We start from the raw sequence: 57,671 nt of genomic DNA, 5'->3' as shown, positions 1-57,671 counted from the left end.
CACCTTGTGCTCGGTCTGCCGCAGGGCGATGTCCACGCTCTCCAGCGAGCAGAGCTCACGCAGAGCTGCCAGATCCTGCTGCGGCGCGGGTGCGGTGTGCGGCCTGACGCCGACCGTGCCCTGGACGTGCACCGTCCAGTGGTCGCTCGCCGGGTCGTGACTGGCGACGGTGAACTCGGCCTGCAGATCGTCGAGTTCGCGGATGGTGGTGTGCGCGGTACGTGGGGTGCCTTCCTGCACCAGCAGCGGGACGAGGAAGGTGACGCCGCGGAGCTCGGTGACCGGCTGGCCGAAGTGCAGCGAGGCGGCGGCGCGGGCCATCTCCAGGTAGGTGGTTCCGGGGACGATCGCCTCTCCGAGCAGCTTGTGCTCGGAGAGCACCCAGTGCAGCTCCAGCGAGAACTCGGTGAGGAAGACGGACTGGCCCATCGTCCGGAGCAGGACCTGGTCCAGCAACGGGTGCGGGCCGGGGGTGTGCCGGACCGCGGCCTGCGGGATCTGGGGTTCCAGCCAGTAGCGCTTGTGTTGGAAGGGGTAGGTGGGGAGGGGGATGCGGCGGCGTTGCTGTTGGGCGTGGTAGGCGTTCCAGTTGGGTGTGGTGCCGGTGAGCCAGAGGGTGGCGAGGGTGCGCTGGATGGTTTCGGAGGGGGTGCGGGTGTCGCGCTTGTGGGGGAGCGAGGTGAGGGTGGTGGCCTGGGTGCCGGTGTTGGTGAGGATGCGGCGGGCGAGGCTGCTGAGGGTCTGGCCGGGGCCGATCTCGAGCAGGGTGGTGCCCGGCTCGGTGGTGGTGGTCTGGATGCCGGTGGTGTATTCGACGGTGGCGCGGATGTGGTGGCCCCAGTAGTCCGGGTCCGTGGCCTGCTCGTCGGTGATCCATGTGCCGGTGAGGTTGGAGACGAAGGGGGTCTGCGGGGTTTGGCGGTTGACGGCGGCGACCGCGGTGGTGAACTCCGCGATCATCGGTTCCATCAGGTGGGAGTGGAAGGCGTGGGAGGTGGTGACGGGTTGGGTGGCCCAGCCGTGTTCTTCGGCGAGGGTGGTGAAGGCCTGGATGGCCTCGTGGGGGCCGGAGATGACGCAGTCTCGGGGGCCGTTGTGGGCGGCGAGGGAGAGGCTGTCGGGCAGGGTGGCTTCGACGGTGGTGCGGTCGGCCATGATGTTGAGCATGGCGCCGGGGGCCTGGGCCTGCATGAGGCGGCCGCGGAGGGCGACGAGGCGGAGGGCGTCGGGGAGGGTGAAGACGCCGGCGAGGCAGGCGGCGGTCCATTCGCCGAGGCTGTGGCCGAGCATGGCGGTGGGGGTGATGCCCCAGGAGCGCCAGAGTTGGGTGAGGGCGTATTCGATGACGAAGAGGGCGGGTTGGGCCCACTGGGTCTGGTCGAGTCGGGGGTCTTGGGTGAAGACGATGTCGCGGATGTCCTCGCCGAGGTGTGGCTTGAGGAGTTGGGCGCACTCGTCGACGCAGCTGCGGAAGACGGCTTCTTGCTGGTAGAGGTCGTGGGCCATGCCCGAGTGCTGCGAACCCTGGCCGCTGAAGAGGAAGACCAGTGGCGTGGCTTCGCGGGTCGTGTGACTGGTGGTCACGTGTGCGGGGTCGCGGGTTTCCAGGGCCGCGGCGACTGCGGCGGGGTCAGTGCCTGTGACGGTGCGGCGGTGTGGGAAGGCGCGGCGGCCGGTGGCCAGGGTGTGGGCGGCGTCGGCGAGGTTGGGCTGTTCGCGGCGCAGGTGGGCGGCCAGCCGGTCGGTGGCCTCTTCGAGTGCCTCCGGGGTGCGGGCCGAGAGGACCAGCGTCTCGGTGGGGCGCGAGCCGGCCGGGGAGGCCGGGGTGAGCGGAGCCTCCTCCAGGATGAGGTGGGCGTTGGTGCCGCCGAAGCCGAAGGCGCTGATCCCGGCGCGGCGGGTGCGGTGTTCGCTGCGCGGCCAGGGAGTTGATTCGGCTTGGACGCGGAACGGGCTGCTGGCGAAGTCGATGTCGGGGTTGCCTTGGGTGTAGTTCAGCGAGGCGGGGAGGAGTTCGTGCTTGAGTGCGAGCGTGGTCTTGAGCAGGCCGGCGATGCCGGCGGCGGCGTCGAGGTGGCCGACATTCCCCTTGACCGAGCCGATGGCCCAGGACCCGGTGTCGCCGAACGCCCGTGACAGCGCCTGCACCTCGATCGAGTCGCCGATCACGGTGCCGCTGCCGTGCGCCTCGACGTAGTCGATGTCCTCGGGATCGACCTCCGCGACGGCCAGCGCCTCCGTGATCACCTCGGCCTGACCGCCGACGGTCGGTGCCGTGAAACTCGCCTTGACCCCACCGTCGTTGTTGACGGCCGAGCCCTTGATCACGGCGTGGACGGTGTCGCCGTCGGCCAGCGCGTCCTCCAGCCGCTTCAGTGCCACCACGCCGACACCGTTGCCGAAGACCGTGCCCCGGGCGTCCGCGTCGAACGGACGGATGTGCCCGTCCGGGGAGAGGAAGGCCCCCTCCTGGTAGGGGTAGCCGGTGTTCTCCTGCACCTTGTAGGAGACCGCACCCGAAAGGGCCATGTCGCACTCGTAGTTGAGCAGGCTCTGGCAGGCGGCGTGCAGCGCCACCAGCGAGCTGGAGCAGGCGGTCTGGACCGGGAAGCTCGGCCCCCGCAGGTCGAGCTTGTACGACACCCGGCTGGTCAGGAAGGCGAGTTCGAAGCCCAGGCCGACGTTCTCGCCCTTGATCGCCTCGCCCTGCTCCAGGTTGCTGAGGATGTTCCCGAGGTAGGCGGTGGTACTGGCGCCGCCGAAGACGCCGATGCTGCCGTCGTACCGGGCGGCGTCGTAGCCGGAGTGCTCCAGGGCGGCCCAGGCCGTTTCCAGGAAGAGCCGGTGCTGCGGGTCCATGATCTTCGCCTCGCGGGCGGTGTACCCGAAGAACTCCGCATCGAACAGGCTGATGCCATCGAACTTGGGTGCGGCCTTGACGTAGTGGGGCTGGCCGAAGACCTCGGCCGGCACCCCGGCCGCCGCCAGCTCCTCGTCGGTCAGGGCGACGATCGACTCGACGCCGTCGCGCAGGTTCGACCAGTACTCGGTCAGGTCCCCCGCGCCGGGGAAGCGTCCCGCCATCCCGACGATCGCGACACCGTCCCGTGCCGGGAGATCCGTGAACTCAGTGGTCATCATTGGCCCCTTGCCGTCCGACGCCGTTGCTGGTGCTGACGCCGGCGCTGCTGCATCTTCTCTCTGCGTTCCTCAAGTGCCTTGAGGCTGTTGCCCGTTGCCTGCTGTACGGGCTTCTCGGCCAGGCCGGCCAGGTGTGCCGCCGTCAGCCCCTCGTACAGGTCGCCGAGGGCGAGCTTCGTGCCCAGCCGGGTGTTGATGGTGCTCACCAGCTGGATAGCGATCAGGGAGTTGCCGCCCAGATCGAAGAAACTGTCCTGGATGCCGACCTTCGCGATGCCCAGCAGCTCCTGCCACACCTCGCAGATCGCGCGCTCGGTGTCGCTGCGCGGTGCCACGAACTCGGTGAGGATGTCCGGGCGTTCGTGCGCGGCGCCGCGGGGCTCCGCGGTGGCGCCCTGCTCCAGCGAGAAGGCGTTCTCGAAGAGCGCCGAGAGCTCGGCGGGCGACACGATGACCTGCGACTCCGAGACGCCGGCCAGGATCGTGTCGAGGGCCCACAGCCCTTCGGCGGCCGACATGGCGCGCTGGTCCACCTGCTCGGTGCCGGACGGTGTGGCGGTACCGACCGCCATGCCGATCTCCCGCCACGGACCCCAGTCGATCGAGATCACCCGCTGGGTGCGGCCGCGGTCCTGGGCGAAGGCGTCGAGGAAGCAGTTGGCGGCGCAGTAGTCGACCTGGCCGACACTGCCGATGTTCGCACCGTTCGAGCCGAACAGGACTAGGAAGTCCAGCTCCTGGCCTGCCAGTACCTCCTCCAGCACCAGGGTGCCGCGTACCTTCGGGAGCAGGACCTCGGCGGCCGCCTGGAGGTCCTTGAGCTGGATCAGGCCGCCACCGGCGACGCCCGCCGTGTGGAAGGCACCGTGGATGGCCCCCCAGCGCTGGGTGGTCTGCCGGACGGCCTCGCTCATCGCCGCCTGGTCGCTCACGTCGGCCTGGAACACCAGGAGCTCCGCACCCGCGTCCCGCAGGCGGACCAACTCCCGGACAGTATCAGCGAGTCGGCCCTTGCCCGGGTTGCGGGCGAGCCACGAGTCCCACTCCGCGGCGTCGGGCAGCCGGGTGCGTGCGGTGAGCGCGATCCGTGCCCCCGCTGCCGTGAGGTGCCCGGCCAGGGCCAGGCCCAGGCCACCGGTGCCGCCGGTGACCAGGTAGACACCGTCCTTGCGCACCACCGGTGACCGGTCGCCCCGGGGCAGTGGCTGCGGCAGGAAGTGCTGGGACCAGCGGTGGCCTCCGCGGTGCGCCACCGTCTCCGGGCCCTGCCCCGGCTCGGTGGCCAACTCGGCCATCAGGCGCACCAGTTCAGCCTCGGTGGGAGCGGTCAGGCAGTCGAGGTCGACGCTGCGGCAGGTGGTGCCCGGCAGCTCGCGGGGCAGCACGCGGCACGGGCCCAGCAGGGTGGCCTTCAGCGGCGAGAGCGGCTCGGCGCCGGTGACGTTGTGCAGGCCGTTGCTGAGCACCCAGATCCGGCGCGGCTCGCCGTCCGGGTGGTGAACGAGGGCCTGGGTGAGGCGGATCAGGCTCTCGAAACCGTGCTGGAGGCTGCCCTCCTCGCCCGGCGCGGTGACGCTCCAGCCGTGGACGATGCGGGTGGGCACGCCGGCGGGGCCGTTCCGCAGGGTGCTGATCAGCCGCTCGTAGTCGGAGCTGTCGGCCGGGTCGATGGCGTAGTGGCCGTCTCCTCGGTCGGACCAGGTGCCGGCCGCCGCCACCACGGTGACGGTGGCACCGGCGGCCCGCAGCTGCTCGGTCACCGCCTCGCCCACACCCAGGCCGTCGGCGAAGACTAGCCAGTGCCGGGTGCGGTCCGGCTGCTCCCCGGCGGGGAGAGCCGACCGCTGCCAGGACGGGGCGTAGAACCACTGCGTGATGTCGTCGCGGCGCGTTGTGGCACTACCGACGGCCTGGGTCGTGGTGGCCTGTCGGTCGAGCCAGTAGCGCTTGTGTTGGAAGGGGTAGGTGGGGAGGGGGATGCGGCGGCGTTGCTGTTGGGCGTGGTAGGCGTTCCAGTTGGGTGTGGTGCCGGTGAGCCAGAGGGTGGCGAGGGTGCGCTGGATGGTTTCGGAGGGGGTGCGGGTGTCGCGCTTGTGGGGGAGCGAGGTGAGGGTGGTGGCCTGGGTGCCGGTGTTGGTGAGGATGCGGCGGGCGAGGCTGCTGAGGGTCTGGCCGGGGCCGATCTCGAGCAGGGTGGTGCCCGGCTCGGTGGTGGTGGTCTGGATGCCGGTGGTGTATTCGACGGTGGCGCGGATGTGGTGGCCCCAGTAGTCCGGGTCCGTGGCCTGCTCGTCGGTGATCCATGTGCCGGTGAGGTTGGAGACGAAGGGGGTCTGCGGGGTTTGGCGGTTGACGGCGGCGACCGCGGTGGTGAACTCCGCGATCATCGGTTCCATCAGGTGGGAGTGGAAGGCGTGGGAGGTGGTGACGGGTTGGGTGGCCCAGCCGTGTTCTTCGGCGAGGGTGGTGAAGGCCTGGATGGCCTCGTGGGGGCCGGAGATGACGCAGTCTCGGGGGCCGTTGTGGGCGGCGAGGGAGAGGCTGTCGGGCAGGGTGGCTTCGACGGTGGTGCGGTCGGCCATGATGTTGAGCATGGCGCCGGGGGCCTGGGCCTGCATGAGGCGGCCGCGGAGGGCGACGAGGCGGAGGGCGTCGGGGAGGGTGAAGACGCCGGCGAGGCAGGCGGCGGTCCATTCGCCGAGGCTGTGGCCGAGCATGGCGGTGGGGGTGATGCCCCAGGAGCGCCAGAGTTGGGTGAGGGCGTATTCGATGACGAAGAGGGCGGGTTGGGCCCACTGGGTCTGGTCGAGTCGGGGGTCTTGGGTGAAGACGATGTCGCGGATGTCCTCGCCGAGGTGTGGCTTGAGGAGTTGGGCGCACTCGTCGACGCAGCTGCGGAAGACGGCTTCTTGCTGGTAGAGGTCGTGGGCCATGCCCGAGTGCTGCGAACCCTGGCCGCTGAAGAGGAAGACCAGTGGCGTGGCTTCGCGGGTCGTGTGACTGGTGGTCACGTGTGCGGGGTCGCGGGTTTCCAGGGCCGCGGCGACTGCGGCGGGGTCAGTGCCTGTGACGGTGCGGCGGTGTGGGAAGGCGCGGCGGCCGGTGGCCAGGGTGTGGGCGGCGTCGGCGAGGTTGGGCTGTTCGCGGCGCAGGTGGGCGGCCAGCCGGTCGGTGGCCTCTTCGAGTGCCTCCGGGGTGCGGGCCGAGAGGACCAGCGTCTCGGTGGGGCGCGAGCCGGCCGGGGAGGCCGGGGTGAGCGGAGCCTCCTCCAGGATGAGGTGGGCGTTGGTGCCGCCGAAGCCGAAGGCGCTGATCCCGGCGCGGCGGGTGCGGTGTTCGCTGCGCGGCCAGGGAGTTGATTCGGCTTGGACGCGGAACGGGCTGCTGGCGAAGTCGATGTCGGGGTTGCCACGGGTGTAGTTCAGCGAAGGCGGCAGCAGCTCGTGCTTGAGTGCGAGCGTGGTCTTGAGCAGGCCGGCGATGCCGGCGGCGGCGTCGAGGTGGCCGATGTTGCCCTTGACCGAGCCGAGGGCGCAGGAGCCTGTACCGCCGAACGCGCGCGAGAGCGCCTGCACCTCGATCGGGTCGCCCAGCGAGGTGCCCGTGCCGTGCGCCTCGACGTAGTCGATGTCCGTGGGTGCGAGGCCCGCGCTGGTGAGCGCGGCGGAGATGACCGCGGCCTGGCCGGTGACGCTCGGGGCGGTGAAACCGACCTTCACCGCGCCGTCGTTGTTGATCGCCGAGCCCCTGATCACGGCGTGGACGGTGTCGCCGTCGGCCAGCGCGTCCTCCAGCCGCTTCAGCACGACCAGACCGACACCCGTCCCGAAGACCGTGCCCCGGGCGTCCGCGTCGAACGGACGGACGTGCCCGTCGGGGGACACGAAGGACCCGTCCTGGTGCAGGTAGCCGGTGCCCGGGTTCGGGTCGACGTGGACGCCACCCGCCAGGGCGAGGTCGCACTCCCCGGCGAGCAGGCTCCGGCAGGCGGTGTGGGCGGCGACCAGCGCGGTCGAGCAGGCGGCGCGCAGCGAGACCGCGGGGCCCTTCAGGTCCAGCTTGTACGACACCCGGGAGGCCAGGAAGCCGAGTTCGTTGGCCACCAGGATCTGGGTCTGGCCCAGGGTGTCCACGATCTGCTGGTGCGAGTAGACGTGCTGGACGTAGCGGTTGGCTCCCGCGCCACCGAAGACACCGATGCTGCCCTCGTACCGGGCGGCGTCGTAGCCGGAGTGCTCCAGCGCCTCCCAGGCCGTCTCCAGGAAGAGCCGGTGCTGAGGGTCCATCACCTCGGCCTCGCGGGCGGTGTACCCGAAGAACTCCGCATCGAACAGGTCGCTGCCGGCGAAGGCGGGCGCGGCCTTGACGTAGTTCGGCTGCCCGAACACCTCGGGCGACACCCCGGCCGCCGCCAGCTCCTCGTCGGTGAGGGGGAGGATCGACTCGACGCCGTCGCGCAGGTTCGACCAGTACTCGGTCAGGTCCCCCGCGCCGGGGAAGCGCCCCGCCATCCCGATGATCGCGACACCACCGCGCGCCGCCATCACTGCGCCGCCCGGAGGTTGTCGATGAGCGCGCCGAGGGTGCGCACGGTGGGGCCCTCGTAGACGATGGTCAGCGGTACGGCCACCGCCAGCTCCTGACGCAGTCGGTGGACGACCTGGAGGCCGAGCAGTGAACTGCCGCCCAGTTCGAAGAAGTTGTCCTGCACGCCGACGCTCTCCACGCCGAGCAGCTCCTGCCAGATCTCCGCCACCTGGTGTTCGGTCTCGCCGTTCGGGGCGACGAACGGGTTTCGCAGGTTGGGGCGCTCGTGCCGTGCGGCCGGGGTCGGCACCTCGGCCACCGGGTCGGACCACCGCTCCTGGCGCAGCGTCAGATCGCCGGTGGAGGTGATGATCTGCGCCTGGGGCACCGCGTCGAGCAGGGCGTCGAACACCTGTCGGCCCTCGGCCGGTGTGAGTGCCAACTCGCGTACCGCCGCGCCGAGTTCCGAATCCGCCCGGTCCTCGTGCGAGAAGTACCAGGCCTCCCAGTTGACGCTGGTCCAGGGCAGGGCCGCGCTGTGGTGCCGCTGGGCGAAGGCGTCGAGCGCGGCGTTCGCGGCGGCGTACGCACCGAAGCCGAGTCCGCCGAGCAGCGAGGCGATCGAGGAGCAGATGACGGCGAAGTCCAACTGCTGGTCGGCCAGCACCTCGTGCAGCACCTGCGTACCGTAGAGCTTGGGGCCGAAGTGCCAGGAGGCCTCCTCCTCGCCCAGGACCGCGAGCTCCCGGTGGGCAGCCGTGCCGGTCGTGCCGGCACAGTGCAGCACGCCGTCGATCGGGCCGAACTCCTGCAGAACGCGCTCCTTCAGGGCGTGCATGGCCGTGCGGTCGGAGACGTCCGTGGCGGCCATCAGCACCTCGGAGCCGAGCGTCTCGATCTCCTGGACGGCACGGATCGCCGACCGGACGGCTTCCGGGTGGTGCGGATCGGCCCAGCTCTCCCGGGGCGGCAGACCCGTCCGCCCGAGTAGCACCAGGCGCACCTTGGCCCGGTCGGCGAGGGCACGGGCCATCAGCAGGCCGATCTTCCCGAGGCCGCCGGTGACCAGGTACACCCCGCCAGGGCGGACCGGGGAGTCACCCCGCGAGAGCGGCGCGCCGGTCACGTACGTCGGCGCCCAGCGGTGCCGTCCGCGCAGCGCGATCGTGCGCTCGCCGGGCGGGGCGGCGAGGTCGGCCAGCAGCTGGTCGACCAACGCGGGTACGGCCTGCGAGCCTTCGAGGCGGAGGTCGAACTGGACGCAGCTGAGCGAGGGGTACTCCTGCGGCAGCACCCTGCACAGGCCCTGGACGGTGGCCTTCGGCGGGCAGAGCGGCTCGTCCCCGAGGACGGAGTGCACCTCGGAGGACAGCACGTCCCAGCGCTGCTGCCGCGTCATCAGCTCGGCCTCGGTGGCCTGGACCCAGTGGACCAGGCTGTCGAAGGAGCGGTGCAGCAGGGCCCGCACGTCCTCGGGCGCCGTGGCCCGGTCGGCGTCGTCACCGACGCTCCAGCAGTGCACCACCCGGCCGGGCAGCGGCCCCTCGGCGCGCAGCGCCTCGGCGAGCCGACCGAAGTGCTCCGGCCGGGCGGGGTCGAGGACGTACTCGCGCTCGCCCTTGCGGTGCCACTCGGCTCCCCGGGAGACCGTGCGGACGGTGGCGCCGAGACCTTCGAGGCGGTCGGCGAGGTGGTGGCCGACACCGGTCTCGTCCGCGAAGACGAGCCAGCGCTCGGCGGCCAGGCCGACCTCGGCGGGCTGTGGCGCGCCGGCCAGCCGCTGCCAGGACGGCGTGTAGAACCACTGGGGCAGGTCGCCGCGCCGCTGCTGGGCCGAGCCGCTGCCGGGCTGGGCGGTGCCGGGTTCGAGCCAGTAGGTGCGCCGCTCGAAGGGGTAGGTGGGGAGCGGGACCCGCCTGGCACCGGCCGGGGCCGGGAAGGGGCGCTCCCGTCCGGCGAGCCAGAGGCGTCCGGCGGCCCGCAGGAGTGCGGTGCGGTCGCTCTGCCCGAGGAAGGCGCCGGGCAGGGAGGGGACGACGACCCGGTCGGTGCCGGCGGCGGCGGGGTGCTGGAGGGCCCCGGGGGTCAGGGTCGGCGCGGGGCCGATCTCGACGATCGCGATGTCCGGGACGGACCACAGGGTGGCCAGGCCGTCCGCGAACCGCACGCTCTCCCGGACGTGCCGGGCCCAGTACCCGGGGCTGGTGGCCTCGTCGTCGGTGATCCAGGTGCCGGTCAGGTTGGAGACGAACGGCACGGCCGGAGCGTTCAGCCGGACCGAGCGGACCAGTTCGGCGTAGCGCTCGACGACCGGGTCCATCATCGGGGAGTGGAAGGCGAAGCGGGTGGTCAGCCGGCGGGTGGCGACGTCGGCGGCCAGCAGTTCGCCGGCCACCCGCTCGATGCCCTCGACGGTGCCGGAGAGCACGCAGGTCTGCGGGCCGTTGATCGCGGCGAGGCAGACCTCCGCGTCCGTGTACCGCGCGACGGCCTCCTCGGAGAGCGGCACGGCGAGCATCGCGCCCTCGCCCTGCTCCTCGATCAGCCGCGCGCGCTCAGCGACCAGGCGCAGGGCGTCGGGCAGCGAGAAGACCCCGGCCACACAGGCCGCGACGTACTCGCCCAGGCTGTGACCGATCATCACCTCGGGCTCGACCCCCCAGGAGGCCCAGAGCCTGACCAGGGCGTACTCGAGAGCGAACACCGCGGGGTATCCGAGGCGCGGCTGGTCGAGCAGGTGCTCGCTGCGCTCCGGCTGGAGCAGCAGCTTGCGGAAGTCGAAGGGCTGCCCGGGGGCGGCGGCCGCGGACTCGTCGACGGTGAGGACGAGTTCGCGGATGTCCGTGCCGAGCAGCGGCTCCAGCAGCCCGGCGCACTCGTCCAGCGCCGCCATGAACTCGGCTTCCTGGGCGTAGAGTTCGCGCGCCATGCCGGGGAACTGGGCGCCGAAACCGGTGAACATGAAGGCCACCGGCCGGTGCGCGGCTTCGGGTGCGGTCGCGGTGAGCAGCCGACCGTCGTCGCGGGCGTCGAGCGCCGCCAGCGCCTCCTCGGTGCTGCCGGCGACCAGCATCCGCCGGTACGGGAACGCCCGGCGGCCCTGCTGGAGAGTGAACGCGACATCGGCCAGCGGGAGTTCGGGGTGCGCCCGAAGGTGGTCGTGCAGCTGGTCGGTGGCCGCCTCCAGGGCCTCCGGGCTCTTGGCGGAGAGCACCAGCAGCTGCTCGGCGTCGTCAGCCGGCCGGGGCCCGCGCGGCAGCTCCGGGGCCTGCTCGAGGATGACGTGGGCGTTGGTGCCGCCGAGGCCGAAGGAGCTGACCCCGGCGCGGCGCGGGCCGTCGCCCTCGGGCCAGGGCAGCAGCTCGGTGTTGACGTAGAACGGGCTGCCGGCCAGGTCGATCCGGGGGTTGGGCTTCTCGAAGTGCAGGGTGGGCGGCAGCTGCCCGTGCTCCACCGCCAGCACGGCCTTGATCAGGCCGGCGACCCCGGCGGCCGAGTCGAGGTGGCCGATGTTGGTCTTGGCGGATCCGAGGGCGCAACTGTGCTCCCCGACCCCGGAGTAGGCCGAGGCGAGTGCGGAGAACTCGATCGGGTCGCCCAGGATGGTGGCCGTCCCGTGCAGCTCGACGTAGCCGATGCTCTCGGCCGGCACGTCCGCGTTCGCCAGCGCGGTGGAGATGGCGGCGGACTGGGTGGCGGCGCTGGGCGCGCTGAAGCCGGCCCGGCGGGAGCCGTCGTTGTTCAGCGCGGAGCCCTTGATGACCGCGTGGATGTGGTCGTTGTCGGTGATCGCGTCCTTGAGGCGCTTGAGCACCACCATCCCGACGCCGTCGCCGCCCACCGTCCCCTGGGCGCGAGCGTCGAAGGTGCGGCAGTAGCCGTCCGGCGAGAAGATGCCGTCCGGGCGGTAGACGTAGCCCTTGCTCCTGGTCCCGTCGACGGCGACGCCGCCGGCCAGCGCGGTGTCGCACTGGTAGGCCAGCAGCGCCTGGCAAGCCTCGACCACGGCGACCAGTGAAGTGGAGCAGGCGGACTGGATGTTGAGGGCGGGGCCCTCCAGGCCGAGCTTGTAGGAGACCCGGCTGGCGAGGAAGTCCGGCCGGTTGCCGATCACCGTCTGCTTGTCGCCGAGGATCTGCGCGGCGCCGGGCTGGGAGGCGATGTTGAAGAGCAGGTAGGTGTTGTGGCCCGCACCCGCGTAGACGCCGACCAGGCCGTCGTGGCGATCGGCGTCGTATCCCGAGCTCTCCAGGGCGGCCCAGGCGCATTCGAGCAGTACCCGGTGCTGCGGGTCCATGAGTTCGGCCTCGCGCGGGGAGTAGCCGAAGAAGGCGGCGTCGAACTTCTCGCTGTCCGCCAGCACGTAGCCCGCGCCGACGAAGTTCGGGTCGGCCAGGGTGGCGGTGTCCACGCCCCGGGCGGCGAGCTCCTCGTCCTCGAACCGGGTGACGGAACAGACGCCCGCCTTGAGGTTGCTCCAGTACTCCTCGACCGTCCGGGCGCCGGGGAAGCGGCCGGCCATGCCGACGACGGCGATGTCCAGACTGTCCTCGAACTCGGAGGACCCGTCGGCCTGTTCGGAGTCCGGCTCGGCGTCCACGGTGGGGTCGAGCTCGGGGGAGTACTCACTCATGGTGACCTCGCTTCGCTTGCAACTGCTGCTGGCGGCGCTTCAGCAGGGCGTTGTGCTGAGCCCCCCTGCTGCGGGTGGTGGCGGGTGCCGCCCCCTGCTTCTGCTGCGTGAGCAGCTCGGCCTGGGCCCGGACGGTGGTGTGTTGGAACAGGTCGAGCAGTTCGATCTCCCGGCCGGTCGCCGCCCGGAGCCGGTGGTGCAGCTCGACCATGAGCAGGGAGTGCCCGCCGAGGTCGAAGAAGTTCTGGTCGGTGCCGACCGCCTCGGTGCGGAAGACCTCCTGCCACACCCGCGCCACCAGCCGCTCCAGCTCGTTCCGCGGTGGCGGCGGCGCGGTGGCGGCGGCGGGCTCGGTGGGCCGGGGCAGCTTGCTGCGGTCGACCTTGCCGTGCCCGGAGAGCGGCAGCCGGTCCAGCGTCACCATCGCCTGCGGCACCATGTGCGGGGAGAGCCGCGCCCGCAGGTGGCGCTCCAGCCCGGCGGTGCTGAACTCGGGGCCGTGCGGCTCGATGTAGGCGACCACCCGCCGGTCGCCGGGGACGTCCTCGCGGACGACGGCGATGGCGTGGCGCACCTCGGGGTGGCTCTTCAGCGCGGCCTCGATCTCGCCCAGGGCGACCCGGAAGCCGCGGACCTTGATCTGGTCGTCGCGCCTGCCGAGGAAGGCGATCGTCCCGTCGGCCAGGCGGCGGACGATGTCGCCGGTGCGGTAGAGGCGGGAGCCCGGCCCGCCGCCGAGGGTGTCCGGGACGAAGGCCGCAGCGGTGAGGTCGTCCCGGCGGTGGTAGCCACGGGCGAGGTTGTCGCCGCCGATCAGCAGCTCTCCGGCGACGCCGACGGGCGTGGGGCGGCCTGCGGGGTCCACCACGTGGGCCTGGGTGCCCGGGAGCGGAACGCCGATCGGCGCGGTCTCCCACTCCGCCTCCGGGTGGTCAGCCACGGTGAGGGTCAGCACACCGACGGTGGTCTCGGTCGGGCCGTAGTGGTTGAAGACCCGGCAGTGCGGCACGAGACGTTGAAGGGCGCGCAGCCAGCGCCAGTCGGAGGCCTCGCCGCCGATGACCAGCAGGCGGCGCGGCAGGAGCTCGGCGAAGCGCGGGGAGGACTGGAGGGCCCGGAGGTGGGAGGGCGCGATCTTCAGGCAGTCGACCCCCCAGGTCTGCACCCAGTCGGCCAACTTCCCGGCGTCCAGAGCGACGTCACGGGAAATCAGCTGCACCTCGCCGCCCGTGCACAGGGGTGGGGCGAAGGCCGTGACGCTGGAGTCCACCGTCAGCGGCTGCACCATCGCGAAGCTGAGCGGCCCGTCGATGCCGAGCCGCCGGATGACGGCGCGGGTGTAGCTGACGAGCTGGCGGTGCTCGATCACCACGCCCTTGGGCTTGCCGGTGGAACCGGAGGTGTAGAGCAGGTACGCGGCATCGCCGCAGGCCGAGCGCTCAAGGGGCGGGTTCTCCGTCGGGCGGCCCGCCAACACGCCCAGCTCGGCGTCGAGTCTGATCACCTGGTGCCCGGTGCCGAGCGGAGCCGTCGCCACCACGACCCGCACGGCCGCGTCGCCGAGGATGCTGTTTTGCCGCTCGACCGGGTCGTTCGGATCCACCGGTACGTACGCGCCGCCGGCCTTGAGGATGCCGAGCACGGCCACCATCAGCCGCACGTCGCGATCGGCGCAGAGGCCCACCGTCACCTCGGGGCCGACCCCGATCTCGCGCAGCAGGTGGGCCAACTGGTTGGCGCGGGAGTTGAGTTCGCGGTAGCTGAGGGTGGCGCCCTCCGCCCGGACCGCGATCGCCCCGGGGGTACGGGCGGCCTGCGCCTCGAAGAGCTGGTGGAAGCTCAGGTCCGTCGGCTCACCCGCGACGCCGTTCAGCGTGGCGACGGTGTGCTCCTCCTCGGCGGTGAGCAGGGGCAGCTCGGCCACCGGCCGGTCCGGATCGGCCGTCGCGCCTTCGAGGAGCCGGAGCAGGTGGTCCACCGCGCGGCGGGCGGTGGCGGGATCGAGGACGTCGGTTGCGAACACCAGCTGACCGGTCAGTTCGCCGTCGAGGTAGGAGAGTTGCAGATCCAGGTCGCAGGACGTGGTCTCGGGGGCGACGCGCGGTGCCGGTCGGCAGGAGAAGCCCGGCCAGAGGTGCACGGCCGTGGCGGTACGGGCCTGCTCGGCCTCCGCCAGCCCAGTGCCCGCCAGCCGGACCAGGTCCCGGAAGCTCCCACCGGCCTCGGCGCGCACCGGCGTGGTCACCCCGGCGCCGTTGGTCACCCCGACCGCGAGCTCGGACTGCCCGCCGTACCGGTGCAGCAGTGCCAGGTAGAGGGCGAAGGCCGCCGCCGGGAGCCCCGCTCCGCAGGCTTCACCCAGCTGCCGCAGCACGGCCGTTGCCGCGGCGGGGGCGACGAAGGGGACCGAGCCGGCCCGGAGGTCCCGCCGGGCCGGATGCGCCCGGTCCAACGGGAGCTCCGGCGCGACGGGCAGCTCGGCGAGGTGCCCGCCGACTTCGGGGCCGGGCAGGGGCGTTGCGGGGTGCGGGAGTGTCATGAAGGTTGCCTTGAGGAGTTCGGGGCGAGGACGTACGTCACCCGTCCTGCCGGAGCGGGACACGGCTACGCGGGTCGCTTGGTGCAGAGGTAGACCTGGTTCCGACGGTGGTCGGCGGGGACGTCGATGATCTCGACCGACTCCGAGAGTGAGTGCAGCAGCGCCTCGAACGGGCCGGGGGCGTAGCGGTTGAGCCAGATGTAGCCGTTGGCCGTCTCCCGCCGCAGCAGTACCTCGGGCTCCTGCGGCACCTGGAACATGCAGATCGCCACGGTGCGGCGGGAGACTCGGAACAGCTCGCGGACGGCGGTCTCGTAGTACGGCAGGTGCTCCAGAACGTGGCGGCAGTTCACCACGTCGAACGAGCCGTCAGGGAAGGCGAGGTCGGTGACGCTCATCCGCTCCCACCGCGCCTCGGGGTGGAGTTCGCGGCAGTCGGCGACGGCGGCCTCGCCGATGTCGATGCCGGTGTAGTCGACCTCCAGGCCCGCCGCCAGCAGGTGGCGGTAGGTGACCCCGGAGATGACGCCGCAGTCGAGCAGTTCGAACGACGCGCCCGAGTGCAGTGCCGCGATCCGCTCGGTCACGACCGCGTGCGAGGGGTGCCCGACCCTGAAGTCCTCGCCCATGTGAGTCACGTCAGAGGTCTGCGCCCAGAGCGATTCCGTGTTCACTGCGTTGATCCCCCGTACTGCTGGAGCAGAGCCGGTCGTGACGGCACGGTCGTCCGACCGGCGGCTGGTGGCGGAGAGTGGGGCACGTGCCGGGAGTCGCCGAACCAAGGCCGTCTGACGGCGGTTCGGTCGCTCGGCGGGCGGAGAACGGTTCGGATGACCGTTCCAGGGCCCCTCAGCTGCGATCCTAGGGCCTTCGACACCCTCCGGACCAGGGAAAAGCACGGAAGTCGGCGGTGCGCGAAGTGACATCTGTCTCGCGTGCCGGGATGACCTGCCGTCAGCAGGCCATCCCGGTCGAATCGAGAGTCGGCGGACGACTCAGAAAGCCGCGCCCTCTTGGGATTCGGTGTCGAAGACGGCGGCCGGCCCGAACATCCGGGCGTGCTTCGCCGCGGCGAGGGCCAGCGTGCCGCTGGCATCCCGGGCGCTCGCGACCTCGGCCAGCTGGTTGACCATGGCGGGCGTCGCCAGCGCCCGATCGCGCAGCTCGGGGGAGCGGGACATCAGGACCATGGCCGCGGTGGTGTAGCCCGACTCGACCCAGGACTCCCAGATCGCGTCGCGGTCCTGCTCCTGGCCCGCGAAGAGCTCCTCGCGACGATCGTGCCGACGCGTGGGGACCGGGATCTGGCCGCGGGCCTCCGTGCGCAACCGGACCCGGCGGCCCGCGATGTAGGCGACGGCGGCTCCCTTGCGGATGGCGAAGTTCAGGGCCTGTGCCGCCGTGTCCACCACCGGCTCACCCTTGTCGTTCAGGGAGGTGTTGCACACCATCGGCACTCCCGTGGCCTGCCGGAACGCCTCGATCGCCCGGTAGAGCAGGGGGTTGGTCTCGGCGGACAGGGTCTGACGCCGGGCCGAATCGTCGAGGTGGAGGATGGCCGGGACCAGCTGGCGCTTGGACTCGGTGACGTACGCCGTCTCGAGCATGTAGGGCGAGGGCCAGGGGTCCTCGAACCACTCGCCGCTGTACTCCTCCAGGACGATCGGGGCGACGGGGCGCCACCACTGCCGGCTCTTCCAGTCGTTCAGCAGGTCCTTCGAGCGGGGCGAGCGGGGATCGGCGAGGATGCTCCGGTGGCCCAGCGCTCGCGGGCCGATCTCGGCCGCCCCGTCCGCCCACACCAGCGGTCCATTGGAGAGGTCCTCGACGAACTGGGCCTCGGTGAAGTCCTGGACGTCCTCGATGAAGTCGTCGAAGTGCTGCAACGCGCTCTCGACATCGGTCAGTTCGGAGCCGTAGTAGGCGGACTTGAGCTGGAAGCCACCGGCCGGGAGCAGGCCCTCGCCGAGGAGGCCGAGGAGTCCGAGCCCGAGGGACTGGCCGGAGTCGTTCGCGCTCGGCGGAGTGAGCAGGCCCTTGAAGCCGTAGCGGCGCAGGAGGAAGGAGTTGGTCGGGCAGTTGAGGGCGAAGCCCCCGCTCAGGGAGAGGTACGCCTGGCTCGGGTCCACTCCTGCCGACTCGAGCAGCCGGTCGACGTTGCGCACCATGACGAGCTCGCAGGCCGTCTGGACGATCTTCATGACCGCGGACTGCAGGTGCTCCTGCTCGCTGAAGCGGCTGTCCAACTCCATTGACGGCAGCTGGGACTCGGCTGCGCGGATCACGGCCTGGACGAACGGAAGCGTGTCGACCAGCGGTACCCGCCGGCCTCCGAACAGCTCCAGCTCCCGCACCGCCGCCTCGGTGTCGAAGGCGATTTCGGTGGGGCAGGCCGACGCCAGGGCCATCAGGGTGCCGGGCTCCTTGCCGAACTCGGCTGACGCGGCGTCATAGATGGGGGCCGGGGACTCGACCGGAGCGAACTCGACGTCGCCCTTGGTGGACACGCAGCCGGTGTACCAGTACTTCTTGCCCGCCCGGTCGAGGCCGAAGTCGGGCCGGCCGTCCAGGGCCAGTCCGATGATGGTCTCGCTGCGGAACGCCTCGGAGTCGAGCAGCAGCCCGCTGTAGAGGTGGGCGAGGCTGTGGACCGGGAAGTCCTCGGCGCCGGCCGGCAGCTTGATGTCCGCGTGGTGCGGCAGACCGGGCGTACCCCAGGACAGGCTCACGTCCTCCGGGGAGAGCCCCTCGGCCGCGAGCAGCTCGGCCAGCACCTTGTTGTACCGGTCGACGGTGAAGAGGGGCCAGAAGTGGTGCTTCTGCCCGCTGATGCGCTCGAGCTCCCAGACCCTGACCAGTTCGACCCGCGAGTCGTGACTGCGCCAGAGCGCGATGTTCTGGTCATGGCGCGGCGCTATGACGGACAGGCTGCCGGGCGGAGAGATGTAGCTCGACAGGAAGTGCTTCGCAGCTGGGTGCGCGGTCACGATGTCCCCTTCGGCGGTTGGACAGTGGCTACTGGTTCTTCGGGCCCGACGGTCCTGGAAGCGGTCGGCGCAGGCGGTCGCGAGGCTGCCGGGGCGTGCTCCACCGGGCCCCCGGTGTGTACCGGCGGCGTCAGGTGCGACAGACTGTCCCGGACGGGTGCGATCGGGCCTCGGGCCGGAATCCCGGCGGCCGTCTGCACAGAGGCTTCGGCCGTCTGCGGAGCCGCGGGGTGGGACCGGCGGGGACGGACTCTGGTCCCAACTCATCCGGATACGTCGGCTCCAAGGCAAGCGACGAGATCGCTTGAGCCGGTCGTGCCGTCCGTGCCGGGACTACTTCGAAGCGGCGATCCGCTGCTCGGCGAGCTGGACCAGTTCACCGACGTTGGCCACGGTGAACATGTCGACGACGTCCAGATCGACGTCGAACGTGCTCTGGATCGAGACCATCAGGCGGAGCAGCGACACGGAGGTGGCTCCGAGGTCATCGAAAGTGCTGTCCAGCGAGACCTCAAGGGGAGCGAATACTTCGGAAATCACCGACATCAAGTCGTCGGACTGCTCGTTCGACATTTCGTGTTCCCAGATCTCTTCTATTCAAGGCCTATCTAGGTAATTGACCCTATGGCGCTGCTGATGCAGCGTCAAGACCCTTCTGTGGATCGGGGTGATACGTGGCACGATGTCTGAATTGCACCATGCTGAGCTGGGTGAAAGGGGTCAAGGCTTCGGGTACAAAACGGCATGGCCAACTAACTACCCTGTTGCTATATTCGCCCTGACCGGGGCTCGACAAGCCGTGCCTGCCCGGGGGTAGGCTGCCCGACGTTTCACCGCACAGCCACAGTACTGGGGGTACTGGTGTCAGAAATCAGTTTTCGGCCTCTCACGCCAATCACTGGCGCGGAGGTGGAAGGCGTCGATCTCGCTGCGTACCTGTCGCCGGCCGTTGTGGCCCGTCTCCGTGAGGCCCTGCTGCGTCACAAGGTCCTCGTTTTCCGCAATCAGCCGATGAACGACGCGCAACAGGTCGAACTCACCAATGCTTTCGGCGGTGCCACTGCGGCCCATCCCATCGTGAACGGCCTGCGCGAAGAACCCGCCGTGTTGCGGACCGCACTGTCCGAGGAGCGACGGGCGCTGGTCGAGGCCGAGGCCAGCCTCAGCCATCCCTTGAAGGGATCGACGCCGCGGCGCCTGCGGACCGAGTGGCACGTCGACAGCACCTTCGTGGTCAATCCGAACGCCATCACCATTCTGCGTGGTGTCGAGATTCCGCCGGCCGGCGGCGACACCCTCTTCGCCAATCTGGAAGCGCTCTACGAGGGGCTGTCGCCCTCCCTCCGGGGCTACCTCGACACCTTGCAGGCGATACACTCCCGGCACGCCCCGTCGGCGGCGCCCCGCTTCGACGGCAAGTCGGCCGGCCCCTTCGCGGCCGTCCATCCGCTGGTGCGGGTGCACCCCGAGACCGGCGTGCGCAGCCTGCTCGTCAGCGCCGTGTTCCTCCAGGCCATCCGCGGTCTCAAGCCCCGCGAGAGCACGGCCCTGCTGGACTTCCTTCTCGACGAGCTCGCCGGGCGGGACGAGATCCACGCCCGCGTCCGCTGGGAGCAGGACACCCTCGTCATGTGGGACAACCGCGCCGTGGCCCATGCCGGGCCGGTGGACGGCCTGATGTTCCAGGAGGAGCGGATCGTGCACCGCACCACCGTCGTCGGCGACCTGCCCTGCGGGCCCGACGGCTTCGTCTCGCGCGCCCTCATGGGGGGCCGGTTCGAGGCGCTGGCCTGAGAGCCGGCGCCGTGACGCCATGGCGATCGTGCGGGTCCTGGCTCCGGTGCCGAGTCCCGGGCCGGTGTCCCGCAAGGACCATTCCGAGGAACGTCATTGACGGGTCGCCAGGCGCTCCATGTACAGTCAACTCGGTCGTATGCAAATGCGCTGGCATCGTGACTCCGGCGTAGATTCGGGTCAGTCGGTTCATTCTCCGGGAACTTTTGTAGGGGAAACGCAAAATGCCGGTCGTCAACCACCGTGAAAAAACCGAAGCACCACCCAAGTACCACCTGTCGTGCGTCAGCTGCCGCTGGGAGTCCGATCCGGAATTCAGGCTCCGATGTCCCCGATGTTCGGGCGCGCTCGAGCCCAGGCTGAACCTGGAGAACGTCACCAAGCGTGACGGTGACCAGCCCGAGCTGACCTATCTGGACTTCCTCCCGGTCGAGTCCGGGCGCTTCCTCGACGCCGACGTCAGCGTGCGGACCCCCTGCCGTCCGGCCCCGCGCCTCGGAGCGGCCATCGGCCTGCCCCGACTCTGGGTGAAGGACGAGTCCCAGCAGCCGACGGGGACCACCAAGGACCGGCTGGCCTCCGTGGTCCTGGCCGTGTTCCGGCAGTTCGGGATCAAGGAGTTCGTCGCCTCCAGCACCGGAAACAGCTCCACCGCCCTGGCCCGCGCCGTGCAGCGCGACCACTCGATGCGGGCACACTTCTTCTGCGGCCGTGACTTCACCGGCGACCACGACATCGAGACCAACGACCGGGTGTCCCTCACCGTCGTGGACGGCAACTACGCGCAAGCCACCCAGGCGGCCCAGGAGTTCGCGGACCGGCACGGGCTGGTCTGGGAGGGCGGGTTCTTCAACTGGGCCCGCCGCGAGGGTCTGAAGCTCACCTACCTGGAAGCCTTCGACGCCATGGACGACGAGCCCGACGTCGTCGTCCAGGCCATCAGCAGCGGCATGGGGATGATGGCCGTGCGCAAGGGCGTGGCGGAGTACCTCGCCTGCGGCCGGCTCACCTCCTCGCCCCGCCTCCTGATGGTCCAGCAGGACACCTGCGCGCCGATGGCCGCGGCCTGGCGGGAGGGGCGGGCCGAGCTGACCGAGGACGACGTCGTCGAGCACCCCACCGGTCTGGCCCGGGCCATCCTGCTCGGCGACGGCCGGGCCACCTATCCCTACATGCGGGACATCGCCACCGAGAGCGGTGGCGCCATCGTCTCGGTGAGCCAGGACGAACTGGTCCAGGCCCGTACGATGCTCCGCGAGTTGGAGGGGCTGGACGTCTGCCACTCCTCGGCCGCGACCATCGCCGCGCTGCGCAACGAGGCCGCGGCCCAGCGGATCACCCCGGACCAGGTGGTGCTGGTCAACCTGACCGGCCGTGAGCGGTACACCGCCGCCGCCGCCGAGCCGGCCCTCGCCGCCGCCACCGCCGGCTGAGCCTCCTCCCCCCCGAGCCGGATGCCGCCGCTCCCGCCGGAGTGATGGCCCGCCCTCACCTTCGCAAGGATTCCGTTGATACTCAGTCACCTCTCCCCGCAGCAGGCCGGGCGCCACGCCGAGTTCCGTGCCTTCGCCGACCGTGCCCTGGTGCCGCAGGCGGACCGCTTCGACCGCGAGCAGTCGATCTCCCGAGAGGTCATCGCCGACCTGGCCGGGCAGGGCTACCTCGGTGCGCTCATCCCGAAGGTGTTCGGCGGCCTCGGCATGGACTGGATCGAATACGGGCTGCTCACTGAGGAGTTGGGCCGGGGCTGCCAGTCGATCCGCAACTTCGTGGCCGTGGACGACATGGTCGCCCACTCGATCCACAAGTGGGGCACGGAGGAGCAGAAGCAGCAGTGGCTCCCCCGGATCACCTCCGGCCTGACGCTGGCCGCCTTCGCCCTGACCGAGCCGGAGGTCGGCAGTGACGCCGCCGCCGTCGAGACCACGGCGACGGCCGACGGCGCCGAGATCGTCCTGCGCGGCACCAAGAAGTGGATCAGCTTCGCGCAGATCGCGGACCTCTTCCTGGTCTTCGCCAAGTTCGGCGGGCAGCACACCGCCTTCCTGGTGGAGCGGGACACTCCCGGCCTGTCGGTGGAGCCGATCGAGGGCCTGCTCGGCCTGCGCGGCTCGATGCTCGGCCGGATCACCTTCGACGGCTGCCGGATCCCGGCCGCCAACCTGGTCGGGCGTCCCGGCCTCGGCCTCACCTTCGTCGCCTCCAGCGCGCTCGACCTCGGCCGCTACAGCACCGCCTGGGGCTCGGTCGGTCTGGCCCAGGCCTGTCTGGAGGCCTCGACGGAGTACGCCGGCCGCCGCGCCCAGTACGGCACCGAGATCCGCAACCACCAGCTGGTCCAGCAGCTGCTCGCCGACATGCTCACCGACACCATCACGGCCCGGCTGCTCTGCCACCACGCCGGGGTGAGCAAGGAGCGGGGGGAGATGGAGGCCGTCAACCACACCCTGCTGGCGAAGTACCGGGCCTCGACGATCGCCGTCAAGGCGGCCGCCGACGCGGTGCAGATCCACGGCGCCCAGGGCATCGGGGCGGAGGTGTCCGTCCAGCGTCACCACCGGGACGCCAAGGTGATGGAGATCATCGAGGGCACCACGCAGATCCAGCAGACCATGCTCGGTCAGTTCGCCGTCCGGGCGGCCCGGCTGTGAGCGAGCTCCGGACGGGGGCGGTGACCTACGGTCAGCTGTCGGTCCTGCGCTCGCTGGAGACGCACGGACCCGGCCACCGGTCGGTCGCCAACCTGATCAGTGTCTGGGAGGTGCCGTTCGGCGTCGGGGCGGCCCAAGTGATGGACGCCTGGCTCCAGTTGGTGGCGGCGCACGAGTCGCTGCGGACCACCTACGACCTGAGCGGCCCGGCGCCGGCCCAGACGGTCCACCCGTACCGCCCGTCCCGGGTGGCGGCGGTGGAGCTGGCCGAGGACAGCTTCGCGGCGGCCCTCCGGCTGGGCGCCGAGGCGGCCGCCGAGCCGATCGACATCGAGACCGAGCTGCCGTGGCGTGCGTTCGTCACGACCTACCAGGGTGATGTGCTCCACCTGGTCACCGTGATCCACCATGTGGCCGCCGACAACGGTGCGCTGCGGGTGCTGGAGGAGCAGCTCGGCCGGCTCCTGGAGGGCGGGACGCTCGGGCCGGTGGTGCAGCCGCTGGAGATGGCGCAGGCGCAGCAGGAGGAGCCGGGCACGCGGAGCATCCGGCACTGGACCGAGGCCTGGGGTCAACTCGTCCCGGCGGACCGGGATCCGGGTGACGCCAGCGAGCGCCGCCGGGCCTCGCTCTACAGCCTGGAGGGGCTGGCCGCCGCGCAGGAGCTCTCCGACCGGCTGAAGATCTCGGTCCAGTCGGTGGTGCTCGGCGTCGGCGCGCTCGCGCTGTCCCGGCTCAAGCGGACCGAGCAGGTGACCTTCGCGCTGATGGCCGCCAACCGGCTCGACGCCCGGTGGGTGCCGCTGGTCAGCTCGCTCAACCAGTTCGCCCCGGTCACCATCACGGTCGACGAGGAGGCCGCCCCGCTGGAGTACCTGCGGGCCTGCTACGTCCAGTGCATGACGGCGTACGTGAACGGCTGCTACGACGTCGACGCGCTGAAGGAGAGCCTCCGGCAGGCCGGCCGGCCGGAGTCGGACCCGACCGCCTTCGGCAAGCACTACAACTTCCTCGGTGACGTGGATGCCGAGCCCGCCGCGGGGTCGGCCCTGCGCACCGGGATCGAGTGGCGTCCGTCCACCCAGCGGTCCGGGCCGAACTTCCACCTGGCAGTGGCCACCGGGAAGGGGATCCTCATCGGAGTGGGCGCGAGCCGCGACTATCTCGAAGGGAATCTCCCGGCCGTTCTCGCGGCCTCGATCGAGGCTGGTCTGATAAATATCTCCAAGGGCTCCGAGAGCTCCCTGGCCGATGTTTCGCTGGACAATCCGTGGCGGGTTGTCTGAGGGGCAGCAGATGCGGGGGGAAATTGCTTCCCCCCGCACGTCGGCTGCTCACAACTGGGTCGAGCCAGTTCTAGAAGCCTGCGCAAATGCCGCGAAGCTGCTTCTTCATGATTAACACCTCCTTGTCCGTGGTGACTATAGCCACAGGCGGCCGGGAGGCGGAAGAAAAATCTGGATAAGGCCTAGGAAAGACGATTAGGGTTTCGCTCATGATGGATTCGTACGCCGACCCGGGAACTCCGGATCACCGGAGCGCCGCGCGTTACCTGTGGTGGCTGACCATGAGCCAGCGCCGGCGGGTGGCGGGCGGCGCGGTGATCGGCACCCTCTGGATGGTCTGCCTCATGCTGCCGCCGTACCTCATGCAGCGAGCGATCGACGACGGGCTCCAGCCGGGGAAGACCGGAGTCCTGGTCGGCTGGGTGGCCGCGCTGGTCGGCGCCGCGCTGCTCAACGCGTGGCTGGGCATCATGCGCCACCGCATCATGACGCGCGTCCGGATGGACGCCACCTTCCGGACGATCAAGGTCGTGGTCGCGCACTCCACCCGACTGGGCGCCGAACTGCCCCGGAAGCTCTCGGTCGGCGAGGTGGTCAGCATCGGGACGGGCGACGTCGCGCAGATCAGCCAGACGCTGACGATCACCGGACCGGGCGTCGGCGCAGTCGTCGCCTACCTGGTGGCGGCCGCGCTGCTGCTGTCCGTCTCCGTCCCGCTCGCCGTGGTGGTCCTGCTCGGGGTGCCGCTGCTCGCGGTAGTGGTCGGGCCGCTGCTGGAGCGCCTCCAGGGCGCGGAGTCCAAGTACCGCGAGCAGCAGGGTGCGCTGACGGCCCGGATCGGGGACATCGTCGGCGGCATGCGCGTGCTCAACGGCATCGGCGGCAAGGAGTTGCTGGCCGGCCGCTACCTGCGCGGCTCGCAGGCCCTGCAGGCCGAGGGCTACCGGGTCGGTGCCGTGACCAGCTGGATCCAGGCGCTCTCGGTCGGCCTGCCCGCCCTCTTCCTAGCCTTGGTGACCTGGCTGGCCGCCCGGATGGCCGCCGAGGGCACCATCACGATCGGCACGCTGGTCGCCGTCTACGGCTACGTGGCCGTCCTGGTGGTGCCGGTCTCCAACTTCATCGAGGGCGGGTACGACCTCACCAGGGGCCTGGTGGCCGCCGGGCGGGTGGTCCGGATGCTCGGCCTGAAGCCCGCAGTCGAGGACGCCGCGACGGTCCGGCCGGCTCCTGACGCGCCGTCAAGCCTGCACGACGCCGAGACCGGTGTGGAGCTGGCCCCGGGCCGGCTGACCGCGATCGTCAGCGCCCGCCCGGCCGAGTCCGCGGCCGTGGTCGACCGGCTCGGCAGGTACCGCGGATCCGCCGCGACCTGGGGCGGGGTTCCGCTCGCGGACGTCGCCCTGGCCGAGGTCCGCAGCCGGATCGTGGTGGCGGACAACGACGCCGACCTCTTCTCCGGCCCGCTGAGCGCCGTAGTCGGCGGCCGGTCCGAGCACACCGGCCCGGCCATCGCCCAGGCCGTCCGGGACGCCGCCGCGGAGGACATCGTGCAGGCCCTGCCCGACGGTCTGGACACCCCCGTCCAGGCGCAGGGCAGCAACCTCTCCGGCGGGCAGCGCCAGCGGCTGCGGCTCGTCCGCGCCCTGCTGGCGGACCCGGAGGTGCTCCTGCTGGTCGAGCCCACCTCCGCCGTGGACGCCCACACCGAGGCGGCCATGGCCGCCGGGCTGCGCCGGGCGCGGGCCGGGCGCACCACCGCCCTCACCTCGACCTCCCCCGTCCTGCTGGAGCAGGCCGACACCGTCTGCTACCTCGTCGACGGCCGGCTGGTGGCGGCGGGCCCGCACCGGGTGCTGCTCGCCTCGGAGCCCGGCTACCGCGAGCTGGTGGCACGCGGTGACCACGAACCCGCCACCGAGTCCACGCCCGCCGAGGAGGCCGTCCGATGACCGCTCAGACCGAGGCCGCCCCGGGGCGGCTCCCGATCGCCGAGCCGGCCGAGGCCCGCCGGGCCGCCGTGCGCCTGGTGCGCCAGGACGGCCGCGCGGTCACCGCGATGCTGATCCTCAACGGACTGGCCGCGGCCGCCGGGCTGGGCGGCCCCTGGCTGCTCGGCCGGATCATCGACGACGTCAGGGGCGGAGCCGGGGCCGGACACGTCGACCGGCTCGCCCTGGGCATCCTCTGCTTCGCGCTCGCACAGCTGTTCCTCGGCCGCTTCGCCCGCTACGCCGCCCACCGCTTCGGCGAGCGGACCTTGGCGCGGATCCGCGAGCGGTTCGTCGACCGCTCCCTCGCCCTGCCCGCCTCGGTGGTCGAGCGCGCGGGCACCGGTGACCTGATGACGCGCGGCACCGCCGACGTCGCCACCGTCGGCACCACCCTGCGCGACGCCGGGCCCGAGGTCTCCGTCGCGCTCGTCCAGGTCCTCCTCATCCTGGCCGCCATGCTCGCGGTCAACCCGTTCCTCGGCATCTGCGGGGTGCTCTGCCTGTCCGGGATCTGGTTCGCCACCCGCTGGTACCTGCGCCGTGCCCACGCGGGCTACCTCGCCGAGGGCGCCGCCAACTCCGCGCTCGCCGAGATCCTCACCTCCACCGCGGCCGGCGCCCGCACCGTCGAGGCGCTGAGCCTCCAGGAGCGCCGGATCGCCGCCGCCGCCGAGGCGGTCGAGCGCTGCCGGGTCACCCGCACCCACACCCTCAACCTGCGCACCGTGCTCTTCCCGGTAGTCGAGTTCTCGTACATCGCCCCGGTCGCGGGCATCCTGCTGCTCGGCGGCGCCCTGCGCGGCAGCGGCGCGGTCACCACCGGCGCGGTGGTCGCCTGTGCCCTCTACTTCTGGAAGCTCGCCGAGCCGCTGGACAAGGTGCTGCTCTGGCTCGACCAACTCCAGCGCAGCAACGCCTCCTTCGCCCGGGTCGAGGGCATCGGCCAGGTAGACGCCCCGGTCGTGACCGGCGGCGGTGAGCCGGTGGACGATCGGATCGACGTGGTCGGCGTCCGGTACGCCTACCAGGGCGAGCGGGACGTCCTGCACGGGGTCGACCTCACCGTCCACCCGGGCGAGCGGCTGGCGGTGGTCGGCCCCTCCGGTGCCGGGAAGTCCACCCTGGGTCGGCTGCTGGCCGGAGCGGAGGTGCCGCGCACCGGCCGGGTGACGGTGGGTCAGGTTCCGGTCACCGAGCTGGACCCGGCGCAGCTGCGCAGGCACGTCGTCCTGGTCTCGCAGGAGCACCACGTCTTCCTCGGCACCGTCCGGGACAACCTCCTGATCGCCGCGCCCACTGCCACCGACCAGGAGCTGCACGCGGTGCTGGCCGCCGTCGACGTCGACTGGATGGACGAGCTGCCGGACGGGCTGGACACCGAGCTCGGCGCCGGCGGGCACCGCCTGGACGCCCAGCAGGCCCAGCAACTCGCCCTGGCCCGCGTGGTCCTGGCCGATCCGCACACGCTGATCCTGGACGAGGCGACCTCCCTGCTCGACCCGACCACGGCCCGGCACACCGAGCGCTCCCTGGCGGCCGTGCTCAAGGGCCGCACCGTGATCGCCATCGCCCACCGCATGCACACCGCCCACGACGCGGACCGGGTGGCGGTCATGGACGGCGGCCGGGTGGCCGAACTGGGCAGCCACAGCGAGCTGTTGGCGGCCGGCGGCGGGTACGCGGCGCTGTGGAAGTCCTGGCACGGCGCCTGAGCGCGCATCCCACCCCTCTTGACCCCTCTCGTCCCGACCAGTAGGAGCGGAACCCCATGCGCTCGGCACCACCGCAGACGGCCCAGAGCTGGGTCCGGCCGATTCCCGGCCGGACCGAGCCCGGCGGCATCCGGCTCTTCTGCTTCCCGTACGCCGGGGCCGGTGCCTCGGTCTTCCGGGGGTGGGGCGCCGGACTCCCGGAGGGGGTGGAGGCGTTCGCCGTGCAGCTGCCGGGCCGGGAGGACCGCTTCTTCGATCGGCCGATCGCGGACCTGGACGAGCTGCTGGACGCCCTCGTCCCGGCCCTGCTCCCGTACCTGGACCGGCCGTTCGCCTTCTTCGGGCACAGCATGGGCGCCATCGTCAGCTGGGAGCTCGCCCGCCGGCTCCAGCGTGAGCAGGGGCTGGAGCCGGTCCGGGTCATGGTGTCCGGCTGCCGGGCACTGCCGTCCCACGAGTCCCGGAAGCTGAGTGAGCTCGACCTCTCCGACGAGGAGTTGATCAATGAGCTGCGCCGTCTCAACGGCACGCCCGAGGAGCTGCTGCAGAACCCGGACTTCGTCACCTTCATCCTGCCGACCTTCCGGGCCGACCTCTCACTCTTCGCCGGTTACGTCTACCGCCCGGGCGAGTTGCTCAGCTGCCCGGTCTCGGCCTTCGGCGGCGACGCGGACCCCAGGGTCAGCGTGGAGCACCTCGACGGCTGGGCGGAGCTGACCACCGGCCGGACCGAGGTGGAGATCTTCCCCGGCGGTCACCTCTTCCTCAACGCCGAGCGGGAGAGCGTGCTCCGGAGCATCTCCCGGGCACTTCCGGCCGTCGGCCACTGACCAGTACTTTCCGAACTCAGGGGGCTCGCGTGGAGACAGTGTGGAGCGTCGTCCAGGCTCAGGTGGAGCGGACGCCCGGGGCCGTGGCCGCCCGGGCCGCGCGGACCTACACCTACCGTGACGTCTCCGCGTTGGCCGGAGACCTCGGCGATCGGATCGCGGCGAAGGTCCGGCCGGGCTCCCTGGTGGCGCTCGACGCGTCCAGCCGGTTCAGCGGGGCCGTCGGCATCCTCGCCGCGATCGCCGCCGGCTGCGCCGTCCTGCCGCTCGACCGGCAGAGCCCGGCGGCCAGGCGCGCCCGGGTCCTCGACGACGCCCGCCCCGCCCTGCTGCTGCGCGAGCTGGCCGAGGCCGAGTTCGCACTGGAGGAGAGCGGCCTCCCGTCGCCGCCGGGGCAGTCGGACCTGGGCGGGATCGCCTACGTCCTGTACACCTCCGGCTCGACCGGGCAGCCCAAGGGCGTCATGGTGGGCCACGAGGCCCTGGTCGACCGGCTCGCGGGCCTGGCCGAGCAGCCAGGGCTGGCGGCCGACGAGAGCGTGCTGGCGATGGCCGCACTGTCCTTCGACATCTCACTGGCGGAGCTGCTCCTCCCGCTGACCGTGGGGGCCTCCTTCACGGCCGTCCCGGAGGAGACCCGGGCGGATCCGCTCGCCTTCGCGGAGCTGGTGGCGGCGGCCGCGCCGGACGTCGTCCAGGCCACCCCCAGCTTCTGGCGGATGCTGACGGCCTCCGGCTGGACGGGTGCGCCCGGTGCCCGGCTGTGGACCGGCGGGGAGTCGCTCACCCCGAGCCTCGCCCGGGAGTTGCTGCCGAGGTGCAGCGAGCTCTGGAACGTGTACGGCCCGACCGAGGCCACCATCTGGGCGACGGCGGCGCGGATCGTCTCCGCCGAGCGGATCTCGCTCGGCGAGCCGCTGGCGGGGGTGGGCGTCCTTATCGACGACACCGGTGAACTCCTGCTCCACGGAACGGGATTGGCGCACGGCTACCTCAACCGGGAGCAGCTGACGGCCGAACGCTTCCCGCAGCGTGACACCCCCGACGGCCGCCGCCGCGTCTACCGCACCGGGGACCTGGTCAGGCGGGGACCGGACGGCGCACTGGAGTTCCTCGGCCGCCTGGACAGCCAGGTCAAGCTGCGCGGACACCGGATCGAGCTGGGCGAGGTGGAGGCCGTCCTGGAGGAGCACCCGGACGTCTCGCAGGCCGTCGTGCTGCTCCAGGACGCCGACCGGCCCGAGATCGCGGCACTGGTGGCCTTCGTGGTGCAGCGGACCGAGGCGGACCTCCAGGGCTGGTTGGAGGACCGGCTGCCGACGAGTCACCGCCCCGCCAGGATCACCGCCCTACCCGAGCTGCCCCGCACCACCGCCGGAAAGGTGGACCGGATCGCCCTGGCCGCCGGCCTGGCCGTCGGGGGCCAGGCGGTGCCGGTCGCCGCGGCGCCCGCCCCGGGGGACGTCCGCGCACTCGTGGCCGAGGCGTGGCGGCAGACGCTTGCGCTGGAGTCCGTCGACGAGGACGCCAACTTCTTCGACGCCGGTGGGAATTCGGCCCTCCTGGCGGTGCTCCAGAAGCGGCTCTCCGACGGCCTCGGCGTCCGGGTGCCGATCAAGGAGATCTTCCGGAACCCGACAGCCGCCGGGCTGGTCGACCACATCCTCCGTACGAAGGTGCCGAATTGAACCTCTACTGCATTCCCTACGCCGGGTGCTCGGCACGCGTCTACGACTCGTGGCAGCAGCACCTTCCGGACCACGTCACCGTCGTGCCGCTGGAGCTCCCCGGCCGGGGCTCCCGCTGCGTGGAGGAGCCGATCGACGAACTGGCAGCGCTGCTGGCCGACTTGTACCAGCAGCTCGACCCGGGCTCGCCGTACGCGCTGTTCGGCCACAGCTACGGCGCCGTGATCGCCTTCGAGCTGGCCAAGCTGTTGCGCGCCAAGGGCGACCCGGAGCCGTCGGCACTGCTGCTCTCGGCCAGCCGTGCCCCCCGGCTGCTGGGCGCCGATGCGGATACCCACCGACTCTCCGACGCCGAACTCACCGAGCGGCTGGCCGAGTTGGGTGGAACTCCACAGGAGCTGCTCGAGAACGAGGAGCTGATGGAGATCTACCTCCCCGTCATCCGCGCCGACTACCGGATCCTCGGTGAGTACGGCACCGGCACCCCCGGTAGGGTCGGCTGCCCGGTGGTGGCGTTCTACGGGGACGCGGACGACGAGGCGGACCTGGCCTCGGTCGAGGAGTGGGCGCACTACACGGACGGTTCTTTCGGCGTCCGGAAGATCCACGGGGACCACTTCTTCCTGCACGCCGCCGAAAGTGAACTCGTGGCCGCCGTCGAGGCGGTCTGCACGAAGGGTGAGTCGAGTTGAGCCCGACCATAGCACCGGTGACCTTCGGTCAGTTGTCGGTCATCCGCGACCTGGAGCTGTCGGCGCCGGACGAACAGAGCGACGGGAACCTGACCGCGGTCTACGCGCTGCCGGCCGGCACCACGGCCGCCGGGGCCACGGCCGCCTGGTCGGCGCTGGTCGAGCGGCACGAGGCCCTGCGTACGGTCTACGACCGGACCCCGGCCGAGCCGTTGCAGATCGTCCAGCCCTTCGAGCCGGTCCGGCTCGACGAGGTGGAGCTCCCGGACGGGACCACGGAGGCCGCCGAGGCCCTGGCCGAGGAGATGGCCGAGCAGGAGATCCGGGTGGAGTCCGAGCACTCCTGGCGCGCGGTGATCGCGACGCACGCCGGGACGCCCCGCCACCTGGTCTGCGTCCTGCACCACCTGGCGGTCGACGCCGCCGCCTGTGCGCTGCTGGAGGAGCAGTTCCGGACCCTGCTGGCCGGCGGTTCGCTCGGATCGGAGCCGGTGCCGCAGCCGGTCCAACTCGCCCTGGCCCAGCGTGCGCAGGAGCGGCAGCGCCGTCGGACCATCGAGTACTGGCTCAACGCCTGGGAAGGCTTCGTGGAGGAGGACCGGCAGGCCGGGGACACCAGCCTCCGGGTGAAGGCGAGCCTCTACTCGGAGGTGGCCATGACGGCCGCCGTCCGGATCGCCGAGCGGCTCGGCGTCTCCGTCCAGTCCGTCGTCCTGGGCGCCTCGGCGCTCGGCCTGTTCCGGCTGAAGAGCCGTGACCGGGTCACCCTCGGCCTGGTGGCCGGGAACCGGACCGACCGGCGTTGGGACACCCTGGTCAGCAGCATGAACCAGCTCGCCCCGATGACCGTCGCGGCGGACCGCGGGACCCACCCGGACACCGTCCTGCACGCGGTCTACCGGGCCGGTCTCGAACGCCTCCTGCACGGCAGCTACAGCATGGACGAGCTGCGCGAGCGGCTGACCGCCGTCGGCCACCCCAACCCCGACCCGTTGCTGTTCGGCTGCTACTTCAACTTCCTGGGCGAGATCGCCGAGGCCCCGGAGCCGGGATCGCCGGTCCTGGACGGCATCGAATGGGCGCCGAACGCTTGGCAGGCCAGCCCGGGTTTCAACCTCCGCGCGGCGACCGGGGCGGGTCTGCACCTCTCGCTGACCGCCAGCCGGGACTATCTGCGCCCCGAGCTCATCGGGCTGTACCTGGCGACCGTAGAGGCCGTCCTGGTCAGCCTCGCGGACGGGGCGCCGAGCACCCTGGACGAGATCGGGTACGCCCCGCTGCGCCGGGTCGACCAGTTCCCGGGGGGCACCAAGTGACGGTGGATCAGGCCGCGCGTTGCCCCTACCGCGACGACGACCGCCTGGCGGCGGACCCCTGCGCGGACTACCTCCCGCTGCGGGGGGAGGAACCGGTCCGCTGGGACGAGGACCTGGAGGTGTGGATCGTCTCCGGGTTCCGCGAGACGACGGCCCTGCTGCGTCACCCGGCCCTGTCGGCCGCCTGGCCGCAGCGGGGCACCACCTCGCTGCACCGGGCGGGCGAGGGCGAGGGCCGGGCCGCCGAGGTCGTGCGCAGGTGGTTCATGTTCAACGACGACCCCGAGCACGCCGCTGCCCGCCGGATCGTCGCGCCGCTCTTCGCGGCCGAGCGGCTCGCCGCGATGCGTCCCGTCGTGGAGGAGCTGGTCGACGAGCTCTTGGCGGGGCGGACGGACGGGCTGGAGGTGATGGCGGACCTCGCCGTCCCGCTCTCCAGCCGGGTCATCTGCCGGATCCTGGGCCTGCCCGAGGAGGTCGCGCCCCGGCTGCACGACTGGGCGCCCGACATCGCGGCGCTGCTGATCGCGGACTACCTGCCGGAGGTCAGGACCAGGGGCCACCGCGCCCTGCAGGAGATCGCGGACGTGGTGGACGAGACCCTGCGCTCGGAGGTCCGGGAGGGGACCGGGCTCTGGCTGCTGCGGAACGCCCACCGCGAGGGCGCCATCGAGGCCGCCGACATCTGGGCCACCGCGAGCCTGCTGATCTACGCCGGGTTCGAGACCACCTCGACCTTCATCGGCAAGGCCGTCCGGGCCGCGCTGCACGCCGACGCCTGGGCCGGCCTCCAGAGCGGTGAACCGGCATCGGTGGTCGACGAGTTGCTCCGCTTCGACACCTCCGTCCAGCAGGTGGCCCGGGTCGCCACCGCTCCGGTGGAGGTGTCCGGCCACCTGATCGCGGAGGGTGATCTCGTCCTGCTGATGCTCGGGGTGGCCAACCGTGACCCGGCCGTCTTCGCCGACCCGGACCTCCTGGACTACGGCCGCGAGATCAGACGGCACCTCACCTTCGGCTTCGGCGCGCACTACTGCCTCGGCGCCGGGCTGGCGAGGCTGGAGTCCGAGATCGTGCTGGAGCGCCTCGGCAGTGGGTGGGCGGGCCTCGTCCTCGACGGGCAGCCGGTGACCAGGCAGCACTTCGGCATCACCGTCCTGGAACACCTCGCCGTGCGCGGCACGGCCTCCTGACGGCTGACCGTCGCACCCTGAATGAGAGTTGGGATGACACGAGCTACGAGCGAGCGCCCGGAGCCTGCCGAGAGCCGGCTGATCCACGAGTCGGTGACCCGGCACGCCCTGCGGCACCCCGAGCGGATCGCGCTGCGGCAGGGTGACCTCCGGGTGACCTACCGGGAGCTGCACCTGGCCAGTGACGACCTCGCCGCCGACCTCCACGCGGCGGGCGTCGGCCCGGGCACGCGCGTCCCGGTGCTGATGCCGCGTTCCCCCCGGTTCGTGGCGGTCATCCTCGCCATCCTCAAGTGCGGGGCCGCGTACGCCGTGCTCGACCCGGCCTGGCCCGAGGAGCGGCTCCGCTCGATCATCGGGCAGCTGGAGCCGCCGGTGCTGGCGGCGGAGATTCCGCTGGACCTGGGCGTTCCGTGCTGGCCGGGCGCGCTCTCCTCGATCGGGGCCGCGGTGCGGCGCGGGCGCCGGGCCCCCGAGGTGCCCTGCGATCCTGCCGCGGCGGCCGCCGTCTTCTTCACCTCCGGCAGTACTGGCACGCCGAAGGGGGTGGTCTCCCCCCACCGGGCGGCGGTCCGGCTCTTCCGGCCCGGATCCTTCGCCGACCTCGGCGCCGGCCACACCACGGCGGCGGTCAGTTCCCTGTACTGGGACGCCCTGACCCTGGAGGTGGTGGGCCCGCTGGTGAGCGGCGGGACGGTCGCGCTGATGGAGGAGGAGTACCTGCTGCCCGGGGGCCTGGCCGCGCTGGTGCGCGACCACGGGGTCGACACCGCCTGGCTCACCTCCTCCCTGTTCAACATGTTCGTGGACGAGGACCTCTCCTGCTTCGAGGGGATGAGCCAACTGCTCATCGGCGGGGAGCGGGTGTCGCAGCACCACATCCGCAAGTTCCTCACCCGCCATCCCTCGGTACGGCTGGTCAACGGGTACGGTCCGGCCGAGGCCTGCGTCTTCGCGGCCACCCACCCGGTCACCCTGGCGGACACCGAGCGCCCGGACGGCATCCCGATCGGCCGGGTCGTGCCGCAGACCGAGATCCACCTGCTGGACGGCGATGCGCGCTGCGCCCCGGGGGAGACCGGCGAGATCTGCGTCGCCGGCGCCGGTCTGGCCAGCGAGTACCTGGGCCAGCCGGCCGAGACCGCCGCCCGCTTCGTCACGGTCGGGCTGGACGGTGTGCCGACCCGCGTCTACCGGACGGGTGACCTGGGCTTCCGGACGCCCGACGGGATCCTGCACTACCGGGGCCGGGCCGACCGCCAGGTGAAGATCCGCGGCTACCGGATCGAGCCCCTGGAGATCGAGAACGCCTGCCTCGCCCTGCCCTCGGTGGAGCGCGCGGTGGCGGTGCCGGTGCCCGGCGAGGACGGCGCCCTCTCTCGGATGGCGCTGTTCTACGTGCGGGCGGCCAACGCCCAGCCGCTCACCGAGGAGGTGGTGCGCGCCGGGCTCGCCGCCGCCCTGCCCACCCACTGCATGCCCGCCGAACTGCGGGAGCTGGCGGCCGTCCCGCTTACCCCGAACGGCAAGGCCGACACCCGCGCACTGCTCGCCACCCTCTCCCGGGCGCCTGCTCCGGTGGGCCCCTCCTCGGCAGCCACCCACGCGGGTCCGTCCTCCGGGGACCACCAGGGCATCGCCCGCGAGGAGTACGCCCGGATCGTCGGGTGGGAGGCGGCGCCGGAGGTCCCGTTCGCGACCCTGGGCGGAACGTCCCTGGACGCGCTGCGGCTGTGTGCGCGCACGGAGGCCCGGACGGGCCGCCGGATCTCGGCCTCCGCCTTCCTGCGGACCCCGACCCTGAACGGCCTGCTGGCCCTGGTCGAATCGGCCGCCGCACTGCCGGTGAGCCGTCAGGCCGAGGAGACCGGCCCGGTCCCGCTGAGCGGCGTCCAGGCGAACTTCTGCCTGCAGCACGAGCTGCTGCCGGACGACCCGTCAGCCGTCTGCCAGGTGGCCTGGCGGGTCTCCGGGGAACTTCAACTCCCGGCTCTTGAAGCCGCGTTGAACGATCTCCACCAGCGCCACGAGGGCCTCCGGGCGGCCTACCGGGTCGACGAGGACCCGGTCGCCGTACTGCCCGGGCCGGTCGACGGCATCCGGGTGGAGACGGTCGCCGCGGACCGGTTCGACCGGGCGCTTGGCCGGCCGCTGCGGATCGAGGACGGCGAGGTCTGGCGCTGCGTGTACGCCGAGACCGGGCTGTTGGGGCTGGCCGTGCACCACGTCTCGTTCGACGGCTGGTCCCAGGGGCTCCTGGTCGCCGATCTGGCGCACGCGTACGAGGCCCGCTCCCGGGGAGCGGTACCGGAGTTCGCGGAGGCGTCCCCCGGTCTGCGGCGGCTGGCCGAGGAGGCGGCCCTGAGCAGCCCGGACGGCCACCCGGAGCAACTCCGGTACTGGACCTCGACGCTGGCCGGGCTGCCCGAGCTCGACTTCCCGCCGCCGGCCGGGGCCGTGCCGCCGGCCGGGGCCGCGAAGCCCGTGGTCTTCACCGTCGGGCCGGAGGCCGTCGCCGCGCTCTCCGAGCTGGCCCAGGGGGCCGGCGCCACGCTCTTCGCCCCGCTGGTGGCCTGCTACGGCGCCGCGTTGACCGAGGTGCTGGGGCAGCGGGACTTCGGGATCGGGGTACCGCTGGCCCGCCGGTTCGGCCAGGAGGCGCTCCGGGCGGTCTCTTGCCTGGTGGACACCCTCTGCCTGCGCCTGCCGGCGCTGGACGGGTGCCGGACCCCGGAGGACGCCCTTTGCACCGCCCTTCCGGTGGTGACGGCGGCCCTGGCCCGCCAGGATGTGCGGTTCGCCGACGTGGTCCGGGAGGTCCGGCCGCCGAGGACCGGCCGGAACCCGCTCTACCAGACGCTGTTCGCCTATCAGGGCAACGAGGACGTGCGGCTCGAACTGCCGGGGTGCACCGTCCAGCCGTATGCGCCGGCGGCCGTGCCGGCCATGAACGAACTGGTCTGTGAGGTGTGGCCGCTGCCCTCCGGGGGCCTGCGGGTGGACCTCACCCACCAGGGTCACCGGGTCGGCAGGGACGTGGTGGAGCGCGTCGCCCGGGTGTACCAGGAACTGCTTGCCGGGAATAGGAGTGATCTCTCATGCAGGACACCGTGAACGAGCGGACGGTGGTCGGCCTGCTCAGGCGAACCGTCGACGCGCATCCGGACGCGATCGCGATCGAGTGCGGCGCACAGAAGCTGACGTACCGTCAGTTCTTGGAGGCAGCCGCCGTGGTGGCGGGGCGGATCCAGCAGGCCGAGGGCCACCGGAGCGGCTGCCTGGTCGCTCTGCTCTTCGACCGCGGCATCGAGGGCGTCGTCGCGCAGCTGGGCAGCTGGCTCGCGGGCGCCGCGTACCTGCCGCTCGATCCGGCGCTGCCGGACGGCCGGATCGAGTCGATCCTGCGCGATGCCCGGCCGGTCGCCGTGCTCGCGCAGGACGGGCTCGCCGGGCGGGTGCCCGCAGGGGTTCCGGTGCTCGACGGCCCCGCCACCGGGGCGTCCCCGTCGACGGTGCGGCCGGCCCCGCTGGCCTACGTCATCTACACCTCCGGTTCGACCGGTGCGCCCAAGGGCGTGGAGGTCGGTCACGCGGGGCTGGCGAACCTGGTGTCCTGGCACCGGGCGGCCTACGGCACCCGGCCCGGGGTGCGGGTCGGTGCCTTCGCCGGGCTGGGGTTCGACGCCACGGTCTGGGAGGTCTGGGCGGCGCTCGCGGGCGGGGCGACGCTGGTGCTGCCGACCGAGCGGATGCTCGTCGACAGCGCGGTGATCGCCGAGTTCATCGGGCGCAGCGCCGTCACCCACTGCTTCCTGAGCACCCCGCTCGCCGAGCAGCTGTTCGCCCTCCCCGACCCGCCTGCCGGCCTGGCCGTCCTGCTGACCGGCGGAGACCGCCTGCGGGTGAACCCGCCGGCCTCCTTCCCCGCTGCGGTGTTCAACCACTACGGTCCGACCGAGGCCACCGTGGTGACCACCGCCAGCGACGACCTGCGCCGCCGCCCCACCGAGGGCGCACCGGTGATCGGACGCCCCATCACCGGTGCCCGGGCCCGGCTGGTGGACGCCGACGGGGCCGCGGTCACCGACCCCGGTGTCCCGGGGGAGCTGCTGATCGGGGGCGACGTCCTGGCCCTGGGCTACCGGAACGATCCGGAGCTCACCAGCCGCAAGTTCGTCCCCGATGAGGAGGGGAGCCGCTGGTACGCCTCCGGCGACATCTGCCGGTGGACGGCCGACGGCGAGCTGGAGTTCGTGGAGCGGCGGGACGCCCAGGTCAGTATCCGCGGCCACCGGGTGGAGCCGGCCGAGGTCGAGCAGGAGATCCTCGCCGTTCCCGGGGTGGACCAGGCAGCCGTCATCCACCTGCCGGACCAGGACGGTGGATCGCTGCGTGCCTTCTTCTGCGGGGAGGCCGAGCCGGGCGCCATCCGCACCGCACTGACCGGCCAGCTGCCGAAGTACATGCTCCCCGCCGGTCTGCAACGGCTCGCCGCGATGCCGCTGACCCCCAACGGCAAGATCGACCGGAAGGCGCTGCTGGACACTCCGCTCGAAGCCCCGGTCGAAGCCCCGGCCGAGCCCTCCTTGCCCGGCACCACCGAGGGACGGATCGCCGCGATCTGGTCCGAGCTGACCGGGAACCTCCCCGGCTCCGGCGACAGCTTCTTCGAGATCGGCGGGCACTCGCTGATCGCCGCCCGGGCGGTGTCCCGGACGCGTGAGCAGTTCGGCATCAAGATCGGGCTACAGACCATCTTCAACCATCCCGTCCTCGCGGACTTCTCCGCCATGGTCGACGAAGCCGTCAGGAGTGCGGAGTGATGAAAAGTCAGCGACCCCTTGTGGTCCTGGAGTTCGGCAACGAGATGCCTCCGAGGACGTTCGGCGGAATCCTTCCCGACGGCTGGCAGGAGCGGACCCTCAGAATCGACCCGCTGCACTACCCCGGCCTCGCCGACAGCGTCGCCGGTACGGCCGAGCAGGCCGCCCACTGGGCCGAGCGGATCACCGCCGCCGGGCCGCCCCCGGTCGCGGTGCTGGCCTACTGCTCGGCCGTCGGCCTGGCCTCGGCGCTGGTCGAGGCGCTGCCTGTGCCGGACGTCCCGCTCATCGTGCTCGACCCGGCGCCGGCCGACCCCCAGGCCCCGCAGGAGTTGCTGGCCGACCTCGCCCTGGCCATGGACGAGTCCGCCGAGGTGCCCGCGATCACCGGCCTGCCGGCCGGCGACGCGCTCGCCCTGGCCAGCTCCTTCCTCCTCTCGGTGGTCGTCGGCTGCTCGCCCGAGCTCGACGAGGAGATCCTGGTCGAACTGACCGAGGGGCAGCGCGCCTGGCTGAGCTTCACCCTGACCGCGGCCGTGCCCCCACAGGCCCCGCCGGCCCCCACGCACGTCCTGCTGAGCGAGGCGCTCGACTGGCCGGGCTCCGGGGCCGTGCACCGGTTCGACGTGACGGCGGAGGAGCTGTTTCGCGCGCCCGTGGTGAAGGCCCTGCTCACCGACCTGCTGGGCGCCGGAGAGAGGGAAGAGCCGTGCTGCCTGCCTTCGTAGAGCGTGACGCGGTCGACGCCCTGGTCGCGGCCCAGTGGTCGCGCATCCTCGGCGAGCCGCCGGCTGCCCTGGACGCCGACTTCTTCGCCGCCGGCGGCACGTCCCTGAAGGCGGCCCGGCTGGCCAGCGCCCTACGGGGCGCCTCCGGTGTCAAGGTCTCACTGCAGCGGATCTACGAGCTGCGGACCTTCCGGGGCATCGGCTCCGCGCTCCGGGAGGACACCGTCACCGCCGACGGACGGCTCGTCACCCTCAACGCGACCGGCGCCGGGACACCGCTGCTGCTGGTGCCCTCTGCCAGCGGCGGCGTGGTCGGGCTGCACCGCTTCGGGGGCAGCCCGGTCGACCGGCCCGTGCACGGCCTCCAGGCGCGCGGTCTCAATCCCCAGGACGGCCCGCCGAGCAGCGATCTCGGCGAGAAGGTGGCGGAGTTCGTCGAGGTCCTGGAGGCGTCGGACCTGCCGCGCCGCCTGCACCTCGCCGGCTACTGCGTCGGCGGCATCCTCGCGTACGAGCTGGCCCGGGCCTTGCAGAGCCGGGGCTGGGAGATCGGCTCGCTGCTGCTGCTCAACACCTCCCTCTACTGCCCGCCGCTCACCGTCGAGCAGGGCATGCGGGAGAAGTTCCGGCAGCTCGTCGCCGAGGCGGGCCTGCCGGCCGAGGTGGCCGAGCGGGGGGCCGAGGCCGTGCTCCGGGAGCTCGGCACCGGCGAGGACCAGGCCGACTTCGACGCCCGGGTGCGCGTCTTCGGCTCGGTCGGCGCCGCGATCTCCGGCTACGCCCCGCCGCCGGCCGACTTCCCGGTCCGGCTCTTCTCCACCGAGGACCGGGACGACCCCGCCGACATCGCCGCCACACCCGGACCGGTGGTCGACTGGCCGGACCTCGGCCTGCCGGACTACCGCCAGTACGCGGTGCCCGTGGACCACTTCGAGATGATCAACCACGCACCCACCCTGGAGGCGGTGGAGGCCGTGATGGCGGAGCTCGACAGGCCCGGCCCGTGATCACCCTCCTGCCGCCCGGCTGTCGGCCTCAGGGCCGACTGCCGACGGCGCCGGCCCGGTCTCCTTCGAGGGGCGTTGGCGGGTGGCGGACGGGCTGGTCCAGGCCGCGAGCGCCGTTCCGTGCCGGCCGTGAACTTCGGGCACGTCCGATGAAATCCGGTAATCCATAGGGATATTGACAGAGCGAAGGGCGTCATAAGAATATGTGGGTCACGGTGTGTGAATTGATTCGCTCGTCTATTGGGTGATGCCCGCGCCTGTTGAACTCCTTGGAAGCAGTGGCAAGTTCCCCCGAATGGGGCTCGTCGGCCCGGGCCTTTTGCAAACCATCGATCTGAAGATTGGCTGGCCAAGTGGAAGACCCCTACGATTTCGAGGACGACCAGGTCTGGTTCGAACTGTGGAACGGCCAAAGGGGGTTGTGGCTCCAGCACCAGTTGGATGAGAGCCGGGCGGAAGCCAACCTGCCGTACTGGCAGCACCTGCACGAGGCGGTGGACATCGCCGCCGTGCGCCGTGCCGCGGCTCTCCTGGTGGACCGTCACCAGGCGCTGCGGCTGTCCTTCCGGGACACCCCGGACGGCCCGCGCCAGCGTGTCCTGCCCGAGTACGACCTCGACGTGCCGCTCGTCGACCTGGCCGGCGCGGCCGACCCCGGGGCCGAACTGGACCGGCGCGTCCGGGCCGAGAACGCAACCGCCTTCGAGGACCTCGCCACCCCACCAGTGCGGATCAAGGTCTTCCGGCTGGCGGCCGACCACCACTGCCTCTACGTGAACCTGCACCACATCGTCTCGGACGGCACCAGCATGGGCATCCTCATGCGTGAACTGCTGCTCTCCTACCGGGCCTTCGCAGCCGGCGGTCAGCCGGAGCCGGCCCCGCTCCCGACCACGTACGACGCCTTCGTCCGGGGCCGGCAGCAGTGGCTGTCGAGCGAGCAGAGCAAGGCCATGGAGACGTACTGGCTCGACCAGCTGGCCGCCCCGCTGCCGAGGCTGCGCATCGGCGACCACGACGCGCCCGCCGAGGAAGTGGCGAACGAGACGCTGGAGTTCGGCGTCGAGGCCGACACCGCCGGAGGGCTGGCGGCACTGGCCAAGCAGCTGCGCGTCACGCCGCACATCCTGTTGCTCAGCGCGTACGCGGTCGCGCTGCGGGACATCAGTGCCGACGACGACATCGTGGTGTGCGTCCCGTTCTCCGGCCGGGACACCAAGGAGCTGGACGGAATGCTCGGCAGCTTCGTCAACCCGGTCTCCGTCCGGGTGAGGATGTCGGGCTCCGACACATTTGACGAGGTCGTGCGCCGGACCAGGACCGTGAGCATCGGCGCCTACGCGAACAGCCGTTATCCGTTCACCCTGCTGCTCGAGAAGCTCGACGTCGAGGCCCGGCCCGGCCGGAACCCGGTCTTCTCGACGTCCTTCCAGTTCGCGGACTTCCTGCCGCCGGCCCGGCAGACCTCGCAGCTCGACCTCTGCCTGTTCGGCCGGCCGGACGGGGACCGGCTCAGCCTGCGGCTCAACTACAACTCCCGACGGCTGGCGAAGTCCGAGGCCGAGGAGGTCCGGTCGGCCTTCCTGGCCGTCCTGCGGCTGGTCGCCGCCGACGCGGCAGCCTCGCTGGACGCCCTGTCGGAACCCCTGGCGCGGGCCCGGCGGGCGGCGCGGACCACACCCGGTGGCCGCCGTCGGCTGGGGACCCTGCGGGCCTCCCGGCCCGGGACGCCGAAAGCCTGAGCCGGTACCCGGTCATCTCACCGAAGGAAGGACCCATGGACGGACAGCGTGACGACGACGGCTACGCCGTGGTGATCAACTCCGAGGAGCAGTACTCCGTCTGGCCACAGGGCCGCGAACTGCCCGCCGGTTGGCGGGAGACGGGGGAGCGGGGCTCGAAGGAGGCCTGCCTCGCGCACATCGACGAGGTCTGGACGGACATGCGTCCGCTGACCCTGCGCCAGGAGATGGCGGGCAGGACCGGCCGATGACGGCGATGGTCAGGCCGCTCGCCGACCGGCCGCAGGCGGCCACGCGGCTGTTCTGCATCCCGTACGCCGGCGGCGGCGCCTCGGCGTTCCGTGGCTGGGCAGCCGCCCTGCCAGCCGACATCGAGCCGTGGGCAGTACAACTGCCGGGCCGCGAGGACCGGTTGGGCACACCACCGCTCAACCGGATGGGCGAGGTGCTCAATGCCCTGGTGCCCGCGGTCATCCCGCACCTGGACCGTCCGTTCGCCTTCTTCGGGCACAGCATGGGCGCCCTGGTGGCCTGGAGGCTCACCTGCTCCTTGCAGCGGATGGAGGCCGGTTCACCGATCCGGCTGTTCGTCTCGGGATGCGTGCCGCCACAGGCCCGGGAGGCGACCGCGTACCACGAGGGGCCGGACGAGGAGCTCGTCGAGAAGCTGCGCTCCTGGTCCGCGACCCCGGAAGCGGTGCTGGCCGATCCGGAACTGATGCACCTGCTGCTCCCGATGATCCGGGCCGACCTCGCGGTCGTCGAGACCTACCGGTTCACCGGCGGGCCGCTCCTGAACTGCCCGGTCACGGCGTTCGGCGGGACCGAGGACGAGGGCGGTGCGGCACTGCCGGGCTGGGGTGAGCTCACGGTCGGCGGTTTCGACCTGCGCATGTTCCCCGGCGGCCACTTCTTCCTGCACTCCGCCCGTCCTGCCGTGCTCGCCGAGATCTCCGGGCGGCTCGGTGCCGTGCCCGGGCAGATCGCTCATTGACCGGAAGCCCTTCGAAACAACCGTGACCTCGATCGATGGATTAGGTGAAACGACATGTCGCAGCGGTCCGTGATGGACGTCGTCTCGGAGGTGTGGACGGCTGTCCTGCGCACCGGGATTCCCGGTCCGGACGCCAACTTCTTCGCACTCGGCGGCAATTCACTGCAAGGTGCCAGAGCGATCAGCCGGCTGCGCGAGGAACTGGGCATCCGGATCCCGCTCAGCGCGCTCTTCGAGGCCCAGACCCTCGCCGAGCTGGCCACGGCCATCGAGGGGATGCGGGAGACGGGGCCCGGGGCGGCCCAGACCATCGAGCCGTTCGAGGGGCGTTCGGGCGAGGTCTTCCACGCCCCCACCTCGTTCACCCAGCAGCGGCTGTGGGTGGACGAGCACATCCAGGGGCCGGGCTCCCGCTACAACATCCCGGTGGCGAACGAGCTCGTGGGTCCGCTCGACGTCACGGCCCTGGGGCGGGCCGTCCAGGCGCTGGTCGACCGGCACGAGGTCTTCCGCACCACCATCAAGGCCGTCGACGGCGTCCCCGAGCAGGTGATCCGGGCCGAGGCCGAGCTGCCGCTGACCGTGGTCGACCTCCGGGGCGAGCCGGAGGAGAAGCAGGAGCAGGTCCTGGCCGGTCTGCTCCTCGACTCCGCCCAGCGGCCGTTCGACGTTGAGCGGGGGCCGCTGCTCCGGGTCGAGCTGTACCGGCTCGACGAGCAGTGGCACGTCCTGCTCATCAACCTGCACCACATCATCACCGACGTGTACTCCTTCGAGCTCGCCATGGCCGAGCTGCTGGAGCTGTACGCGGCCGCCGCCGACGGCGAGCTCCCGGTGGCCGCGAAGCCGCCGGTGCAGTACGCCGACTACGCCGCCTGGCAGCGGCGCACGGTCACCGGGGCCGCGCTCGAACGCCAACTGGACTACTGGAAGGACCGGTTGCGCGGCCCGCTGCCCGTCCTGGACCTTCCGACGGACCTGCCGCCCCGGGAGAGCACCACGAGCGGAGGGGCGTCGGTGGACATCGAACTGCCCCGGGCGGTGTCGCGCCGGATTCGCGAGCTGTCCAAGGAGCACAACGCCACCCCGTTCATGACGGTGTTCACCCTGCTCAACGTGCTGCTCAGCCGGTACAGCGGCCAGACGGACATCGTGGTCGGCATCCCCAGCGCCAACCGTGACCTGCCGGAACTCGAGTCCATGCTCGGGTGTTTCCTCAACACCCTCGCCGTGCGCAGCGACCTGTCCGGCGATCCGACGCTGACCGAACTGCTCGGCCGGGTACGGGGCCGGATGCTGGAGGCCGTCGCCCACCAGGACGTCCCCTACGAGCGGGTGGTCAACGCGATCTCGACCGACCGTGCCTCTCGGCAGGGGCCGTTCCGGGTCATGCTGGCGTACCAGCACGAGGTCCCGGCGCCGGAGCTGGCCGGGATCACCGTCAACGACGTCGAGCTGGGCCTGAACCTGAAGGCGGTCAAGTTCGATCTGGTGTTCCGGGTCGTCGAGACCGAGTTCGCCTATCGCCTCGCGGTCGACTACAACACCGATCTGTTCGTCGAGGACACGGCCTGGCGCATCCTGGACCACCTGAGCGTCCTCGCGGCCGACGCGGTGGCCGCTCCCGCCAAGCGCCTCTCCGAGTTCACCATCCTTCCCGAGGAGGAGCGCCGTCAGCTCGAGAGGTGGTCCACCGCCGCTTGCGGTCCGTACCCCACCGATCTCTTCCTGCACCGGCTGTTCGAGGAGCAGGCGCTCAGGACCCCGGACGCGGACGCGGTCGAGAGCGGTGACGAGCTGGTCAGCTACCGCGAACTCGACCGCAGGGCCGCCCGGTTGGCCTCCGAGCTGACGGCGCGCGGCATCGGAACCGACGATCTGGTGGGCCTGTGCGCGGACCCGTCGGTGGACCTCATCGTCGGTATCCTCGGCATCCTCAAGGCCGGGGCCGCCTATGTGCCGATCGATCCGCTCGCCCCCGCCGACCGGATGGCGTACGTCGTCGCGGACAGCGGGATGAAGGTCCTGGTCGCCACCCCGGAACTGCGGGACCAGCTGCCGGCCGCCGTCCTGGAGAGCGTGGACGCGGTGAGCACCGTGCAGGACGGCGCGCGGGACGGCGCGCAGGGCGGTGCCCCGGAGCCCGCGCTGCACCCGTCGCAGCTGGTGTACCTGATGTACACCTCCGGGACCACCGGCAGGCCCAAGGGCGTCGGACTGCCGCACACCGCGATCACCCCGTGGATCCAATGGGCCCAGGACACCCGCCCCATCGGGCCCGGCACCCGCGTGGTGCACAACCTCTCGTACCACTTCGACTGGTCCGTCGAGCAGATGTTCCACGCGCTGACCGCAGGCGCCTGCCTGGTCATGCTGCCCCGTGAGATCAAGGCCGACGGCCGGGCCACCGCCCGGTTCGTCAACGAGCGGTCGATCCACATGGTGTACCTGACGCCGACCCAGATGCGCGGCATCACGGAGGCCGGCATCGGGATGCCGACGCTGCGTCACGTGTCCATGGGCGGCGAGAACCTGGACGCCGACCTGGTGGCGCGGACCCGCGGGGTCGTCTCCGCCGGGTGCGAGATCTGGAACGAGTACGGGCCGACGGAGACCGCGGGCGCGGCACTGGTCGGCCGCATGGGCGACGAGCCGCTGGAGCGCAGCTCCATGCCGCTGGGAGAGCTGATCGCCAACGCCTCGTGCGCGGTGGTCGACCGCTGGGGGAACCTGCAGCCCATCGGAGTGCCCGGCGAGCTCTGGATCGGCGGCGACGGCGTCGCCCGCGGCTACCGCAACCAGCCCGCCCTGACCGCAGACCGGTTCGCCCCGGACCCGGCCCGGCCCGGCCGGCGTCTCTACCGCACGGGTGACCTGGTGCGCCGCCTGTCCAACGGGGAGATGGAGTTCCTCGGCCGGGTCGACAGCCAGGTCAAGATCCGCGGTGTGCGGGTCGAGCTGGAGGAGATCGAATCGGTGCTGCGCGGGCACCCGGACGTGGCGAACGCCGTGGTCGTCCTGGAACCCGACCAGCGGCTGGTCGCCCACGTGGTCAGCACGCCGCACAGCGGGCTCGACGACGCTGCGCTGCGGGCCCACCTCGCCCCGAGGCTGCCCATCGTCATGCAGCCGGCCGTGTTCATGTGGCTCGACGCCATCCCGCTCTCACCGACCGGGAAGGTGGACCGCCAGCGGCTTCCCCGGCCCGAACCGGCTCCGGTCCTCCCGCCGGCCGTGACGCCGCCGGGCACCGAGACGGAGCGCACCGTCGCGGCGGCCTGGGCGGAGGTGCTCAAGCTCGGCGTGGTGGACGTGCGGGCCAACTTCTTCGAGGTCGGCGGGGATTCGTTCTCCCTGCTGGCGGTCGTCAGCCGGCTGCGGACCGAACTCGGGCTGGACATCCCGGTGCGTGCCCTGGTCGACGCGCCTACCGTCGAGACGCTGGCCGCGCACATCGAGGCCCTGCGCAGTCCGGCCTCCCGTCCGGCCGTGGCAACCCTTCCGTAGCCGACCGCAAGAAAGGACGATCCGCGTGAGTGGACACCCCGAGAGCAGGACCTCCCCGTCGCCACTGGCCCGGCTCGTCACCGACGTCCGCGCGGCGGTGCGGGCGGGGGGCACCGACGACCCGGAGCGCACCGGCCGACGCGTCGCGCGGGCCTTCGCCCCCCACCTGCGGAGCGAAGGCCTGCTGGCACCTGATCAGCTGGAGCCGGACCGGCGGTCGTACCGGCAGCACGTCCTGTACGTGGAGCCCGACGGTGCGTTCTCGGTCGTCGCGCTGGTGTGGCTGCCGGGGCAGCGGACCACCGTTCACGACCACCTCGCCTGGTGCGTGACGGGCGTCTACCTCGGGGCCGAGGAGGAGGTCCGCTACCACCTGGTGGCGGACGAGGAGCAGCCCTACCTGGTCCCCGTCGGCGTCACGGCGAACGAGGCCGGATCGGTAGACTTCCTCGTTCCTCCGGGTGACATCCACGAGGTCCGGAACTCGGCCGATCGCACCAGCGTGTCCATCCACGTGTACGGAGCCGACCTGCGCAGGAGCGGCTCCAGCATCAGGCGCACCTACGACCTCCCGGTGCGGGCGGCGGAGCTCGTCGTCTGAGGCCGGGGAGAAGAGGGGAGGCCCCGGGGGCGTCGTCACGACGAACGACGCACCGGTCCTCGCGGCGCTGAGGTCGGTGGAAGCGGGCCGGCTAGCCGATCTGCCGGAGGGCCTGGACACTCCGCTGGGCTCGGGCGGAGTCGAACCGGAGGCCGCCCAGGCCCAACAGCTCACCCTGGCCAGGGCGCAGCTGGCGGACCCGCACGCCCTGATCCTGGACGATGCCACGTCACTGCTTGACCAGGGAACGGCACGGCAGGCGGAGCTGGCAGTGGCCTCCGTCCGGTCGGACCGCACGGTCATCTCCATCGCCCACCGGCTGCAGACCGCACACGACGCCGACCGCGTCGCCGTCATGGAGGCCGGCCGCATCGTAGAGCTGGGCACCCACGATGAGTTGGTCGGCGCGGGCGGACCGTACTCCGAGCTGTGGCGGTCGTGGAACGGCGAGAGCTGATTCCCCGGCAAGTCGTACGCCCCTGCGAGTCCGCTGCGGGGTGATGGATCTTTCTCGGTCCCGTCGGTGCCTGTCCCGGTCCGACGGCTAGTTCGACAACGATGGGAAGTGACGTCATGAGCGACACCGCGGTTCACGACATGGCGGCAGAGACTCTGCCCGATCTGTTCGCGGCCCAGGCGGCCCGTACCCCTGACGCCGTCGCGCTCGTCTGTGCCGACGTATCTCTCACGTACGCCGAGCTGGATGCCAGGGCGGGCCGGCTGGCGCGGTCGCTCGTGGCCAAGGGCGCGGGGCCAGAGACGATCGTGGCGGTCGCGGTGCCGCGATCCGTGGAACTGCTGGTCGCCCTCCACGCCGTGCACAGGGCCGGAGCCGCATACCTGCCGGTCGACCCGCTGCTGCCCGCCGAGCGGGTACGGGAGATGGCCGAGGACGCGCGGCCCGTGCTGACGCTCGGCAGCGAGGACGTCCGGCGGATGTCGGAGGAGGGCGGGCCCACGGCAGACGGGGCCGGGTGGCCCTCGCCCCACCCGTCAAACACCGCCTACGTCATCTACACCTCGGGATCCACCGGCCGGCCCAAGGGGGTGGCCGTGTCCCACGAGGCCATCGTCAACCGCCTGCGCTGGATGCAGGCGGAGTATCCGCTGGGCCACGACGACCACGTGCTGCAGAAGACGCCCGCCGGATTCGACGTCTCCGTGTGGGAGTTCTTCTGGCCGCTGTGCGTCGGCGCGCGCCTCGTCCTGGCCGGGCCGGACGAGCACCGTGATCCCGCCCGGATCGCCGAGCTGATCCGGGCGGAGCGGATCACGACCGTGCATTTCGTCCCGTCCATGCTGCGGCTCTTCCTCGAAGAGCCGGCCGCGGCCCGCTGCGATTCGCTGCGCCGGGTGTTCGCGAGCGGCGAGGCGCTCTCGGCCGACCTGCGGTCACGGTTCTTCCGTGTCCTGGATGCCGGACTGCACAACCTCTACGGGCCCACCGAGGCCGCGGTGGACGTGTCCTACTGGCGCTGCGGCCCCGGCGACCCGCCCGGTCCGGTGCCGATCGGAGTGCCGGTGTGGAACACCCAACTGCACGTTCTGGACCGGCAGTTGAACCAGGTCGCGCCTGGGGTGAGCGGCGAGCTCTACATCTCGGGTGTCCAGCTGGCCCGGGGGTACGTCAACCGGCCGGGACTGACGGCGGAGCGCTTCGTCCCCGATCCCTACGGCCCTGACGGCAGCCGGATGTACCGTACCGGGGATCTCGCCCGGCGGGACCCTGACGGGGTCCTGCACTACCTGGGTCGCGACGACCACCAGGTCAAGGTGGGGGGCGTGCGCATCGAACTCGGCGAGATCGAGGCGACGTTGGCCCGGCACGCCGCGGTCGCCGACGCGGTGGTGGCCGCGAGGCCCGACGAACGCCAGGCTGTTCCCGTGCGGGCTCGCCGAGGCGGCGGGTACGGCCTCGTTCACCTATTACCCGCAACTTTCGATCATGTCGGGGCGGTTCGGTGACATCGCCGAGGAGCGCGGTGTCCTGGAGGCCTTCGTCCGCAACGAGCAGCCGATGCGGGAATCCCTCCCGCAGGGCGGTGCGGCGGATCTCGACAGTCTGCTCACCGAGCGGCTGCAACACACCGACGTGACCTGCGAGCTGCGCACGCTGTCGGACGTCATCGACGAGACCGGTGTGGAGCGGATCGACCTGCTCAAGATCGATGCGGAGAAGAGCGAACGCGAGGTGCTTCTGGGGCTCCGTGAGGAGCACTGGGGCCTGGTCCGCCAGCTGGTGATCGAAGCGCACAACGCCCCGGGCCGGATCGACTGGATCCGGGGTCATCTGGAGGAGCGGGGGTACCGGGTCACCGTCGACGGGCTGGCGATGCTCTCGGAGACCGGTCTGGTCACCGTCTACGCCGTCCGCGGCCGCCGGCCGGCCGCCGGTCGCGGAGAGAGCGCCGCACCGGCGCACCGGGGGCCGGGCTGGTCGGCTCCGGACCTGTACGTCGAGGACGTGCGGCGGGAGGCGGAGCTCCGGCTCCCGCCACAGATGGTGCCGGACCACTTCGTGATAGTCGACGCGCTTCCCCTGACGGCCAACGGCAAGCTCGACCGGGCGGCGCTGCCGGCGCCCCGGCGTCGGCCGACCGGGGGGCCGACGGCTCCGCGCGACGCGACCGAGGCACTGCTCTGCTCCTTGTTCGCCGACGTGCTCGCCGCACCCGGCATGGGGATCCACGACGACTTCTTCCGGCTGGGCGGCAACTCGTTCGACGCGATCCGCCTGGTGGCCCGGATCCGTGAGGCACTGGGTGTCGCCGTGACCGTCCGGAGTCTGTTCAGCGCCCCGACGGTGGCCGCCTTCGCCGAACTGCTGGCCCACGGAGCCGACGGAGACCCGTTCTGGGGATAGCGGGGAGCCCCGGGGCCGGATTCGGGCGGTCTCAGTCCGAGAGCCCTGTCCATCCACATAGGCGTGCTGTCAACGAGCAGCGCCTTGCCTTGTGGTCGGCCAGCGAGCCGGGCTGCCCGTCCAGGGTGCGCAGCGGGATGTCGTACAGGCTCACGGGTGTTCTCTTCGGTAGGTGTTCGCCGGAGCGGACAACCGCCCGTCCGGCCCCGGTGTTCCCGCTCGGAGGCCGGCGGCGGACGGTCCGGGCGCCGCGCTCCCCGCGAGGGACGGCGAGCGGACCCGCCCGCTCCGCCGAGGCCGCGGGAAACGGCATCCAGGATGCCGCACGGGCGCCGGAGCAAGGCGCCCGGGCGGCTGCCGCGGACCGTGACGCGGGTCGCGACCGGCCGGGGGCGGCGCGGGGAGGCTCAGGCGGTGTCGGCCAGGTCCGCCTTGACGGCGGCCAGCAGGGGGCCGGCCGACTCCTCGCTGAGATAGAAGTGGCCGCCGGGGAAGGTGCGGACGGAAGTGGTCGAGCGGGTCACGGCGGACCACAGCCGGAGATCGTCGATCGAGTAGATGTCGTCCTCCCCGCCGAGCACGCTGACCGGGCAGTCCAGCAGCGGGCCGTCGGGCCGGCGGAAGGAGTCGCAGATCGCGTAGTCGGCGCGCAGCACCGGCAGGATGACGCCCAGCAGGTCGGGGTCGGTGAGCACGGCTTCGGGCGTGCCGCCCATCTGCCTGAGGTCGGCCACGAGCTCCTGGTCGGACCAGTCGGACCGGCCCGGCTTCGCGGGCGCGGTACCCGGCCCGCCGCAGCCGCTCACCAGCAGCCGCGCGGGCGTACGGTCGCCGTGCCGCCGGGCGGCCGCCGCCAGTCCGTACGCGAGCAGGCCGCCCATACTGTGCCCGAACAGCGCGTACGGGCGGTCGAGGTACGGCCGTAGACCGCCGTACAGCTGCTCCACCGCCTGCCGGTAGTCCGTCAGGTGGGGCTCGGCGAACCGCGATTCACGCCCCGGCAGCTGGATCGGCAGGATCTCGATGTCCTCGGGAAGGAGGGTGGGCCAGTCCCGGAAGAAGGACGGGCCGCTGCCCGCCGGGTGGAAGCACAGCAGACGGAGCCGGGCCGCCGGGCGCGCGGTGTGGCTGCGGGCCCAGGCGCCGGTGTGTGCGGAGGTGGTTGCGGTGGCGGGATAAGTCGACATCGGTGGTGTGTTCCGGTCTCGTGCGGAAGTGGAGTGCCCGGGCGGGTGGCCCGGGACTCGGAGACTACGGGATCACCGGGCCCGTGCCATGACCTCGGCCGGACCGGCGGGACGCATGTCGGTCCAGTCGGCCCCGATGCGGTCGAGACGGGACCGCCGGGTGACGGGCCGTCAACAGGCCCTCAACGGGCCGTCAGTTCGGCCATCAACCGGGCGGCGACCGGCACGGGGACGCCGTGCCGGTCGGCCGCTCGCAGCAAAGCCCCGCCGATTGCGTCGAGTTCCAGCGGGCGGCCCGCCTCGGCGTCGCGCTGCATCGACGACTTGCTGCCGGCCGGGAACGCGTCGTAGAGCGCCAGGGCCTTCGTGGGGTCTGCCGGCGCACCGCACGCCTCGCTCACCGCGGCGGCCTCAGCGACCAGGGCAGCCAGCTCCTCGCGGTGCCCGGTCCGCACGTCGCCGACGGTCAGCCCGTACCTGGTGGTGAGCAGGGCGAAGGGTGCGAGGAAGGCGAGCTTGGCCCAGAGCGCGGCGGTCTCGTCCTCGACCACTCGGGTGCGTACACCCGCGCCATCCAGTACCGCGGCCAGCGGGCGGAGGAGTTCGGGCGCCCCGGCCAGGTCGATCTCCGTGAACGGGCTGCCGTGCTCGATGACACCGGGTGCGGTGCGGGTCGATTCGACCCGGATCGCACCCGGGGCCACCCGACGCGCGCCGTAGCGCTCGCGCAGTGCGTCCGGATGCTCGATGCCGTTGAGCAGCGGCACCACCAGGCCGTCGCCCAGCACCCCGGCCGGAATCCGCTCCAGCGCCGCGTCAAGGACGGTGTGCTTGACGGCGATCAGGCACAGGTCCACCGGTTCGCGCAGCTTGGTCTCCGCCTCGACGTGGGTGGTGAAGTCGCCGAACTGCCTGCTGCGGACCCGGAATCCGTCCTGCCGAAGGGCCTGAGCGGTCGTCTCCCCGGCCACGCAGACCACCCGGTGACCGGCCCGGGAGAGCAGGGCGGCCAGCAGGCCGCCGACACCTCCCGGGCCGAGCACCGCGACGGTCCACGGGCGCGGCGAGAGGCCGTCGGAGCGGGAGGTTGAACTGGAGAGCGGAGCAGCCACTGTGCCGAAGTCCTTCCAGGCTGGGTCGACTCGGGAGCGTGTAGCGGGTGTCGGGCGGGGGAGTCCCACCGGGCGCCCGCCTCGTCGAGTACCGCGCCGGCCCTGGGCGGTGGCCATCGGACGTACGGACGACGGGCGGGGCTCCCGCGGAGCCCGGCGGGTCGACACCCGTCCGACTCCCCGTCGCGGTCCGGACCGACGAGGGAGAGCGGGACGGGTTGCCGCCCTGGGCCCTGCGGCGATCATCCGGGACATCCTGAATCCAAGTCAATCCTAGGGTTTCCTACGTCTGATCCAAGGTCTAACTTGGGGTGAGTGACCCTTGATGACCTGCGTGTCTATGTGGCGGTGTGCCAGAGCGGAAGCCTGAGTGCCGTCGCCCGGGAGCTTTCCTGTACCCAGTCCGCGGTGAGCCAGCACGTGAAACGGCTGGAGCGGGAGACCGGTACCCGCCTGCTGGAGCGTCAGCCGCGCGGTGTCGTCCCCACCCCGGCGGGCCGCCTCCTGCAGGCGGCGGCCGCGGAGGGCCTCGCCGGCCTCGACCTCGCGCTGCGCCGCATCGACGAACTGGCGCGCGGCGAGGTCGGATCGGTGCGGGTGGCGACGGGCGCGACCACCGTGCGGCACTTCATGTCGGAGGCCGTCGTCGCCTTCCGCAGGCGCTATCCCGAGGCGAGCCTGGAGTTCCAGACGGAGACCTCGAGCCGCAGGTGCTTCACCGCCCTCGCGGCCAACGACATCGACCTCGCCTGGATCACCATCGGTGCTCCGGTCCGGGGCATCGAACAGCACCCGGTGGTCGAACTGCCCTGGGTGCTGGCCGTACCGGCCGGTGATCCGCTCGCCGGCCGGTCCCGGGTCGAGGCCGCGGACCTCGCCGACATCCGGCACATCAGGTTGCCGGAGAACTCCTCCGCCAGGGCCCATCTGGACACGGCCTTCGCGGAGCTGGGCATCCGGATCAGCCCCGAACCGAGCGTCGCCGACTGGGACACCGCGGTCCTGCTGACCGAGCTCGGCCTCGGACACGCCATCGTCCCGGCGCTGCCCAACCAGAAGCTCCAGGACGCTGGAACCGGCCCGCTGCGGTTCATCCCCATCCCCGACCTGCCGCGCCTGGCGGTGGGCTGGGCGGTACGCCGCTGGGAGGCCCTCACCCCGCTCGCCCGGAGCTTCGCCGACACCGTCAGCAGTACCCACCGGCGGTGAGTGGGACCTTCGGCAGCGCGAACACGCCCGCGAGAAGGACGAGTTGACGAGTCGCGGACGGCAGGCCGAACGGCCCGACCCCGCGCGGGGTCGGGCTGCTCGGACAGATCGTGGCGTCAGCGGGTCGCCGCCGCCAGGCCGTTGGCCCAGAGCGAGTCCACCCGGCGCTTCTCGGTGGCGTTCGGGTACGGATTGGTGCAGGAGGGGCCGGGACCGCCGCCGGACATCAGCTCACTGCACGGGCCCGAGTAGTGGTCCGGCAGGCCGAGCACGTGCCCGGTCTCGTGCGCGACGATCCGGGTGGGGTTGAACTGCCGGGCCTGGCTGTAGTCGAGGAAGACGTAGCCCTGGCCGTGGCCGTCGGTGTCGGCGTACGAGCCGCGCGAGTCGTTGCCCTCGTAGTAGCTGAAGTCGGCGTTGCTGCCCGCCCGGAGCTGGATGTTGCGCTCCGAGCTGTTCCAGATCTGCGCGCTGGAGGCTATCTGGCTCGCGAAGGACGGTGCGTTGCTGGGGTCGTAGGTGACGACGACCGCCTTGAGGAACGGCTGTGCCGCCTGCTTGGCCAGCGCGGACTTCATCACCGCCTGGTAGAAGGCCTTGTTGGCGGCGGCCTCCGCGGCCGAGCCGGTGTACGAGGAGGCGGTGTATCCCTGGCGTGCCGTGGTGTCGGCACTCGCCGCGGAGGCGGGGGCGGCGGCGAGGCCGCCCGCCAGCGCGAGTCCGAGCGCAGCGGACAGGGCAAACTTGGAGAGTTTCATGTGGGGGACTCCATTCGCGAGTTCCACGATCGCTGTGGGGCAACGCCGTGGTCATCGGGTGAACCGGTGCTGCACAGAGCTTGGTTCAGCCCGTCGAACTCGCGGATGATGTCAATGGGCGATAGCTCGGACCAATACTCCGGCTTGGGAACCCCATGGTGAACCGTTTCACTATCTGGCATGTCCCTGGCGTATAATCTGACCAGTAGTTATGCTCTCGTCGTGGAACTGGACGTGAGGCATCTGAGAGTGGTTTGCGCGATCGCGGACACCGGCAGTGTGCGAAAGGCTGCGCTGCAGCTCGGCATGACCCAGCCGTCCCTCACCACCCAGCTGCACCGGATCGAACGGACCATCGGCGGCGCCCTGTTCACCCGTGAGCAGACCGGCAGCCAGCCCACCGCACTCGGCCACTCGGTGCTCTCCCGCGCCAGGCCCATCCTCACCGAGATGGCCGCCCTGGTCTCCTCCGCCCGGCAGGAAGCCGCCGGCGGCGAGCGGAAACGGCTGCGGATCGGCAGCGTGGGCAGCCGCGCCGTCCCGGGATGGCTGCGCCGGGTCCGCGAGCGCTGCGCCGACGTCGACCCCGCCATCCACATCGACATCTCGGCCATCGCCCTGCTGCGCATGGTCGCCGACGACGAGCTCGACCTCGCCTTCGTGCACGAGAGCGAGGGCTTCCCGCTCCGCCTCCCGCCGGGCGCCGAACACCGCGTACTGGTGGCCCGGGAACCGCGGTTCGTCGCGCTCTCCGACCGGCACCCGGCCGCCGCCCGGCCCGTGGTGCACCTCGCCGACCTCGCCCAGGACACCTGGATGGTGGACCCGGCGGCCGACCACGAGTACGCGGCCCTGCGCCGGATCTTCCGCGAGGCCGGCCTGGACCCGCGCGTGGTGCAGGTCAGGGACCACGCCACCGCCGCCGAACTGGTCGCCTCCGGCGAGGCCGTACGCCCCTGTCAGCCCACCTCGGCCGCTGCTCCGGGCACCGCCGTCCGCCCGTTGCACGGCGACCCGCTCGCCGTCCGGCTGCTGCTCATCTGGCGGCCCGGCGCGCTGGCCACCGGCGCACCCGACGCCCTGCACGCAGACCTGCGCGCCGCCTACATCGACCTGGCCCGGGTCAATCCCGCCTATCTCTCCTGGCTGCTCCAGCACAACCGCAGCCTGCTGCACCTGCTCGGACCACCGCTGGAACTCAGTGCCGTACCAACGCGATCCGGAACACAGCGAAGTGACGAAAGGCCGGAACGGAATGGCGATCGACCGCATTCGGCGGATTAGGTTCGTGGGCGGAGTGGTCGTCGGAATTCTCGGACTGCTGCTGAACTTTTCGGCCACCCTCCAGCGGCTCCCGCTGAGCGAGCACCTGCCCGTGAGGTGCGCGGCCCAACTGGCCGGCATTCTCCTGATCGGCCAGGGCGCCTACCTGGTGGTCAAGTCGCGTCCCTCCTCCCGGTGACACCGGCCGCCGGCCCGGCGGCGGGAGGAGGGCAGGGTCACCAGGAGGAGGAGCTTTTGCCGGCCGTCAGCGGCGCAGCTCCCAGATCACATCGACACCGGCCCGCGCGGGAGCGCACGGTCCTCCCGGCGACGGCCTGCGCGAGATCTCGGTGAAGCCCAGCCGCCGGGCCACCGCGATGCTGGCGGTGTTGGCACTGTCGGTGTGGATCTCCAGCCGCTCGACCTCCGGCAGCGCGAACGCCTCCCGGACCAGTGCGGCGGCGGCCATCGTGACCAGTCCCCGGCCCGTCCAGCCCTGGTGGATCCAGTAGCCGATCTCCAGCGCCCCGGGGCCGATCCGTCGCATCAGTGAGCAACTGCCGACCAGCTCACCATCCGTGGTGATCGCGAAGTTGTACGCCTCGCCGTCCAGCCACCACTGCTCGCTGCGGGCGGTGTAGTCGGCCACCGCGGCGAAGTCGTGCTCGGCGGCCCAGGGCATCCACGGGAGCAGGTGCGGCAGGGCGTCGATGACCAGGCGGTCCATGGCCGCGGCGTCGTCGGCGCGCCAGCGGCGCAGCTCGACCCGGTCGTTTCTGATGATCTCGGCGGGGTGTTCCATGGCCGTGATCCTCGGCCTTCCCCGGTCCCGCGACAACTCCTTTTGCCTTGGGACCGGGGGGAGTTCGAGTGCCGGTCTTAGCTCGGGGCGCCGAAGTCCTGGGTCCACCAGGGGCCGCCGCTGCCCTGGTGGACGCCGACACCGAGCTCGGTGAACGCGCAGTTGAGGATGTTCGCCCGGTGGCCCGGGCTGTGCATCCAGGTGTCCATCACGTCGGCCGGCGTGCTCTGCCCGCGGGCTATGTTCTCGCCCCAGGTGCTCCAGCGGTAGCCGGCCGCCTCGATCCTGGGCTGCGGACCCTCACCGTCGGGGTTGGTGTGGTCGAAGAAGTTGCGGGCCGACATGTCGTCGGAGTGCCCCTGCGCGGCGGTCTGCAGCTTGGAGTTGCTCTTGACCGGCGTGCAGCCGGCCTTCGCACGCTCGGCGTTGACCAGGTCGATGACCTGCTGCTGTATCGAGGAGGTGGTCGGCGCCACACGGACGGTCGGGCTGCTGGCCGGGCTCGACGGGGCCCGGGTCGCCGTCGGGGTCGGCGACGGTGTCGCGGAGGCGCTGGGCGAGGGGGTGGCCGAGGCGGACGGGGAGGGCGCCGCGGAGGACGGAGCACTCGAGGGGGACGGTGCGGCCGGTGACGAGGGTACGGCGGCCGGCGTCGCGTCGGTGCCCAGCGAGAGCGCCGAGACGCTCTCCGGCGGGGCGGCGACCGGGTCGGCCGTCACCGTGCTCGACGGCCCCTGTGCGGCGGCGACCACACCGGCGGCGGCGGCCGTGACCGCCGCCGTACCCAGCGCGGTCACCAGCAGCTTGTGGGAGGACGCCGCCTTCGGCAGCCCCCGGCGTCCCCGTCCGGCGGCGTGCCGGTGCGCCCTGCGGGCACCGGACGCGGCGTGCGATGGGCCGGAGCCATGGGCGGAGCCGGCCGCGGCCGGGTGCGCGGAGCCGGCCGCGTGCGCGTGCGCCGAGAGGGCGTTCGCGAGCGCACCGGACATCAGGTGCCCGTGCGGGACCGGGACCAGGGCGAGGCCGGCCAGCAGCCCCTCGGCGGGGAACAGCCCGTCCCGCTGCCGCGCGCAGAAGCCGCAGTCCCGTACGTGTCGGGCGATCCGCTTGCGCCACAAGGTTCCCGGCGTCCCGTCCCAGCCCGCCGTGATCTCGGAGAGCTGCCCGCAGACCGGTACGGCGGACAGCGCCCGGACCACCATCCGGGCGTTCTCCAGCTGGTTCTTCATCCGCTGCACCCGGACGGCCGCGTGCTGCGGCGCCAGCTCCAGCGAGGCGGCCAGCTCGGTCCGGGTGAGCTGGCCGGCGGCCTCCTGCCACCACAGCGACAGCAGCTCGCGGTCGTCCTCGTCCAGCCAGCGGGTGGCCTCCGCGACCTCGCGGCGCTGGCCCGAGAGGCCGAGCCGGACGATGGTCAGCTCCACGAAGTCCGCGCTGGGATCGGCCGGTTCACAGCCACCCGGCTCGTACCCGCCCGGAACGGCCGGCTGCGCCTGGGCGCTCTGGTGGCGGCGGCGGATCTGGTTCATCGCGATGGCCACCAGCCAGGACCGGAAGCTGGCCGGCTCGCGCAGCGAGGGCAGGCCGTGCACGGCGTGCAGCATGGTCTCCTGGACCACGTCATCGGTGTCCGGGTGCCCGGAGAGCGCTCGGCCGACGATGTTGTACACCAGCGGGAGGTGGCTGCCGATCAGCTCGTCCGTGGCGCGCCGGTCACCGGCCTGCGCCTGCACCACCGTTGCCGTGCCGCAGTCCCTGTCCATCCTGTGGTCCACCTTCTCCGTCGGCCTGTCCGTACTGCCCTGTCGCACTGGGAGATCCGGTGGCCGGCGTCCGATAACGGAAATCCGGGACGGACTTCAGGTGATCGTGGTCACAGTGCAGTCCCGGTGAGCGTGGTCGATCACGCTCTGGCGGCACGGTATCCACGGGAGCCGGTGCGAGGGGTCCCGGTGCGCCAAGTCATCACCAGGGCCTCACACTTGTGTGCACGGTGGCGGGGCCACCAGGGTGGTCTCGGGTCCCTTGTCGGACATGTTCCATACGTGGCCCTGCCGGTCCACGGCTCCCACCGCGACGACCCCGGGGAAGG

At 71.8% G+C, this 57,671-nt stretch carries 37 protein-coding genes and 2 pseudogenes (1 of these 39 running past the window's edge); 26 read left to right on the top strand and 13 right to left on the bottom strand.

The window, feature by feature from the left end; translation table 11 throughout:
* The 7 genes from ACWDAK_RS28875 to ACWDAK_RS28845 form a co-directional block, all read right to left on the bottom strand.
* Positions 1 to 3,138, bottom strand: partial view of an SDR family NAD(P)-dependent oxidoreductase gene (locus ACWDAK_RS28875; protein WP_427395189.1) — the 5' portion only. Its footprint begins 2,262 nt before the window's first position; the window shows 3,138 of its 5,400 coding nt (coding positions 1–3,138); its start codon is at positions 3,136 to 3,138; the stop codon falls past the left edge of the window.
* The gene (locus tag ACWDAK_RS28870) at positions 3,138 to 7,685 is read right to left on the bottom strand and encodes a type I polyketide synthase (protein WP_427395190.1); all 4,548 of its coding nucleotides are present in this window, start codon (positions 7,683 to 7,685) and stop codon (positions 3,138 to 3,140) included. The genes ACWDAK_RS28875 and ACWDAK_RS28870 overlap by 1 nt, the downstream gene beginning before the upstream one ends.
* Positions 7,685 to 12,301, bottom strand: a complete 4,617-nt coding sequence (locus tag ACWDAK_RS28865) for a type I polyketide synthase (protein WP_427395191.1) — start codon at positions 12,299 to 12,301, stop codon at positions 7,685 to 7,687. The genes ACWDAK_RS28870 and ACWDAK_RS28865 overlap by 1 nt, the downstream gene beginning before the upstream one ends.
* A complete protein-coding gene (locus ACWDAK_RS28860; RefSeq protein ID WP_427395192.1) occupies positions 12,294 to 14,840 on the bottom strand; it encodes a non-ribosomal peptide synthetase in 2,547 nt (848 codons plus the stop codon). Before ACWDAK_RS28860 ends, ACWDAK_RS28865 begins: the two co-directional genes overlap by 8 nt.
* Positions 14,841 to 14,905: 65 nt before the next feature.
* Positions 14,906 to 15,514 (bottom strand): class I SAM-dependent methyltransferase, encoded by a 609-nt coding sequence (locus ACWDAK_RS28855; protein ID WP_427395193.1) that lies wholly within the window; start codon positions 15,512 to 15,514, stop codon positions 14,906 to 14,908.
* Positions 15,515 to 15,835: 321 nt separating this feature from the next.
* On the bottom strand, positions 15,836 to 17,827 hold the full coding sequence (locus ACWDAK_RS28850; RefSeq protein ID WP_427395194.1) for a carbamoyltransferase C-terminal domain-containing protein: 1,992 nt from the start codon (positions 17,825 to 17,827) through the stop codon (positions 15,836 to 15,838).
* A 333-nt stretch (positions 17,828 to 18,160) separates the two neighbouring features.
* Positions 18,161 to 18,400 carry an acyl carrier protein gene (locus ACWDAK_RS28845; protein ID WP_427395195.1) on the bottom strand — a complete coding sequence of 80 codons (240 nt, stop codon included), beginning with the start codon at positions 18,398 to 18,400 and terminating at the stop codon, positions 18,161 to 18,163.
* Positions 18,401 to 18,688: 288 nt separating this feature from the next.
* Here ACWDAK_RS28845 and ACWDAK_RS28840 point away from each other — a divergent pair, with 288 nt between their 5' ends.
* The 23 genes and pseudogenes from ACWDAK_RS28840 (at position 18,689) to ACWDAK_RS28730 (ending at position 49,248) form a co-directional block, all read left to right on the top strand.
* Positions 18,689 to 19,621, top strand: a complete 933-nt coding sequence (locus ACWDAK_RS28840; protein ID WP_427395196.1) for a TauD/TfdA dioxygenase family protein — start codon at positions 18,689 to 18,691, stop codon at positions 19,619 to 19,621.
* A gap of 224 nt (positions 19,622 to 19,845) precedes the next feature.
* The gene (locus tag ACWDAK_RS28835; protein ID WP_427395197.1) at positions 19,846 to 21,054 is read left to right on the top strand and encodes a threonine synthase; all 1,209 of its coding nucleotides are present in this window, start codon (positions 19,846 to 19,848) and stop codon (positions 21,052 to 21,054) included.
* A gap of 75 nt (positions 21,055 to 21,129) precedes the next feature.
* Positions 21,130 to 22,272: an acyl-CoA dehydrogenase family protein gene (locus ACWDAK_RS28830; protein ID WP_427395198.1), complete on the top strand. Its 1,143-nt coding sequence runs from the start codon at positions 21,130 to 21,132 to the stop codon at positions 22,270 to 22,272.
* A 20-nt stretch (positions 22,273 to 22,292) separates the two neighbouring features.
* Positions 22,293 to 23,558 carry a condensation domain-containing protein gene (locus ACWDAK_RS28825; protein WP_427395199.1) on the top strand — a complete coding sequence of 422 codons (1,266 nt, stop codon included), beginning with the start codon at positions 22,293 to 22,295 and terminating at the stop codon, positions 23,556 to 23,558.
* A 209-nt stretch (positions 23,559 to 23,767) separates the two neighbouring features.
* The gene (locus ACWDAK_RS28820) at positions 23,768 to 25,510 is read left to right on the top strand and encodes an ABC transporter transmembrane domain-containing protein (RefSeq protein ID WP_427395200.1); all 1,743 of its coding nucleotides are present in this window, start codon (positions 23,768 to 23,770) and stop codon (positions 25,508 to 25,510) included.
* Positions 25,507 to 27,264: an ABC transporter ATP-binding protein gene (locus ACWDAK_RS28815; RefSeq protein WP_427395201.1), complete on the top strand. Its 1,758-nt coding sequence runs from the start codon at positions 25,507 to 25,509 to the stop codon at positions 27,262 to 27,264. The genes ACWDAK_RS28820 and ACWDAK_RS28815 overlap by 4 nt, the downstream gene beginning before the upstream one ends.
* Before the next feature lie 56 nt (positions 27,265 to 27,320).
* A complete protein-coding gene (locus ACWDAK_RS28810; protein ID WP_427395202.1) occupies positions 27,321 to 28,094 on the top strand; it encodes a thioesterase II family protein in 774 nt (257 codons plus the stop codon).
* 29 nt (positions 28,095 to 28,123) lie between these two features.
* A complete protein-coding gene (locus ACWDAK_RS28805; protein WP_427395203.1) occupies positions 28,124 to 29,782 on the top strand; it encodes a non-ribosomal peptide synthetase in 1,659 nt (552 codons plus the stop codon).
* Positions 29,779 to 30,474, top strand: coding sequence for a thioesterase II family protein (locus ACWDAK_RS28800; RefSeq protein WP_427395204.1), 696 nt, complete (start codon positions 29,779 to 29,781; stop codon positions 30,472 to 30,474). The genes ACWDAK_RS28805 and ACWDAK_RS28800 overlap by 4 nt, the downstream gene beginning before the upstream one ends.
* 17 nt (positions 30,475 to 30,491) lie before the next feature.
* The gene (locus tag ACWDAK_RS28795) at positions 30,492 to 31,790 is read left to right on the top strand and encodes a condensation domain-containing protein (RefSeq protein ID WP_427395205.1); all 1,299 of its coding nucleotides are present in this window, start codon (positions 30,492 to 30,494) and stop codon (positions 31,788 to 31,790) included.
* Positions 31,787 to 32,983: a cytochrome P450 gene (locus ACWDAK_RS28790; protein ID WP_427395206.1), complete on the top strand. Its 1,197-nt coding sequence runs from the start codon at positions 31,787 to 31,789 to the stop codon at positions 32,981 to 32,983. Before ACWDAK_RS28795 ends, ACWDAK_RS28790 begins: the two co-directional genes overlap by 4 nt.
* Positions 32,984 to 33,016: 33 nt before the next feature.
* A complete protein-coding gene (locus ACWDAK_RS28785) occupies positions 33,017 to 36,097 on the top strand; it encodes an amino acid adenylation domain-containing protein (RefSeq protein WP_427395207.1) in 3,081 nt (1,026 codons plus the stop codon).
* Positions 36,082 to 37,806, top strand: a complete 1,725-nt coding sequence (locus ACWDAK_RS28780) for a non-ribosomal peptide synthetase (RefSeq protein ID WP_427395208.1) — start codon at positions 36,082 to 36,084, stop codon at positions 37,804 to 37,806. The genes ACWDAK_RS28785 and ACWDAK_RS28780 overlap by 16 nt, the downstream gene beginning before the upstream one ends.
* Positions 37,806 to 38,534: a hypothetical protein gene (locus tag ACWDAK_RS28775; RefSeq protein ID WP_427395209.1), complete on the top strand. Its 729-nt coding sequence runs from the start codon at positions 37,806 to 37,808 to the stop codon at positions 38,532 to 38,534. The genes ACWDAK_RS28780 and ACWDAK_RS28775 overlap by 1 nt, the downstream gene beginning before the upstream one ends.
* Positions 38,516 to 39,541, top strand: a complete 1,026-nt coding sequence (locus ACWDAK_RS28770; protein ID WP_427395210.1) for a thioesterase domain-containing protein — start codon at positions 38,516 to 38,518, stop codon at positions 39,539 to 39,541. Before ACWDAK_RS28775 ends, ACWDAK_RS28770 begins: the two co-directional genes overlap by 19 nt.
* A gap of 353 nt (positions 39,542 to 39,894) precedes the next feature.
* Positions 39,895 to 41,283: a condensation domain-containing protein gene (locus ACWDAK_RS28765; protein WP_427395211.1), complete on the top strand. Its 1,389-nt coding sequence runs from the start codon at positions 39,895 to 39,897 to the stop codon at positions 41,281 to 41,283.
* Positions 41,284 to 41,318: 35 nt separating this feature from the next.
* On the top strand, positions 41,319 to 41,534 hold the full coding sequence (locus tag ACWDAK_RS28760; protein ID WP_427395212.1) for an MbtH family protein: 216 nt from the start codon (positions 41,319 to 41,321) through the stop codon (positions 41,532 to 41,534).
* Entirely contained in the window at positions 41,531 to 42,277 is a 747-nt protein-coding gene (locus ACWDAK_RS28755; RefSeq protein WP_427395213.1) for a thioesterase II family protein, read from the top strand. The genes ACWDAK_RS28760 and ACWDAK_RS28755 overlap by 4 nt, the downstream gene beginning before the upstream one ends.
* A 54-nt stretch (positions 42,278 to 42,331) precedes the next feature.
* Positions 42,332 to 45,784 (top strand): non-ribosomal peptide synthetase, encoded by a 3,453-nt coding sequence (locus ACWDAK_RS28750; RefSeq protein WP_427395214.1) that lies wholly within the window; start codon positions 42,332 to 42,334, stop codon positions 45,782 to 45,784.
* 25 nt (positions 45,785 to 45,809) lie between these two features.
* Positions 45,810 to 46,385: a cysteine dioxygenase family protein gene (locus ACWDAK_RS28745; protein WP_427395215.1), complete on the top strand. Its 576-nt coding sequence runs from the start codon at positions 45,810 to 45,812 to the stop codon at positions 46,383 to 46,385.
* A gap of 43 nt (positions 46,386 to 46,428) precedes the next feature.
* Positions 46,429 to 46,842, top strand: a pseudogene (locus ACWDAK_RS28740) (ABC transporter ATP-binding protein); the annotation flags it as partial.
* A 134-nt stretch (positions 46,843 to 46,976) separates the two neighbouring features.
* Positions 46,977 to 48,251 (top strand): annotated as a pseudogene (locus ACWDAK_RS28735) (amino acid adenylation domain-containing protein); the annotation flags it as partial.
* A 79-nt stretch (positions 48,252 to 48,330) separates the two neighbouring features.
* Positions 48,331 to 49,248 (top strand): FkbM family methyltransferase, encoded by a 918-nt coding sequence (locus tag ACWDAK_RS28730; RefSeq protein ID WP_427395216.1) that lies wholly within the window; start codon positions 48,331 to 48,333, stop codon positions 49,246 to 49,248.
* Between the two features lie 31 nt (positions 49,249 to 49,279).
* Here ACWDAK_RS28730 and ACWDAK_RS28725 read toward each other — a convergent pair whose 3' ends face one another.
* The 3 genes from ACWDAK_RS28725 to ACWDAK_RS28715 form a co-directional block, all read right to left on the bottom strand.
* Positions 49,280 to 49,402: a hypothetical protein gene (locus tag ACWDAK_RS28725; protein WP_344636702.1), complete on the bottom strand. Its 123-nt coding sequence runs from the start codon at positions 49,400 to 49,402 to the stop codon at positions 49,280 to 49,282.
* A gap of 253 nt (positions 49,403 to 49,655) precedes the next feature.
* Positions 49,656 to 50,435, bottom strand: a complete 780-nt coding sequence (locus tag ACWDAK_RS28720; protein ID WP_344636703.1) for a thioesterase II family protein — start codon at positions 50,433 to 50,435, stop codon at positions 49,656 to 49,658.
* 182 nt (positions 50,436 to 50,617) lie between these two features.
* Positions 50,618 to 51,547 (bottom strand): ketopantoate reductase family protein, encoded by a 930-nt coding sequence (locus tag ACWDAK_RS28715; protein ID WP_427395217.1) that lies wholly within the window; start codon positions 51,545 to 51,547, stop codon positions 50,618 to 50,620.
* A gap of 315 nt (positions 51,548 to 51,862) precedes the next feature.
* On the opposite strand from ACWDAK_RS28715, the gene ACWDAK_RS28710 reads away from it, so the two are divergent.
* Positions 51,863 to 52,756 (top strand): LysR family transcriptional regulator, encoded by an 894-nt coding sequence (locus ACWDAK_RS28710; protein ID WP_344636705.1) that lies wholly within the window; start codon positions 51,863 to 51,865, stop codon positions 52,754 to 52,756.
* 116 nt (positions 52,757 to 52,872) lie between these two features.
* Here ACWDAK_RS28710 and snpA read toward each other — a convergent pair whose 3' ends face one another.
* Positions 52,873 to 53,514 (bottom strand): snapalysin, encoded by a 642-nt coding sequence (snpA, locus tag ACWDAK_RS28705; RefSeq protein ID WP_344636706.1) that lies wholly within the window; start codon positions 53,512 to 53,514, stop codon positions 52,873 to 52,875.
* 234 nt (positions 53,515 to 53,748) lie between these two features.
* Here snpA and ACWDAK_RS28700 point away from each other — a divergent pair, with 234 nt between their 5' ends.
* Both ACWDAK_RS28700 and ACWDAK_RS28695 read left to right on the top strand, forming a co-directional pair.
* The gene (locus tag ACWDAK_RS28700; protein ID WP_425557616.1) at positions 53,749 to 54,798 is read left to right on the top strand and encodes a LysR family transcriptional regulator; all 1,050 of its coding nucleotides are present in this window, start codon (positions 53,749 to 53,751) and stop codon (positions 54,796 to 54,798) included.
* Positions 54,799 to 54,811: 13 nt separating this feature from the next.
* Positions 54,812 to 54,976 carry a hypothetical protein gene (locus tag ACWDAK_RS28695; protein ID WP_427395218.1) on the top strand — a complete coding sequence of 55 codons (165 nt, stop codon included), beginning with the start codon at positions 54,812 to 54,814 and terminating at the stop codon, positions 54,974 to 54,976.
* Positions 54,977 to 55,042: 66 nt separating this feature from the next.
* Here ACWDAK_RS28695 and ACWDAK_RS28690 read toward each other — a convergent pair whose 3' ends face one another.
* On the bottom strand, positions 55,043 to 55,579 hold the full coding sequence (locus ACWDAK_RS28690; RefSeq protein WP_344636709.1) for a GNAT family N-acetyltransferase: 537 nt from the start codon (positions 55,577 to 55,579) through the stop codon (positions 55,043 to 55,045).
* 77 nt (positions 55,580 to 55,656) lie between these two features.
* The gene (locus ACWDAK_RS28685) at positions 55,657 to 57,342 is read right to left on the bottom strand and encodes a sigma-70 family RNA polymerase sigma factor (RefSeq protein ID WP_427395219.1); all 1,686 of its coding nucleotides are present in this window, start codon (positions 57,340 to 57,342) and stop codon (positions 55,657 to 55,659) included.
* Positions 57,343 to 57,671: the final 329 nt, after the last annotated feature.

It is taken from the genome of Kitasatospora sp. NPDC001175 (assembly GCF_053598215.1).
Note: the sequence above shows the minus strand (reverse complement) of the source record. Positions and strands in the feature narration are given on the sequence as shown.

Bases quoted from the DNA above. Each gene is read 5' to 3' on its own strand.
- ACWDAK_RS28870 (WP_427395190.1), bottom strand. From the start codon at position 7,685: ATGGCGGCGCGCGGTGGTGTCGCGATCATCGGGATGGCGGGGCGCTTC.
- ACWDAK_RS28865 (WP_427395191.1), bottom strand. From the start codon at position 12,301: ATGAGTGAGTACTCCCCCGAGCTCGACCCCACCGTGGACGCCGAGCCG.
- ACWDAK_RS28860 (WP_427395192.1), bottom strand. From the start codon at position 14,840: ATGACACTCCCGCACCCCGCAACGCCCCTGCCCGGCCCCGAAGTCGGC.
- ACWDAK_RS28845 (WP_427395195.1), bottom strand. From the start codon at position 18,400: ATGTCGAACGAGCAGTCCGACGACTTGATGTCGGTGATTTCCGAAGTA.
- ACWDAK_RS28835 (WP_427395197.1), top strand. From the start codon at position 19,846: ATGCCGGTCGTCAACCACCGTGAAAAAACCGAAGCACCACCCAAGTAC.
- ACWDAK_RS28820 (WP_427395200.1), top strand. From the start codon at position 23,768: ATGATGGATTCGTACGCCGACCCGGGAACTCCGGATCACCGGAGCGCC.
- ACWDAK_RS28815 (WP_427395201.1), top strand. From the start codon at position 25,507: ATGACCGCTCAGACCGAGGCCGCCCCGGGGCGGCTCCCGATCGCCGAG.
- ACWDAK_RS28810 (WP_427395202.1), top strand. From the start codon at position 27,321: ATGCGCTCGGCACCACCGCAGACGGCCCAGAGCTGGGTCCGGCCGATT.
- ACWDAK_RS28785 (WP_427395207.1), top strand. From the start codon at position 33,017: ATGACACGAGCTACGAGCGAGCGCCCGGAGCCTGCCGAGAGCCGGCTG.
- ACWDAK_RS28780 (WP_427395208.1), top strand. From the start codon at position 36,082: ATGCAGGACACCGTGAACGAGCGGACGGTGGTCGGCCTGCTCAGGCGA.
- ACWDAK_RS28775 (WP_427395209.1), top strand. From the start codon at position 37,806: ATGAAAAGTCAGCGACCCCTTGTGGTCCTGGAGTTCGGCAACGAGATG.
- ACWDAK_RS28760 (WP_427395212.1), top strand. From the start codon at position 41,319: ATGGACGGACAGCGTGACGACGACGGCTACGCCGTGGTGATCAACTCC.
- ACWDAK_RS28755 (WP_427395213.1), top strand. From the start codon at position 41,531: ATGACGGCGATGGTCAGGCCGCTCGCCGACCGGCCGCAGGCGGCCACG.
- ACWDAK_RS28750 (WP_427395214.1), top strand. From the start codon at position 42,332: ATGTCGCAGCGGTCCGTGATGGACGTCGTCTCGGAGGTGTGGACGGCT.
- ACWDAK_RS28730 (WP_427395216.1), top strand. From the start codon at position 48,331: ATGTCGGGGCGGTTCGGTGACATCGCCGAGGAGCGCGGTGTCCTGGAG.
- ACWDAK_RS28720 (WP_344636703.1), bottom strand. From the start codon at position 50,435: ATGTCGACTTATCCCGCCACCGCAACCACCTCCGCACACACCGGCGCC.
- snpA (WP_344636706.1), bottom strand. From the start codon at position 53,514: ATGAAACTCTCCAAGTTTGCCCTGTCCGCTGCGCTCGGACTCGCGCTG.
- ACWDAK_RS28690 (WP_344636709.1), bottom strand. From the start codon at position 55,579: ATGGAACACCCCGCCGAGATCATCAGAAACGACCGGGTCGAGCTGCGC.
- ACWDAK_RS28685 (WP_427395219.1), bottom strand. From the start codon at position 57,342: ATGGACAGGGACTGCGGCACGGCAACGGTGGTGCAGGCGCAGGCCGGT.